The sequence below is a fragment of the Micromonospora sp. NPDC093244 genome (genome assembly GCF_040683695.1).
Taxonomy (GTDB): domain Bacteria; phylum Actinomycetota; class Actinomycetes; order Mycobacteriales; family Micromonosporaceae; genus Micromonospora.
This window is the reverse complement of sequence record NZ_JBFBEO010000002.1, coordinates 1,165,521-1,221,802: the sequence shown is the minus strand read 5'-3', so window position 1 is coordinate 1,221,802 and position 56,282 is coordinate 1,165,521. Positions and strand designations below refer to the sequence as shown.

Here is a 56,282-nt window from a genome sequence, read left to right as displayed (position 1 = left end):
CACCGGCCGGAGCTGGCCAAGCAGGTGGCCTTCGCCTGGTCGCTGCTCGTGCTTGTGCTGTCGGTGGTGATGTGGGTCAGCTTCAACGCCGGCGGTGACCGCTTCCAGTTCCGCGAGTCGTACTCGTGGATCCCGAACTGGGGTGTCAGCTTCACCTTCGCCGCCGACGGCATCGCGCTGGTGATGCTGATGCTGATCGCGGTCCTGGTGCCGCTGGTGATCCTGGCGTCCTGGCACGACGCGGAGTCGTCGAAGCGGTCGGTGCCCGTCTACTTCGCGCTGCTGCTGGTCCTCGAATGCACGATGATCGGCGTCTTCGCGGCCGCCGACGTCTTCCTGTTCTACGTGTTCTTCGAGGTCATGCTGGTCCCGATGTACTTCCTCATCGGCAGCTACGGCGGCCACCAGCGGCAGTACGCGGCTGTGAAGTTCTTCCTCTACTCGCTTGTCGGCGGTCTGTTCATGCTGGCCGCGGTGATCGGCCTGTGGGTGGTCGGCGGCAAGACGTTCGACTGGCAGGCGCTGTCGCAGGTCGACATCAGCACTGGCACCGAGCGTTGGCTGTTCCTCGGGTTCTTCCTCGCGTTCGCCATCAAGGCGCCGTTCTTCCCGTTCCACACCTGGCTGCCGGACGCCGGTGGCGCCGCACCGGCGGGAGCCGCGGCGCTGCTCGTCGGTGTGCTGGACAAGGTGGGAACGTTCGGCATCCTGCGGTACTGCCTGCCGCTGTTCCCCGAGGCGTCGAAGTGGTTCGCGCCGTGGGCGCTGGCGCTTGGCGTGATCGGCATCATCTACGCCGCGCTGCTGGCGGTCGGCCAGAACGACCTCAAGCGGCTGGTGTCGTACACCTCGATCGCGCACTTCGGTTTCATCGGGGTGGGCATCTTCGCGTTCACCACGCAGGCCGGCACGGGTGCGGTGCTCTACATGCTCAACCACGGCCTGGCCACCGGGCTGCTCTTCCTGGTGGTTGGCATGCTGATCGCCAGGCGGGGTTCGGCACTGATCAGCGACTTCGGTGGGGCGGGCAAGCTGGTCCCGGTGCTCGCCGGGGTGCTGTTCTTCGCCGGTCTCGCCTCGCTCGCGCTTCCCGGCACCGCGCCGTTCATCTCCGAGTTCCTGGTGCTGATCGGCACGTTCACCGTGAACAAGCCGGTCGCGGTCATCGCGACGCTCGGCATCATCCTGGCCGCGGCGTACGTACTGTGGATGGTGCAGCGCACCACGCAGGGCACGCTCAACCCGGCTCTCACCGAGGTCGACGGGATGCGCAAGGACCTCAACCTGCGCGAGAAGTTCGTGGTCGCCCCACTTATCGCGCTGATCGTGCTGCTCGGCTTCTATCCCAAGCCGGTCACTGACGTGATCAACCCTGCCGTCCAGGCGACCATGGACGACATCGGCAGAACCGACCCGGCACCGTCCGTGGGCGGCACCGTCCAGGAGGCGGCAAAGTGACCGAGTTGAAACTGCCGTCGCTTGACTACGCGGCGCTCGCCCCGATCCTGATCATGCTGGGCACCGCGTTGCTCGGTGTGCTTGTCGAGGCCTTCGTTCCCCGGCGTTCGCGGCACGTGGTGCAGCTGACGTTGGCCCTGCTGGCGGTGCTCGCCGCGCTGACCATGGTGGTCTTCAACGCCGACGACCGGATCATCACCGCCGGTCAGGCGCTCGCGGTGGACGGGCCGACGCTCTTCCTCCAGGGCGCGATCCTCGTGCTGGCCGCGATGGCGCTGCTGCTGATCGGTGACCGCTCGGTGGAGCGGGGTGGCGCGTTCGTCGCCCAGGCGGCGGTGACCGCCGAGTCGACCGACGACAGGCGGCAGGCCGAGGGGCGCAACGGGCTCACCGAGGTGTACCCGCTCACCACGTTCGCGATCGGCGGCATGCTGATCTTCGTGGCGGCGAACGACCTGCTGACCATGTTCATCGCCCTGGAGGTCTTCTCCCTGCCGCTGTACCTGCTCTGCGCGCTGGCCCGTCGCCGGCGTCTGCTGAGCCAGGAGGCGGCGATGAAGTACTTCCTGCTCGGCGCGTACGCCTCGGCGTTCTTCCTGTTCGGGGTGGCCCTGATCTACGGGTTCACCGCCGGGATGCCGGGTCGGACGGCGGGCGTCGACTTCGCCACCATCAACGCGGCGGTGACCGAGTCGCCGGCCAGCCCGGTGCTGCTCTTCGCCGGCATGGCGCTGCTCGCCATCGGTCTGCTCTTCAAGGCGGCGGCGGCCCCGTTCCACGTGTGGACGCCCGACGTCTACCAGGGCGCGCCGACCCCGGTCACCGGCTTCATGGCGGCCTGCACGAAGGTCGCCGCGTTCGGTGCGCTGCTGCGGGTCTTCCACGTCGCGTTCGTCGACGCCAGCTGGGACTTCACGCCGGTGCTCGGCGCGGTCGCGGTGCTGACCATGCTGGTCGGCGCGGTGCTCGCGGTCACCCAGACCGACATCAAGCGGCTGCTCGCGTACTCCTCGATCGCCAACGCCGGCTACCTGCTGGTCGGTGTGCTGGCGCCGAGCAAGGACGGGCTGTCCGGCACGATGTTCTACCTGGTCGCCTACGGGTTCTCGGTGCTTGCCGCGTTCGCCGTGGTGACGCTTGTGCGTGACGCCGACGGGGAGGCCACCCACCTGTCCCGGTGGGCCGGGCTGGGACGGCGTTCGCCGTTCTTCGCCGCGCTGTTCACGTTCATCCTGCTGGCCTTCGCGGGTATCCCGTTGACCAGCGGCTTCACCAGCAAGTTCGCGGTCTTCGGGCCGGCCCTGGAGGAGGGGCAGGCCTGGCTGGTGATCGCCGGCGTGCTGACCAGCATGGTGCTGGCGTTCCCGTACCTGCGGGTCGTGGTGATGATGTGGCTGTCCGAGCCGGGCGAGTCCACCCCGACCGTCACCGTGCCCGGCGGGCTCACCTCCGCCGCGCTGATGATCGGCGTACTGGCGACCCTGGTGCTCGGTGTCGCCCCGGCGCCGCTGCTCGATCTGGCCGCCGGAGCTGCCGAATTCGTACGATGACGCGAGTCTCGACGAGCGGAGGCCGGTACGCGTTCGCGTGCCGGCCTCCGGTGCTATCCCCGACCCGGAGCAGGTAGAACGGGTGTGGCATGGTTGATGGCGTGGTGAATCCGGCTGGCGAGCGTTCAGGTGCCCCGGGCTCCGGCGGTCGTCGGGGTCGGGCGAGTACGAGTCAGTTCGGCGCGCTCGGCCTCCATCTCGCCGATCCCCGCGTCGAGGCGTCCGTGCTGGGTCTGCTCGACGCGGTGGAGGTCGAGCTGCGGGCGAGTGTGTCGAGCGCGGACCCCTTCGTCGAGGAGGCCGCCCGGCATCTGCTGGAGGCCGGCGGGAAGCGGTTCCGCCCCCTGCTGGTGGCGCTGGGTGCCCAGTTCGGTGATCCGAGCGGCCCGCAGGTCGTACCGGCCGCCGTGGTGATGGAACTCACGCACCTGGCGACGCTCTACCACGACGACGTGATGGACGAGGCGGCCGTCCGCCGGGGTGCGCCGAGTGCGAACTCCCGCTGGACCAACTCGGTGGCCATCCTGGTCGGCGACTATCTCTTCGCCCGCGCGGCGGACATCGCGGCCGATCTGGGCCCCGAGGCGGTCCGGTTGCAGGCGCGCACCTTCGCCCGCCTGGTGCACGGTCAGATCGCGGAGACGGTGGGCCCGCGCCCCGGGGACGACCCGGTCGCGCACTACCTGAGCGTCATCGCCGAGAAGACCGGCTCGCTGATCGCCACGTCGGTGCGGTTCGGCGGCATGTTCGGTGGTGCCCCCGCAGAGCAGGTCGAGGCCCTCGCCGGTTACGGCGAGACGATCGGCGTCGCGTTCCAGCTCACCGACGACCTGCTGGACATCGCGTCCGAGTCGGTGCAGTCCGGCAAGACTCCCGGGACGGACCTGCGGGAGGGCGTTCCGACGCTTCCGGTGCTGTACGCCCGCGCGGCGGACGACTCCGACGCCTCCTCGGTGCGTCTGCGGGAGATCCTGGCGACCGGCCCGCTCACCGACGACGCCCTGCACGCGGAGGCGTTGGGTCTGCTCCGGGAGAGCCCGGCGCTCAAGCGGGCACGGGAGACCGTACGCAGCTACGCCGAGGACGCCCGCGCTCGCCTGGCCCCGCTTCCGGCCGGTGCGTCGCGTCGTGCCCTCGAATCGCTCTGCGACTACATCGCCGACCGCACCAGCTGATCCTCGCTCCGGTCGTTTCCGGCGGCGGTCAGCAGCCGACTGCCGACGAGCATGAGGGCGGCGGCGAGCAGCATGGACACCGCCGCCGTGGACCACATCGTCGGGTAGCCGAGGTGGGCGGCGAGCGGGCCGAGGGTCAGCGGACCGAGGCAGCCGCCCGCGTACACACCGGTCTGGGTGATCGACGTGGCGGTGGCCGGCGCCTGCGGGTGTAGCCGCACCACCGCGAAGTTCATCAGTCCGGGCCACGCCCAGCCCAGGCCGAAGCCGAGCACCACGCCCGCGACCAGCGGCACCGCGCCGGTCAGCGCGAGCAGTCCCAGACCTACCGCGCCGACCACGAGCATCGCGGCGATCAGCGCCACGTGGCCGTCGGCGCGGCGGTCGGCCAACCAGCCGGCGCCGACCCGGGCCACCACGCAGACGGCGCTGCCCAGGGTCAGGGTGAGGCCGGCAAGGCCCGGGGACAGACCTCGGGCGGCGGCGGAGTCCACCAGGAACGTGCCCAGTGCGTTGGCGGCGGCGGCGGCCAGCGTGGCCGCCGCGCCGACGACCACAAGCGCCCCGGTGGCCCGGCCGGTGCGCCCGCCGCCGGCCCCGCGCGCGGGGCCGGGCTCCTGCCGGGGTACGAGCGGCAGCGTCGTCAGTGCCGCACCGGCGGCGACCACGAACGCCCAGCGCCAGCCGGCGGTCAGCGCGACGGTGGGCACCGCCGCGCCGGCCAGCAGTGTGGAGACCGGGATGGCCGCCTGCTTGACGCCGAACGACAGGCCCTGACGGCGGGCCGGGACGTGCTGGGCGAGGGCCGCGTTGCTGGCCAGCTGGCCGAGGGCGTTCGCGGCGGCGCTGAGTGCCAGCAGGCCAACAAGCACCGGGTACGACCGGGCGAGAGCCGCCACGGCCAGCATCGACCCGGCGGCCAGCAGGATGCCGCAGCGGGCCACCACCGCCGGTCCGTACCGTTCGACCAGCCGACCCGAGGGCACCGACGCGAGGGCACTGACACCGAAGTAGACGGCCACTGCCACGCCCAGGCCGGCCGGGGAGAAGCCGATGTCGGCGCCCATCTGCACGGCGAGGCCGCCGAGCAGGAAGACGGGCAGCACGCACGCCACTGTCGTGGCGACGGCACCGGTGCTCGCCCGGACGGGACGCGGGCGGGCGGAGGTCGGGGTGAGGACTGTGTCGTTCATCGTCCGGCAAACCTACGCGAGAGGTGTTCAAAGCACTCGTCGTGACCGTCAGGGCACAACGTGTGGATGGTGATCTGGCATCCTCGACCCGAACAGGCATTTCGCACCGGGCCTGTATTTCATATGGTGTAAGTCCCCGGCGGCGGAGGTGGTTGTGCGCGACCCCTTGGCAGAACCTTCGGACCTGATCCGCAGCGTCTCCAGAGCGCTGCGGGTGCTGGAGTCGGTCGGTCGCGCCCCGAAGGGCCTGACCGTCAAGCAGATCGCACGGCGGTGCGAGCTGACCGTTGCCACCACCTACCACCTGGTGCGCACCCTGGCGTACGAGGGCTACGTGATCCGTCGCGAGGACGGCACGTACATCGTGGGGTTGGAGGTGGCCGACCGCTACCGCGAGCTGGTGACCGCGTTCCGGGGGCCACCGGCGGTCGGTGAGGCGCTGCGCCGCGCATCCCTGGACACCGGCTACAGCCACTACCTGGGCCGCTTCGTCGGCGGTCAGGTGGCCATCACGGCGGTCGCCGAGGGGCACCGGTCGCCCTACCTGGAGGACCTGGTCCCCGGGTTCGACGAGGGGGCACACGCCACGGCCCTCGGCAAGGCGCTGCTCGCCACCCTCACCGCCGACCAGCGCTTCCGCTACCTGCGGGAGTACGGCATGCGGCCGTTCACGAACGCCACCCTGACAAGCAACGAGACCTTCGAGGCCGACCTGGCCGCCGGCGACCGGCGGGGGATGCAGCTGGAGCTGGGGCAGTTCCGTCAGGGTGTGGCGTGCGCGGCGGTGCTCGTCGCACCGGACAAGGACATGGAGCGCCGCGTGGTGCTGGCGTGCGCGTTGCCGGCAAGCGAAATGATGACCTCGGCCCGGGTGGTACGCGCCAAGCTGCTCACGGTCGCCCGCAGCGTCGCCGACGGCATCGCCGCCGACCACTGACCCGTACGACGCCGAGGGGCGCTCTCCCGGGCTGGGAGAGGGCCCCTCGATGCGCCAGGTGACCACCACGCCCGGCTTGGCGTAGTCGCCGTCCGGCCAGTTCGACGCCGCGCTCGCCGACTGCGATGTGAACCGGGCGCGACCACCTCTCCGGTCGGGTATCGACCCGCAGCCGGTCTGACCTCGGGCTGAACCGAAAGGCGTCACCACACGTATTCCCGGGCGGACGCACAGCCGGACGCGCGCCGGAAGCGAGGAGACCGCCATCAGCGACCATGACGCCCAACTGCTGCGCGCGCTGCACGACGAGCACGCGGAGGCGCTGTACGTACATGCCCTGCGGCTGGTCAACGGCGACCGGCAGCGTGCCGAGGACCTGGTGCAGGAGACGCTGCTGCGGGCCTGGCGGCACCCGGAATCCCTGGACCCCCGCCGGGGTTCGGTGCGGGCGTGGCTCTTCACCACCGCCCGCAACCTGGCCATCGACGCCTGGCGTCGCCGATCCACGCGGGTCGGCGAGGTGTTCACCGACGAGATGCCGGAGCCACCCGAGGTCGTCGACGAGGCCGAACGCGCGGTGGAGGCGTGGACCGTCGCCGAGGCGTTGAACCGGCTCAGCCCGACCCACCGGGAAGTGCTCATCGAGTGCTTCTACCAGGGACGGTCGGTGGCCGAGGCGGCGTCGCGGCTGGGCGTGCCACCGGGCACCGTGAAGTCCCGCACCCACTACGCGCTGCGGTCACTACGGTTGGTCCTGGCTGAGATGGGAGTGACGGGATGACCCGGTGCGAGTTCGCGCACGACGACGGCGCGTACGTGCTGGGCGCACTCGCCCCCGCCGAGCGGGCCGCCTACGAGCGGCACCTCTCCGGCTGCGCCGAGTGCCGCGACGCGGTCGCCGAGATCGCCGTCCTACCCGGACTGCTCGGCCGCCTCGACCCGTCCGGCCTGGAACAGTTCCTTCCGCCCCCGACCCCACCCCGGGTGCCCGCGCTGCTCGATGAGGCCCGCGCCCGCCGGCGCCGCGAGCGGTGGTCCAACCGCCGGGGGTACGCCGTGACGGGGCTTGTCGCCGCCGCGATGGCGCTTGTGGTGGGCGTCGGCACGGTTACGGCGTTGCGGGGCGGGCCGAGCTCTCCGGTCACTCCGAACGCGGTGGGGACACCTGGCGTACGGGTCTCGATGGTCGCCATGCGGCCGGTGGCCACGGCCGGGCCGGTGCACGCCGAGGTCGGGCTGAACAGCACGAAGTGGGGCACCGAGGTGACCATGCGCTGCGGGTACGACCCACGGACGAGCTACGGCAAGGCGTACCCGTTCCGGCTGGTGGCGCACGGCCCGAACGGCGCCAGTGAACAGATCGGCTCCTGGCTCGCCGCGCCGGGCGACAGCCTCCAGTTCACCGGTGCCACCAGGTTCACCGACGCGGAGTTGGTGAGCGTCGAGCTCCAGCGGGCCGACGGCACCCCCCTGCTGACCTACGACGTCCCCTGACCCCGGCACCACGCCTCGTGGCGGGGGTGGGGTTCAGGGGGTCGGGACGGGGGCGGCAGTGGAGACGCGGGCGGCCTGACGGGCCTGGCGGGTGTGGCGGATCGCGTCGGCGGTGAAGACCACAAGGGCGAGCCAGACCAGCGCGAAGCCGGCGAGCCGGGCCGGCGGCATCGGCTCGTGGAAGATGAGCACACCGCAGGCGAGCTGGAGGATGGGCGCCAGGTACTGGATCATGCCGAGGCCGGTCAGTGGCAGCCGGTTCGCGGCTCCGGCGAAGAGAAGCAGCGGGATGGCGGTGGCCGCGCCGGCCAGCACCAGCAGCGCCGTGTGCCCGGCCGAGACGTGCCCGAAGGCCATCCCGCCACGGTAGGACAGCCAGATCAGGTAGCCGAGTGCGGGCAGCGCCAGCACGGCCGACTCGACGAACAGTCCCTCGGCGGCAGGCAGCCCGAGCCGCTTCTTGATCAGGCCGTACCCGGCGAAGCTGAACGCCAGGGTCAGCGCCAGCCAGGGCAGGCGGCCGTAGTCCACGGCGAGCACCGCCACGGCCGACCCGCCGATGCCCAGCGCCACCCACTGCCCCGGGCGCAGCCGCTCCCGCAGCACCGTCACCCCGAGCAGCACCACCACGAGGGGGTTGATGAAGTAACCGAGCGCGGTCTCCACCACCCGGTCGGAGCTGACCCCGTAGATGTAGGTGCCCCAGTTGACAGCGATCAGCGCGGCGGCGGCGACGATCCCGGCCACCGCCCAGCCCCGGCGCAGCAGCGCCCGCAGGAAACCGATGTTGCGCAGCGCGCCCAGCAGCAGCGCCACGAAGAGCACCGACCAGACGATCCGGTGGGCCAGGATCTCCAGCGGGCCGGCCGGTCGCAGCAACTTGAAGTAGAGCGGGAAGAAACCCCAGAGCAGGTACGCGCCGATGCCGTAGAGGTATCCCAGGCGGAGTGGCGTCACGACTCCACCGTAAGGGCTCCAGCTGCGCTCTGTTCCTTTCCGGTGATCGGGGTCACCGGCGGCCGCTGGTCGAGATTCATCCACCGCTCCGGAGTGTCGAGCGGCGTGAAGCCCACCCGTGCGTACACCTCGTGGGCGTCGTTTGTGGCCAGCAGGATCCGGCGTACGCCCAGCTCGGCCAGATGGTCGCGGACCGCGGTGGCGAGCCAGCCGCCCAGGCCGTCGCCCCGGGAGGCGCGGTCGACGTACACGTCGCAGAGCCAGGCGAAGGTGGCGCGGTCGGTGACCACCCGGGCCACCGCGACCTGGCGGCCGTCCCCGGGGCGGTAGACGCCGAACGGCAGGGATCCCGCGAACGCCCGGTCGACAGTCGCCCGGTCCCGCCCCACCGCCCAGTACGCGTCGGTGGACAACCAGTGGTGCACCAGGCTCAGGTCGAGCCGGGCCGGGTCGGTGCTGAGCAGGTGGCCGTCCGCGCGGGTCTGTGAGAACACCCTGCGACGCTAGCCGCCACGATGGGCGCGCCCGCCGGCCAATTCCCGACCTCTGGTCATCGGCCCGCCCCGGCCCCGGCCGTGGTCGGAGCCCGGGCGGGCCGGGTCGGTGCGGGCAGGTCGCCGGTCAGTCCCGGTCGAGGACGGCGCCGAGGATCCAGGTCACGATGCTCACGAAGAGGGCACCGAGCACCGCCGCCGGCCAGAAACCGTCAACCGAGAACGGCAGCCCGGCCTGGTCGGCGATCCAACTGGTGAGCAGGAACAGCAGCCCGTTGACGACCAACGCGATGAGACCAAGCGTCAGCAGGTAGAAACCACAACCGACGGTCTTGATGATCGGCTGGAGGACCGCGTTGACCACGCCGAAGATCACCGCCACCAGCAGCAGCGTGGTCACCGTCTCCGCGGCGGAACTCGACTCCAGAGAGATGCCCGGGATGAGGAACGTGGCAAGCCAGAAAGCCAATGCTGTGCTGGCCAGCCGAATCAGCAGACCTTTCAGAAAACCCATGGCGGGGATCGTGCCACGACACCCGCGACTGCGTAACCCGCCGGTTCGACGCGCGACCAGGTCAGCCGCGCGCCGGCCGGCCGATCAGCTGCGCCTCGATCGGGGTCGGGGCGAGCAGCGCCCAGCGCAGCGCCCGCCGGTTCACCACTGCCACCATGTCGTCCCGCATCCGGGTCAGCCACTCGGCTGAACCGCCGAGCCCCAGCGCCGCACCGGCAAGCGCCGCCTCGGCAGTGCCCAGCGGTTGCAGCACCGCCAGGTCCGCACGACTCAGCACGTCGGTGTCCGCAGCTGTCAACTCGTCGCGCACCACGAGGGTGGCCCGCCACGGTGCGCCCCGCTCCGCCTCGGCCGGCACCGGCCCGGCGGCGTCGACCACAAGCAGCAACGGCCGCAGCGCGGTCGCCACCCCGTCGGCCACCGTACGGCCGGGCGGGATCAACGGGATCGTCAGGCCCGGGGCGCCCACCCCCCTGACGAACGGCTCCCAGACCCGTGGTCGCGCGGTCTGCACCACCACCAGGGCTCCCAGCGCCATCGCGCGCAGCGCCACCAGCTGTGCCGCGCGTACGCCACCGACCAGCAGCACCCTTGTGCTCTCCGGTCGGAACAGCCGCACGGTGACCGCGCCGCCGTGCCTGTTGGTGCCGACCATGATCCCCGCCTGGCCCAGGGTCAGCTCCCAGTCGTCGAGCGCCGGTCGGGGCTGCGCGCCCGCCGTCGCCAGCGCCAGCGGCAGGGTGGCGGCCAACCCCTCCAGGTGGGCCCCGTCCAGCCGCCGGAGCCCTCCGCCCAGGCCGGTCACCAACCGGTCCAGGGCCTCGGCGGCCAGGGTCAGCTCGGTCGTCGTCCCGGCCGCCAGCCGTACGGTCAGCTCGGTCGGCACCTCGGCGGCGCCGCTGGCCGGCGGCGGGCCGGCGCAGATCGACACGGTCGTCGCGGTCGCCGGCAGCGCGAGCAGTCGCGGTGCGAGTTGGCGGGCGCCAGCGCCGTCGGCGTCAGGCCACCGGGTCAGCCGGAAGGTGGCCTGGACCAGGGGGCCGGACCGCAGTGCCGGCCAGAACTCGCGCACGGGCTGGCCGTCGTCGTGGTGGGCCAGCTCGCCCAGGACGCGCAGCGCCGCGGGTACGCCGAGCGGCCGCGCGGTCAGCGGCCCCAGCCGGCGGACGATGCGGCGTACCGTGCCGGCGAGCACCCGGCGCAGGGCCTCCTCCGACCAGCCGTCGACCCGCAGCACGCGCACCGCCAGCAGCGCCTGCTCCCGCCCTGCGAGCCGGCCGTCGGTGAGCTGCCGGTACGACGTGCCGACAGTGCCCCCGGCCGGCGGCACCGGCGCCGGCGCTCCGGCGAGCAGCAGCTGGATCCGCAGCGGCGGGACGTCCACCCCCGGTGCGGGCAGCAGGGCGGAGGGCGGCGGGATCGCGTGCGACGCGTCGCCGAGCAGGTCGCCGGGATCGCCGAGTTCCAACAGCGCGACCATGCCCCCGGTGTCCTCCAGGACCGCCGCCGGCCCGTCGGACAGTTCCGTGGAGCGGACCACGGCGCCCGGCGCGACAAGGTCGAGCAACTCGGCCGGCCCCGCGGACCCCACCAGCGCCCGGCGGCGGGTCAGGTGCCCGGCGGCGGTGCCCAGCCACTCGAAGAGCCATCGCCCCCGGAGCCGGGCGCCGGCTGCCACGATCAGCAGCGCCGCCGCCGTCACGGCGGTGACGGTCACCGGCGCGCTCCGACCGAGGGCGGCGAGGACGAGCGCCACCGCGACCTGTGCGGCGACCAGTTGGCCGGCGCGTACCCCGGTGCCGGCCCGCGTGAGCGTCGCCCATCGGCCGCCGCGCCGACGGGGCGCGGCGACGCCCGGACCGGAGGGAAGGCCGACGGCGGCCGGGACCGGGTCGATCGGGGCCTGCTGCCGCGGGCCTCCGGTGGTGATCGCCCGCACCGAGCCTCCTCGACCAGTGTGGACCGTGCCGGGCGGCAGGCCCCTCGCTGACCCGTCACGCGCCGCGACGTGGCTGCGGCACATCGTAAGCGACCGATGGCTGCCGTGGTTGTCCACAGGGGAGAGGTCGGGGGTAGCAGAACCGCAACCGGGCCGCTACCGTCAGCCACGAAGTGCATCGCTGACCCGCATCCGACGTGCGTCGACGAGCGGGCCACGCGACCGACGCGCCCTCCGGGCGAGTCGACGGCCAGGCGCGATCGAGGAGACGAGGTGACGTCCGGGTGTCCCAGACCCAGGCAGAAGCCGCGGTGATGAAGCAGACCGCCGCGAAGTTCGAGCAGGTTGACCAGTCGTTGCAGTCCATGCTGACCGGCCTGCTGGCCGAGTTGGAGGTGTTGCAGCAGGCCTGGCGCGGCGCCGGTGGGCGATCGTTCGAGCAGGTCAAGCAGCAGTGGTCGCAGGACCAGGCCGCGCTGCACCGCGCCCTGCGGGAGACCGCCGGGGCGATCCGCACCGCAGGCCGGCAGTACGACGTCTCGGACGACGAGGCGGCCAGCCGGGTGGCCGGCACCAACCGCGGCGGCATCCAACTGCCGCTCTGACCCCGCTCGGGAGGGAGCTCCGATGGACCACGGTGTGCTGGTCGTCAACTTCACCGCGCTTCAGCAGGCCGGTGCGGACATCCAGAAGGCGCTGAACACGCTCGACTCGCAGCTCGGCCAACTCGAACGCGACGCCGCGCCGCTGGTGGCCGGTTGGGCGGGTGAGGCCCGGGAGGCGTACGAGCAGCGCCAGGCGCGGTGGCGGTCCGCCTCGCAGGACCTTCAGGCCATGCTGCGTGACATCAGGCTGGCGGTGAACGACTCCGCCGCCGACTATCTGGACACCGAGAAGAAGAACACAGGGCTGTTCCAGTGATCCCGGTGGTTCGGAAGCGCTGACCATGTCCGGGCCCGCGCCCCGGCCGGCTCCGGTCGGGGCGTTCCCCGGCAGCCCGGCGAGGTCACACCGGGTCGGCGGGCCGCCACCGGCGGCGCGCGCCCCGGGGCAGCACCAGGGCGAGCAGCACCACGGCGACTGCAGTCGTCCCGACCACAGCGCCGACCAGCAGGGCCCGGTCCCGGGCCGCGGCCCGGCGGGCGTCGCGGGCGAGTTGCGCCGCGTCGGCCCGGTCGTCGGCGAGCGCGGCGACCGTCCGCGGCCCGCCCGGCTGACCCGGTCCGGTCTCGGTGACCGCCCGGTACGGGTTCAGCACGCCCGCGCCGTACCCGTGCCCCGGGCCGGGCGCCGGATCGGCGGTGGCGATGATCCGTTCGGCCACCTGGGCAGCGGTCAGCTCGGGGCGGTACTGGCGCAGCAGGGCGGCGGTGGCGGCCACGAACGGCGCCGCGTAGCTCGTTCCCTCGACCCGCTGGTGGCCCTGCCCGGGCGCGGCGGTCAGCACCTCACTGCCCGGTGCGACCAGGTCGACGTACGGGCCGGTCTGCGAGAAGCCGGCCCGTGCACCGTCGGCCCCGATCGCGCCCACCCCGAGCACTCCGTCGTACGCGGCCGGGAACGGGCGCGGGTCGCCGCTGTCGTGCAGGTTGCCGGCGGCGGCCACCAGCACCACGTCCTTCTCGACGGCGTACGCGACGGCGGCGTGCACGGCCGGGGCGTCGGCGTACAGGACGACGGAGAGGTTCACGACGTCGGCGTCGTGGTCGACGGCCCATCGGATGGCCCTGGCGAAGTCGGCGGCGCTGACCGTACGCCCCGACTCCCGTCCCTGCACCACCTGCTGCTCACTGACCCGTACCGGCAGGATCCGGGCGCCCGGTGCGAGGCCGTGGAAGGCGACGCCGGGGCGAGGTTGTGCCGCGATGATGCTCGCCACACCGGTGCCGTGCCCGGCGCAGTCGCGGCTGCCGTCTCCGCCCGGGTCGAGCAGGTCGGTGCCGGCCAGCACCTGCCCGGCCAGTTGCGGGTGGACCCGGTCGACCCCGGAGTCGACCACCGCCACTGTCACTCCCTTGCCGGTGGCCAGTGGCGCGAGCCGGGCGGGGTCGTACCGTTGCTGCGTCCACGGCAGGGCCGCGACCGGCCGGACGGGCGCCAGGGGGTTCGCGCAGGTCGGCGCCACACGCGACGCGGCGTCGGCGGCGTCTGTCGGAAGTGCCGGCGCGGTCAGCATGCCGGCCGCCAGGCCTGCGAGGACCGGGCGCGCGATCGACCGGGACATCGACGGCCTCCGTATCGTGTCGGCTCCGGGACGGGATGTTATCGCCTCGTCGACGCCCCGGCGGACCGCCGCCGGCCAGCCATTGTGATCTTGATACCACCTTGTAGGTTGTACGCGATACCTGTGGCCTGTTCTCGGAAGGAGAGGTGGCCGTGACCGAATGGGAGCCGGCCACGGAGGCCGAGGTGGCGATGCGGGACGCGCTGCGCGCCAACGACCAGGAGTTGTACTTCCGACTCCTGTCCCGCACCGATCTGCTGTTGCCCGTCGCCGCGCCGGCACTGGCCGGTCAGACGTCGCCCGGCTGGGGCACCTGGACCACCGGCGGCCGTACGCACGTGCTGGCGTTCACCTCCGCCGCCGCGCTGCGGGCCTGCCTCGGTGACCATCCGGGCAGCAACCGGCGGGTCCCGTTCACCGACCTCGCGGTCGGCTGGCCCAACCACGAGTGGTGGCTGGCGGTCAACCCCGGGCTACCGGTGGAGGGCTACCTGCCCGCCTGGTTCGTCTCCCAGCTCTCCCGCGGTGACGTCCGCCTTCCCGGGCGCGCCATGGGGGCCCGCGCCCGGCTGGAGCGGGCGGAGACCCTCGCCCGCACCCGCAACGGCGCGACCGGTCGGGACGCCGCCGGCGCGACGCCGAGCACCGGCCCCACGCCGTCCGGCTCGACCCCGCCACAGGGCCCTGAGCCGGTGGCGGCACCGCCCGTGCGACAGGCACCGACGCGGCAGGCGGTGCCCCGGATGACCAACCCGCTGGCCCCTGGCGCGCCGCGGAGCACGCCGAGACCGGGTGACCTGTCCCGCCTGTCCGGCACCGACGACATGCCCGCGGCCGGCCAGCGACACCCGAACGCCGTGCCGCGCACCGACTCCGTGCCGGAGGCCGCTCGCCCGGCCGCACCCCGGTTCGCGCCGTCGACTCCCATCGAGCGTCCTGCTGCCGTTCCGACCGAGCCGAGCCCGACCACGACCGGCCGCCCGCCGGTCGGCCGGGCCGGCGACGCCATGGCCGCCCCGGCCAACGGCACGGCCCAGGGCGACAGGCGTTCCTTCTTCGAACCGGCGTCCGGCCGGGACCGCGCCGCCGGCCCGCCGCCGGGCGGGGGGCGGCCCGGCGACCGGGCCACGCCGCCGTCCCGTTTCGCGCGGGGCAGCCAACCGTTCCCCCGCCGCCGTCCCGCCGAACCGACCGCCGAGGGTGGTGCCACCCGGGCCTTCCCGATGACCGACGCGGCCGCCGAGGGTGCCACCCGGGCCTTCCCGGTTGGCGACGCGACAGTCAGCCGGCCGCTGCGGCCGCCGTCCGGCGACCCGCTGACCTCCGGCGACGAGCCCACCCAGCCGTTGCCCCCGCGCCGCCCCGATCCGCTGGCCGAGGAGCCCACCCGCGCCTTCCGGGCGACAGGTGGGCCCGCACCGGTTCGTCCCGACACGGCGGCCGAGGAGACCCAGCCGATCCCGCGTGGCCGGCCGGGGGAGCAGGCCCGGTACGAGCCGCCGGTGGAGGAGCTGTCGCCGTCCGTCGCGGAGCCGGTCTCGAGCCCGCCGGCACCGCGCCGCGGGTTCACGCCCATCGTCATCGAGGGCACCGTCATCGAGTCCCGTGACCTGACCGAGCCGGTCGCCGCGGGTCGACCCGCCGGGCCGTACGCCGACGACCTCGTCGGGGACCGGGCCGGAGGCGACCCTGTCGACTCCCCGCCGCCCCGCACGGGCAGCGTCCCGGACCCGCCCCGCACGGCCGGTGACACGCCGTCACCCTTGCCGGAGCCCTCCCACGCGGACACCGGCGGCGGCGACCCGTACCCGGCTGCGGGTGGCGAGGAGCCGAACCCGGCGGAGCCGACGCCTGTCGACTTCACGCCGGCCAACACGGTCGAGGAGGACCTGCTCAACGCGGCCGGCGCGGGCAGCACCGACACGTTCCTGTCCACCCTGCTGCTGGCCCGGGTGCTGCTGCCCGCCGCACCTGAGTCGGTGCCCGGCAGCCGCCCCGGCGACCCCGGTTTCGTCTGGCGTACCGGCCAGCTCGACGACGAGACGTACGTGGTGGTCTACACGTCGCCGGAGCGCCTGGCCGACCACACCGACGGTGACGTCGACACGGTAGGGGTGAAGTTCGCCCAACTGATCCGGCGCTGGCCGGACGAGGACTGGTCGTTCGCCGTCAATCCGGGCACCCCGGTCGGCGCGAAGCTGCCCGGTGAGCAGATCATCGCCCTTGCCAACTGGGCCGCCGAAGTGGGGCTCGGGGACGACCTGGAGGTCGACACCGAGGAGGCCCCCGCCGTGGCGGAGCCCGCCGCCCGCCCCCGGTACGCTCCGGCGGCGGTCGACCCGGCCCGCCCGACGGTGATGCAGAAGGCGATCGCGCCCAGCCAGCTCGCGTACTACCTGGAGCGGGGGTACGACCGGGTGTCCGGCTTCGTGCACCGGGCGGGCGAGCTGGCCCACCTGACCACGCCTGCCCAGTTGTACGACGCGCTCGGCCTCAACTACCCGGCCTCGCCGTTCGTGCGGGACGCCGAGGAGATCTACGTGCTGCGCTGGCCGGCGCACCGGCCGAGCCTCTACCGCATCCCGTACGGGGGGCAGAACGAGCCGGCGATGCGGGCCATGGAGGGCTGGGTCATCGAACGCCCACCGTTCCGGGGCAACGGCTTCGCCCCCGGCGAGAGCAGCGACGTGGTGGCCGAGTTCAAGGTGGACAGCGCCCGTCTGCCGCACGGCGCCCAGCTCTGGCGGATCGGCGCGGACGGCACCGAACGGGTGGTCGCGTCGCTCGACACGGACGCGGTGGTGTGGCGACGGGTTCCGGAGGCGTGATGCGCGACGGCTATGTGGCCCGTTGGCGGGGCCGGGAGTACCAGGCCAGCCCGGACGGCGACGACATCCGGCTCTACCAGCCCGAACCGGCCGAGGGCTTCGAGGAGGTCCGACCCGGCCGGTACGTGCGGGTGCTGCCGGCCAGCGACATCGAGGACCTGGCGTACGTGCGGACCACCTGCACGTGGCAGGGGCAGCCGTTCATCGTGCTCGGCGAACACGACGCCTGGCTGCGCGTCGAGTACACGGGCGGCCGTTGGCCGGTGGCCGAGGCGATGCGGCTGGAGGTCTTCGACTTCGGCGTCTACCAGGGCTGGGCGCCGGCCGCCGAGGTCACCGACCTGCGGGAGCAGCGGGTCTGACTGCCGCACCTGGTGCGACAGGTCAGGACTTGGCCCACCGTAGGACCTCGCCGAGCACCAGGTCCGGTGCCTCCAGGTGCGGGAAGTGGCCCACGCCGTCGAGCAACCGCCACTCGTACGGGGCCACGACGTACCGTCCGGAGCCCAGGGCCGTCCTCGGTAGGGAGGCGACGTCAGTGGCGCCGTGGAGTTGGAGGGTCGGGGTGACAAGCGGCTTCTGCATGAGGCGTACGAACCGGTAGCCGTGCAGCCGCAGCACCGAGCGGAACGCCCACCGGTAGCCCTCCAACGCGCAGAACGCGGCCTGCGGGATGCGCATCGCCTCCCGGCACCGCTGCGCGTACGCCTCGAAGTCCGATCCGGCCACCCATCGTGGCCCACCCCAGCGGCGCAGGATCTCCTCCACGGCCGCCGCGCCGTCCCGGGTCAGGACGTGCTCGTAGCGGGGCAGTTGGAACTTCAACGCCGGGGTGGAGGCGGCGAACTGCCCGCGCGGGTCGGCGAAGATGGCTGCCCGCAGCCGCAGCGGGTGCGGTGCTCCCAGCACCACGAGCCGGCGGACCAGGGCCGGGTGGAACGACGCCACCGTCCAGGCGACCATGCCGCCGACGCCGCTGCCGACTAGTGTTGCGGACCGTTCACCGAGCGCCCTGATCAGCCCGGCGATGTCGGCGGCGAGGGTGTAGCCGTCGTACCCCCTGGGTGGTTTGTCGCTGGCGCCGTAGCCGCGCAGGTCGACGGCGACCGCCCGGAAGCCGGCGTCGGCGACGGCCGGGAGCATCTGGTGCCACGCCCACCAGTGCTCCGGGAAGCCGTGCAGGAAGAGCACCATCGGACCGGTGCCGGCCTCGACCACGTGGAACCGGGTGCCGTTGGCGCCGACGAAACGGTGCGTCCACGGCCCCTCGGTGAGGACACAGGACTCGTCGACGGCTCCGCCGCGCTGGTCGGTCATGGCAGACAGCCTAGGACCCGGATGCCTCAGATGACCCTGGTGGTCGCGGTGAACAGGGAGAAGCCCGGGTTGTCCCCTACCGGCACGGCAGTGGGTGCCGGCGGGTCACCTGGTGACGATGCTGACGCGCACGCCCGGGCCGCAGTCGACCTCGGAGGATCGGGAGATGACCCGGAGGGTGACGAAGCTGCCCTCGGTCAGTTTGCCGAAGCCGGTGCCGTGCACTGCGTACTCGATGCCGTCCTCGGAGACCAGCCCGTAGCAGGGGCCTGATCCGCCCCTGGTGATGTGACCGGAGACCAGGTCGGACGCTCGCTTGTCGGTCGGGCCCGTCGGCTTGGGTGGCTTGGGCGCGGCGGGGAGGCTCGGCCGGACGGTGCGGGACAGCGGCGGTGGGGCGGTGCGCCCGGGCGGAGGCACCGTGAAGGGGGATCCGGTCGGGGCGGCGACTGTCGGGACGGGCTCGGTCGGGACGGGCTCGGTCGGCGTCGGAGTGCGGGACGCCGAGGAGGCGCTGTCGCTGGCCTGCGGCTCGGCGCAGGCGGTAATGGGCAGCAGGAGGAGCGCGGCGAGGACTGTGACGCGGGTGGTGGGGGGCACGGTGGTGAGACGTTCCAGCAGGTCGAACGGTTCCGGCCGGAGATGGGGCGACGCCCGGGCAGATGAACTGCCCGGGCGCCGCTGGGTGGTACGGGATCAGTGGTCAGCTGATCCGGATCTTCATCGAGGTGCCGTCCTGCTCCAGAACCCTGATCTTGACACCGGTCGCGGGAAGCTTGACGCCGTGGTTCGGCAGCTCCTCGTAGAAGTACTTCTCGGTGTCGTCGAACAGCGGCTCAGCGGCCTGACCGCGGATGTACTGCGGCTGGCTGTTGAGGTGCAGGGTGAACGAGTCGGCCTTCTTGAGGCTGAACGGAGCGTCGTAGACCTGGACGCGGGCCCGCCACGGAGCGCCGGTCAGGTTGTAGATCGGGCGCGGGTGCGCGTCGATGTACAGGTTACGACCCTCACCCGGGTGACCACCCGGGTTCGTCGCCGACGCCGGTGCGGTGTTGTTGTCCGACCAGCGGGTGTTCCAGTACGAGATGAGCAGGCCCTCCTGGTACGCGTAGTGGTCCACCCAGTCCGGGCGGGTGTTCGCGTAGCCGAAGAAGTACGGGCCGGTCTTCAGGTACTTGTCGTACGAGACGTACGACCGGTTGCCGGCGATGTAGTAGTTGTCGAACAGCCGGGTGTAGGTCGCCTCGACCGTCTGGAACTTGTCGAAGGTCCAGCCCGCGTCGGCGGTCTCGGCACCGTCGGTGAACACCGTCTGACCGTCGGCGGTCACGGTGATCGCGTCACCGAAGAAGCCACCCTCGGACACGCCACCGTCGGTGACGTAGTGCAGACGGACCTGCGCCGCCTTGCCGGCGAGCGAGGTGAGCGGGATGTTGATGTCCGCCCAGGCGCCGTTGCTGGTGCCGGCGAGGGCCGGGCGGCCAGCGCCGTCAACGCCGATCGGCTTGCCGTTGACAGTGCCGTCCAGGTCGATCCAGGTCTGACCGCCGTCGGTCGATCCCTCGAAGTAGAGGAAGTCGTAACCCGCTTCGATGCTGTACTTGCCCTTGAGCGACAGCGCCGCCGAGGACTTGCCGGTGAGATCGAACGTCCTCGTCATCTTGCTGTCGAGGTCGTCCTCGTTACCGGAGAAGTACTGCTTGGACCCTTCGAACGGGGCACCGTAGTTGAACGTGTACTCCCGCTGGGGCAGCACCACCACGGCGGCCTGGGCCTTGTCGGAGTTGTACTCCTGCGGGCCGAGCGGCAGCGTGCGCTTCTGGCCCGCGACCACTACCTCGTAGTCGAGCCAGCCGAGCTGGAGCTTGTTCCAGGCACCGAGGTCGCCACCGCGGTCGCCGATGGCCGGGTCGTTCTTGGCACCGAGCCGGCTCTGGGCCATCAGGGTCCAGTGCTCGTTGCTGTTGTCGGCGGGTCCGTAGTCGTCCGGCAGGCCCAGGTCGTGGCCGTACTCGTGGTAGAAGACGCTGCGGCCACCGTTCTCCGGCTGGATCGTGTAGTCGCGGATCCAGACGCCGGTGTTGCCGATCTGGGTGCCGCCGATCGGGAAGTTCGGCGGGCCCACGGGCGAGCTGTTGAACGCCGACCAGCGGTGGCTCCAGATGGCGTCCTCACCCTGCTGCGGGTCACCGTCGGCCTGGTCGCCGCCGGAGTGGACGATCTGGAAGTGGTCGATGTAGCCGTCCGACTCGTTGAAGTCGCCGTCACCGTCGTAGTCGAACCGGTCCCACTGGTCGTAGGACCGCATCTCCTCGGCGATCTGCGCGTCCGTACGGCCCTTGGCCTTCTGGTCGGCGACCCACTGGTTGGCGGCGTCGCGGATCAGGGCCCAGGTGTTCGAGCAGACGTTGTCGCCGCAGACGGCGGGGTCGTTGGCCGGGTTTTCCGTGTCCTCGTCCGCGATCGGGTCGTCGGAACGACCGTAGCGGGCCTCGTTGTACCGGACCTTCACCCAGTCGGTGACCTGGCCCTCGACCGTGTACCGGCCGGAGGACTGGGCCTCGTAGTACTGCTTCAGCGACTCGTCGCCGGGGTTGGTGCCGAAGTAGACCTGACGGAAGTGCTCCGGGCTGAAGTCCGGCTGCCAGATCGTGGAGTTGTCCACGGCCCGGTTGGGCTGCGGGATCTTGTTGTGCAGCGGCCCGTCGAACGTCGCCGGCCCGGCGATGTCCGGGTTCATGTCCTTGTCCGGGTAGGACGGGTGCCGCTCGTCGCCGAACTCGGCAAGGATCACGAAGATCTTGTCGGTGCGCTCACGCTCAAGCTCGACGTACTGATCCTGGGTGGCCTGTGCGCCAGCGGTGCGGGCGTTGGCGTTGCCGCCCGCCTTGCCGACCTTACCGACCTTGACGACCTTGCTTCCGTTGCGCTCGATCGGCTTGCTGCGACCGCTCAGCACGTCGCTGAGACCCTGCTCCCGCAGCTCGCGACGCTTCTCCTCGAGCTTGTCGGGGAGCTCGTCCTTCAGCGTCTGCGGTTCGGCAGCGGCCGGTGCTGCTGCCGGCAGTTTGGGCTGAGGCGCCGCCGAGGCGGACGGGCCGAATGCAAGACCCGTCGCCGTCAGTGAGAGCCCGATCAGACCCACTGCGACTTTGCGCACGTGGTACCTCCGGTGTGAGGGAACCGGCCCAACGGGGGTACAGGCCGGTGGGAGATCGATCCCACGAGTGGGACCAATGGTGAACATAGACACTGCTGGGACGGGTGGGAAGATGCACGCGTCGATTTGTTGCAAGATTTTGTTCGCGGTGCTTTTCTCCGTCACACACCCGCGCTTCATCAGCCACGCTGGTCAGCCCTGCTCGTCCGAACGTCTCTACAGCGACGATTTTCGATCAATTTGATCGGCCGTACGACAGTGGGGCCGGGGGCGTCTCCGCCCACCGGCCCCACCGATACCGCTGTTGTCAGTCGCCCAAGCGGGAAACCGTCACTTCTTCGCCGGGGTGACGAAGATCGTGGCCGACGAGTTGTCCTTCGCGGCCTTCTTCACCGTCAGCGAGACGCCGAAGTTCACGCCCGCGTCACCGGGGTTACCGGTGCCCAGGACGATCGCGCCGCCGCCCAGCGTCACGCCGTAGAACTCCGGCGCCGGGCTACCGTCCGGGTTGGTCACCCGGGTGGTGTACGGCGCGTTGTTCCGCGACGGGAGCACCACCGAGGCGTCGTTGTCGCGGGCGTAGGGAGCCCCGTCCCGCATCTCGATGCCCGGGTACCAGCCCTTGGCGTCGGTGAAGGCCTTCACCGGCTTCTGCGCCTTGAACTTCGTGCAGTACTCGCTGTACGGCTCGTCCGCCGCCTCCAGGCACTCCGTGAAGGGGTACGTCTTCTGGAGGCCGAAGGCCGCGTTCGCCGACTGCGGACGGCTGGGCAGGTTGTCCGTCACCGACGGGTCCTTCACCGCCGCCTCGCCGGTGCGCCGGTACGGGTCGAAGTGCGAGTCCACGATCAGGAGCCCACCCTTCGCGCCGTAGCTGGGCAGCGCGGTCATCTGACCGGTGACGTGGTTGACGTCGCCGAGCGCGGTGTCCCGGTACCAGACCAGCATGCCAGGCGCGTTGTACGAGATCCGGTCCACCTTCCACGCCTCGTGGGAGTAGATCGTGTCGTACGCGTACTTGAGGCCCTTGTCGAAGCCGTCGAAGTTGCGCCACTCGGCCAGGTAGTAGTGGGCGTGGGTCTCGACGCCGCCGGAGACCTTCCAGCCCGCGCCTGTGGTGTCGACGAAGGTGCCGCCGGTGGCGGTCCAGCCGTTGTCGCCGCCCTCGACGTCGTCGCTCCAGGTGGTGGCGCCGCCGCCGGTGACCGAGAAGTCGTCGACGAACCAGTTGCGCTCCTCGAACGCCTCGTCGGTGGCGAGACGCAGCCGGACCTGGACGGTCGTCCCGGCGTACGCCGACAGGTCGACGTAGTCGTGACGCCAGCCGTCGGTGCTGCCGGTCAGGCCGTACTTCTTGCCGCCGAAGTCGTTCATCCGGCCGTTCGGGTCACCGTAGTTGTCCGGGGTGGTGACCACGGTGCCGTCCTCGGCGTAGACCTTCTGCTCGGTCCAGGTCGTGCCGCCGTCGGTGGACAGCTCGAGGAAGCCGTAGTCCCAGTCCTCCTCGATGATGTAGTTGTTCCACATCCAGAACTTGGCGTCGGCCGCCGACGGCACGTCGACCGAGCGGCTCAGCTTGACGTCCGCCCAGCTCTGGTCGTTGTTGCTGTGCCACATCTTGGTGCCGCTGTGCGGCGTGGCAAGCGTCGTGATCTTGTCCGGCAGGTCGACCTTGATGCCGTCCTCGGAGTCGATCGGCGTACGCGAGGTCTGGCCGAGCTTGACCTCACGCGGGTTCGATCCGGGGCGGATGGTCAGCGGGTCGGCCCAGCCGAGCACCCACTTGTCCCAGATGCCCATGTGGGTCGGCAGCGCCTGGAAGATCTCACCGGAGTGCGATCCCGAGGCCATCAGGTCCCAGAAGTCCACGTCGGAGTCGGCGTTGCCGGAGGTGTCGTAGAGGTCCGGCAGGCCCAGGTCGTGGCCGAACTCGTGGGCGAAGACGCCGACGCCGGCGTCCTCCGGCTGCACGATGTAGTTCGACACCTTCAGGTTGGTGCCCGGGATGGTGTAGCCACCCGGAACCGAGGAGGAGTGCGCCCAGACGGCGTACACGCCCTGGTCGCCGCCGCCGCGCGACTTGCCCTGCCCGGCGTGCACCAGCACGAGGTGGTCGATCACGCCGTCCGGCTCGAAGAGGTTGCCGTCACCGTCGCGGTCGGCCTGGTCCTCGATGTCGTAGTCGGCCCACGGGAAGTTCGGGTCCTTCGCGGCGAGCGCCTCGATCGCGTCGCCCGCCAGTTTGCCCGCGCCGGCCGGGTTGTCCGGGTGGCCGTTCATCGACTGCTCCCGGCCGGGGACCCAGTTGCCGTTCTCGTCCTGGGTGCAGCGGTTGGCCGCGTACCAGCCCTCCGAGTGCGGCACGGTGATCCACGGGCTGGCCTGCCCGTCCACCGTGTACGCGTTCTTGGACATCTCCAGGTACATGTTGTGCATCGTGCGGCCCGAGATGTCGATGCCCTTCTTGCCGTCCGGGCCCCTGAGGTCCGTGCGGACCCGCTCGGTGATGCCCTTCTTGCTGTACAGCATCTTGTTGTAGTGCGACGGCGAGAAGTCCGGCACCCACATCGAGTTGTTGTCCTCGTGCGGCAGCCGGCCCGGGTCCGGGATCTTGTTGTGCTTCGGCCCGTTCTGCACGGTGCCCGGCACGCAGGTGCGGTCCTCGAACACGGTCTTCGGGACCATCACGTTCGTGAAGTCGTCGTTGGCCTTGTCGTTGAACTCGACAAGCAGCGTCAGCAGCTTCGCCGTCTGCGTGGTCGGCGCCTGCTTGATCTTGCGGGGGTTCTTGCCGGTCTGGATCGACTTGGCCTCGATCTTCGCCAACTGCTTGGCGGTGACCGGGTTGCCCCGGGCGTGCTTGCGGTCGAATGCGCGGGCCGCGTCGCCGGCGGGCGCGTACACGCCGCCCTTGCCCTTCACCTCGCGGCCGGTGCTGTCGGGCTGCACCTCGGGCTCGGCGTAGTTGATGTAGTACTCGTCGGCGCCGATCACCGCCCGGGGGGTGCCGGACGCCGACTGGGCCGCCGCGCTGCCACCCACGGTCAGTGTGGTGGCCGCGAGGGCGATGGCGGGTAGCGCGACGAGTAGTCGGCGGCGCGACCCCGGATGGGAGTTCTTGTTCATGCCACTCCGTTCTCGGCATGGGCTGAGGACGTCGGCGGTCCCGAGACGCGGTGAGGGCGCATCGACAACACCTGACGCGCGTGAAACTAAATGAGAAACAAGCCAAACGGCGGGATCGTGATCGATGCGTTATCTGCGCGTCCTTGCCTGGACAGTCGAGGTCCGAGATCAGCTGGGAGCGCTTCCGGTCGTACCTCCACAAACGACGACGGGGGTGACGGTCCGTCCGGACCGCCACCCCCGACGGGGGTACGCCTGCCGTCAGTCCTCGTCGGACTTGGCGCCGCTCATCCCGGAAGAGATCAGCTCCATCACCGACGAGTCCTGCAACGTGGTCACGTCGCCGAGCGACCGGTTCTCCGCCACGTCCCGCAGCAACCGGCGCATGATCTTGCCGGAGCGGGTCTTCGGCAGCTCCGGCACCAGCATGATCTGCCGCGGCTTGGCGATCGGGCCGAGCGTCTTCGCCACGTGGTTGCGCAGCTCAGAGATGAGCTGCTCACCTGCCTCGCCGGCGATGTCCGTGCTGCCGCGCGGGATGGCGAACGCGACGATCGCCTGACCGGTGGTCGGGTCCGTCGCGCCGACCACCGCCGCCTCGGCCACCGACGGGTGCGACACCAGCGCCGACTCCACCTCGGTCGTCGAGATGTTGTGCCCGGACACCAGCATCACGTCGTCCACCCGGCCGAGCAGCCAGATGTGCCCGTCGTCGTCCTTCTTCGCGCCGTCCCCGGCGAAGTACATGCCCTCGAACCGCGACCAGTACGTCTCGATGAACCGGTTGTCGTCACCCCAGATGGTGCGCAGCATCGACGGCCAGGGCTCACGCAGCACCAGGTAACCGCCACCGCCGTTCGGCACCGACTGGCCCTGGTCGTCCACCACGTCGGCCACGATGCCCGGCAGCGGCGTCATCGCCGAACCTGGCTTCGCCGCCGTCACCCCGGGCAGCGGGGAGATCATGATCGAGCCCGTCTCGGTCTGCCACCAGGTGTCCACGATGGGCAGCTCACCCCGGCCGACGTGCTGCCTGTACCACATCCACGCCTCGGGGTTGATCGGCTCGCCGACGCTGCCCAGCAGGCGCAGCGACGACAGGTCGAAGCCGGCCGGGATGTCCTCGCCCCATTTCATCATCGTCCGGATCAGGGTGGGAGCCGTGTAGAGGATGCTCACCTTGTACCTGTCGACGATCTCCCAGAACCGGCCCTTGTGCGGCGTGTCCGGGGTGCCCTCGTACATCACCTGGGTGGCGCCGTTGGAGAGCGGCCCGTACACGATGTAGGAGTGCCCGGTGACCCAGCCGATGTCGGCCGTGCACCAGTAGACGTCCGTCTCCGGCTTCAGGTCGAAGACCGCGTGCGTGGTGTACGACGCCTGCGTGAGGTAGCCGCCGGTGGTGTGCAAGATGCCCTTCGGCCGGGCCGTGGTGCCGCTGGTGTACAGGATGAACAGCGGGTGCTCGGCGTCGAACGGCTGCGCGGTGTGCTCGGCCGACGCGGTCTCCACAGTCTCGTGCCACCAGTGGTCCTTTTCCGACCAGGCGACCTCCTCGCCGGTGCGGCGGACCACGAGCACGTGCTCGATCGACGGGCAGCTCGCCACCGCCTCGTCCACTGTCGGCTTCAACGCCGACGGCTTGCCCCGCCGGTAACCGCCGTCGGCGGTGATGACGACCTTGGCGCTGGCGTCCTGGATGCGGTTGCTCAGCGAATCGGCGGAGAAACCACCGAAGACCACACTGTGCGCCGCGCCGATCCGGGCGCACGCCAGCATCGCCACCGCCGCCTCCGGGATCATCGGCAGGTAGATCGCCACCCGGTCGCCGGCCGTCACCCCCAGGTCGGTGAGCGCGTTCGCCGCGCGGCAGGTCAGCTCGTGCAGATCCGCGTACGTGATGGTGCGGGTGTCACCCGGCTCGCCCTCCCAGTGGATCGCGACCTTGTCACCGAGGCCCGCCTCGACATGCCGGTCCAGGCAGTTGTACGCCACATTGAGCTGCCCGCCGACGAACCACTTCGCGAACGGCGGATTCGACCAGTCGAGGACCTCGTCCCACTTCTTCGACCAGGCCAGCCGGTCGGCCTGCTTCGCCCAGAACGCGAGCCTGTCGCTCTGCGCCTCGGCGTACGCGTCGACTGTGACGTTGGCGTGCGCGGCGAGTTCGGCTGGCGGGGGGAACTGGCGCGTCTCGTTCAGCAGATTTGCCAATGCCTCGCTCATGCCGTGACTCCTCGTCCTCGGGGTGGTGACCTGCGTCTCGCTGCGGATGAGGGTAGTCGTGGCGTCCCCGACCGGCGAACGCTGCCCACTCCGTCGCGCCGAGCGGCCACCGGCGCGCGCCCGGCGGCCCGTCAGTGCCCGGACCGGCGGGTACGCCTTGATCGACCTCGCCCCGAACCGGGTGGTCCGGGTCGCGATGCGGGCGGGTGCGACCCGCCACGCCGGGCCGGGTCGCTAGCGTGGGCGGGTGACCACCGATCCGCTCGCCCCGCTGCTCGCGCTCGCCGACATCGCATCCGCCGTCGACCAGGCCCGCGAGCGCTTCGACCAGGCGCTCGGGCACCGTGCGCTGCGCCGCAACGGCGGACAGGTCGCGGCCGAGGTCAGTCTGCGCTCGGCGGTGGCCAGCGCCGCCGTCGAAGGGGCCGTGCACGAGCGCGAAGAGGTCCGGGCCGGCACCGTGACCGACCCCGTACTCCAGGGGGCGTTGCGGGTCGCCGGTGCGCTGCCCGGGCTGAGCGAACTCTGGCCCCGGGCACCCCGGCAGGCCCTCGCCAAACTGCACGTCCTCGCCGCCCGCGACATCGTGCCGGAGGCCGAACTGGGCCGCCCGGTGGCCGACCCGGTGGTCGCCGCCCGACTCGACGCGCTCGCCGGGCTGGTCGCCCGCGGCACGAAGGTCTCCCCGCTGGTGCTCGCCGCCGTCGTACACGGGGAACTGCTCAACCTGCGCCCGTTCGCCGGCCCGTCCGGCGTGGTGGCCCGCGGCGCCGCCCGCCTGGTGCTGCTCTCCAGCGGCCTCGACCCGCGCGGCCTGCTCGCCGTCGACGTCGGTCACCGCGACCGCGAACCGGAGTACGTCGGCTCTGCCGGCGCCTTCGCCACCGGCACTCCCGACGGCCTGCGCTCCTGGCTGCGCCACTACATGGCCGCCGTCGAGGTCGGCGCCGACCAGCTCACCGCCATCGGCGACGAGATCCTCGCCGCCGCCTGACCCCGCGCCGGTCAGCGGCGCCGATCATCGGGGCGTGGCTCCGACCCGGGAGTGGGTGTCAGGCCGTGGTGGCGGCGCGGGTGCGCCGGTGCCTGCCGTACCAGGCGATGCCGATGGCCACGCCCACGCCGACACCCAGAGCCGCCGCGGCCACCGGGACGGCAGGCCGCTCCCGCAGCCGGCGGCCCAGCGGGATCGGGTGCCGGAACTCCAACACCGGCCACGCGTTCTCCGACGCCAGCCGCCGCAACTGCCGATCCGGGTTCACCACACTCGGGTGCCCCACGCACTCCAACAGCGGACGATCGCTGTACGAGTCGGAGTAGGCGTACGAGTCGGCAAGGTCGTAGTCCCGCAGGGCGGCCAGCTCCGTGACCGCCTCGACCTTGCTCGGACCCGCCGCGTAGAACTCCACCTCGCCGCTGTACCGGCCGTCGCGCACCGTCATCCGGGTGGCGATCACGTCGGTCACCCCGAGCAGCTCACCGATCGGCCGGACCATCTCCTCGCCCGACGCGGACACCAGCACCACGTCCCGACCGGCGGCCTGATGCTCCTCGATCAACGCGGCGGCCTCGGCGTACACGTAAGGGTTGATCAGCTCGTGCAGCGTCTCCGCGACGATCTGACGGACCTGCTCCACCTGCCAGCCCTTGCAGAGCGCAGCCAGATAGTCCCGTGTTCGGGCCATGGTCTGCTCGTCGGTGCCGCCCAGCCGGAACATCAGCTGCGCGTACGCCGACTTGACCACGTCACGCCGGGTGATCAGCCCGTCCCGGTAGAACGGCCTACCGAACGCCAAGGCGCTCGACTTGGCGATGACGGTCTTGTCCAGATCGAAGAAAGCGGCACTTCGGCCCACGGCGCGAAAGTCTAGCCCGATGGTCTATCGTCGGCGGGTGCCCGGGGTCACGCCACCCCTCAGACCTGCGGGCCGGCACCGCCATCTCCGCTCCGCGTGATCACGCTCACACTGCGCGAGGATATTTTCGCACTGAGTGGAGACGGCACCACTCGACGTGACGGGCGCGCTCAGGCAGACTTGTCGGTACGACGAGCTTTCACATCGACGAAAACAGACAGACCCTCGGCGGTTGCACCCCCCGTGACCGCTGAGTGGTTCGGCTCGACCCCCCCGGAGCCGAACCATCGACGACCCCCGTCTCCCCCCGACGGGGGTCGTCCCTTTCCGGGGAGCGCTCCACCGCAGCTCACAGGTCGTCCTCCGGCCCGTCCAGAACGTCCAGGGACGGCGTTTCTGCGGTCGGAGGCAGCAGAGAGGCAGCAGAGCCGTCGAACGCCTCCAGAACCCGGGCGGCGTAGTCGTCCGGGGTGTGGGTGTACCGGTAGCGTCGAGCACCTGGTCCTCATCAACGGACACGGCCTGGACCAAGGCTCGTGCCGATGCGGGCATGGAGACCGGCAACCACGAGGACATGCACGCGGGCGAGCTGGAGACATCGCTACTACTACACGTCGCCCCCGAGCTAATCCGAGCTGGCAATGAAACCGCGGACTGGACGGCCGACCACCGGCCGCACCTGCTCACGCCCGGCATGGCTGCCTACACCAGCAGCGGCGTCATCGGTCGACCCTCACTCGGCACCGCCGAGAAGGGCATAGCTGCTCTAGACAGCCTCACCCGATCGTTCGGCGAACATCAGGGGCGCCTCCGCCTCTGACCAGGTCGGCCGGACTGCCGGCGATGTCGGGTCTCAACACCTCCGTGACAGATCAGTCTCAGAACGTAGGTGACAGGTCCAGCTAGACGACCTTGTTGGCCTCGGGCGGTTCGTGCCGACAGAGTTGCGAACCGCTCTGGTCGGCGAGCGCTGGCACCACCTCCTCCCCGCAGTAGGTCTTCCTATGCTGAGCGCGATACTCGAACTTGATCGACAGAGAGAGATACCGAGGATGGACGAGCATGCCGGTAAGCAGGAGGGGCCGTCCGCAGAAGAGCTGGCGCGCCGCGCCAGGTGGTTTGAGCACTACATGGAGGCGTTGAACCAGCGATCTGTAGTTGCTGCACCAAGCGGCGGACCGTACGCGTGTCCCTGCTGCCGGCACCCGACGCTTGAGGGGCGAGGTCACTTCGAAATCTGCTTCGTCTGCTGGTGGGAGGACGACGGGCAGGATGAGGAGGACGCTGACACGGTACGAGGCGGCCCCAACGGTTCGCTCAGTCTGACGGACGCCCGGCGTGCCTACGCCGAACGGCCGGTCAGCCTGGCGGATGCGCGGCGTGCCTATGCCGAGCGACAAGCCCGTTGGGAAGAGCGCAGACGCCGCCGACCGACGCCCGAGACGACTTGACGTGACCGGCCGCACGCCGGTCGCTTACGCGCTCTCGCGGAATGTCACCCAGGTCCTGATACCGATCTGTCACGTAGGTCCCGAGACCGGACACCGGACTGCCGGCAAAGTGGTTCGAACTTTCTGTACGTCTTCAAGGCGGCCCTAGACGGGCCGCGCGCCGCCGCCTGGGCGCGCGTCTGACCCCTCCCTTAGCCGGTCGGGGCCAGCCATGCCATCGCCCGTCGGCTGGCGCGGAAGCGGGAAGCCCAAGGGGCCGCCGCTGACGATAGCGCCGAGGGTGGTTGAGGTTCGTAGGCCGGCAGCCGGCCGGGCCGCGCCCGATCGGCGCGGCGCAGCGTGGGGGCACGCCGGGTCCACGCGGCAGGTCGCGGCCGTCGGGGTCGGGGTTGGCGGCGCGAGTGTGCCGGGCCGCCCCTCCAAGCTCAAGGGCGCTACGCGTCGCAAGCGACGGCCCTACGGGCCGCCCTTGACCTCGGAGCCTCTGCGACCCTCGGGCAGGAGTCGTGGGCAGGCCGATGGCCTGCCCTTACAAGGTGCGCCGCCAACCCCGACCCCGACTCGTCGCCGGTCACCCCAGAGCGTCAAGGTCCGCTTGATGTGGGGGACCGGGAGGCGACCCGCCCTCTATGAGGCGGGTCGACGGCAAACGGAATGAGGTTCGTTTGCACTGGGGGGAGGTGTCGCTACGCCCTTAAATTCCCGCTTAAAAAGTCGTCACGGATGAGGTCCGCATGCTTTCCCGCACCTTGCAGCGAAAGAGTCGCGAGGCCATGTTGGTAGCGAACCTCAAGCGAGGAATTATATAAGAGTTCATAGCCAGGGGCGATTACAGGGTAGAAGAGAGAGGCCAACTCATTGAGTCCCCAAATCTTCCTGCTCCCCCCGTTGGACAATCTTCTCGTGTAGCCCATGTGCTTTGTGCAATGCGCATCAGCAGGGCGAAGAGCTGCATGCTTAGCAGCCAGTTGCGAGGGATCGCGGAAGATCGGATCATCTAGAAGTGCAGCGCGAATTCTATGCAGAGAGGCATAGAAATAGCAAACTGCCGCCCATTCCTCACCTCGGGCAAGTAATGAGTCGGCAGTTTGATGGTGGGCTACCGCCCTAGCTGCGTGGTCGGCAACCTGGAGGACTGGCCGCGTCATGGGTCAGCAGCCGGAGTAAGCGAACTCGCGAGAGCCGGCCGCCTCCGCTACTCCACCAGAATCTTCGTGGTCGAGCAGACTAATAGCGAAGCCAATCGAGAGTTCGTCGAGGTAAAACTCGCGAGCACTGATTAGGCGCGCCATTACGGCGGTGTAATCCTGATCGGATAGTGAGTGCGTCACGTAGGCGGTAACGATGGCTGTGCAAAGATCTTCGTTGGCGGCAATCCGAATTTCAGAGACTGGAAACTCGTGCACACGGTCGCAGATCATGTTGCCGAGCGAGTCGATGAGATCCCGAAACTCCTGGTCCATCTCTCCCCTTCCGCCCGAAGATCGGGTTTCCCAGCTTCCACGGATACCCGACCTGTTGTGAATGTAACCCATATTGACGCTAAGTAGTCGTCCTGTAGCCGTAGTTGAACCAACAACGTACCGCCTGTGTCAACCGTCCCGCCAACCAGATCTTTGCTCTCGAAGTCCGTTTCGCCTGGTTTGAGGGTACCAACGAACGGCCCAGCGGGAGGGTGATGGGCCAGTTCCCGAAAGTCTGCACCTACGCCTGTGGGTCACTCGACTCCCTGGTTGCTAGGAGGACCTTAGAGGAAGGGGTCAGGGGAGCCGCTTGACGGTTGGGTGTAGCCAGACGAGCGCCGGGCTATCCACAAACAGGTGACTACTGCCAGGTCTATGGCCGAACCCTGGCTGCTGGCAACCAGGGCGAGGAGCGGCAGTATGTGAAGTTCGCGTAGACGTCTTGGAGATCATCGGGCACAGATCCGGCACAACCGGGAGCGAGAACGCATGCGAAACATGGAGAGGTATCAACAGCTACGACCCACGTTGAAACGTCGAACAGTCCGATATCAGACGCTCCCCAGCAGCCCTACGGGTTAGGGGTTCGAGTCCATGCCGGGACCTGATGAAGTTGACGCGGTCTGCATGATCGGTGTGTGACGCCACTCTGGGTGCCCCTCGCGGTTGCGGTGATCGGCGTACTCGGCACGCTCTCCTGTGGCGTCGCGGGCGTGCTGATCACGCAGCGCCGATCGGACCGGCGAGAAGATAGGACCTGGGAGCGAGAACGGGCACGTGAGCGCGAGCGGTGGTCCCGAGAGGATGAGGCCAGGACGGTCGATCATCGCCGCGAGTCCTACGTCGACTTCTACGACTCACTTAAGGCCATGGCACGGTTGGCTTATGACAAGGGCTATGGCTTCCTTGACGAGCCCGAGCTGCCTGACGCCTGGCATGCACCGGCCTTCGAGCGGCTCAACCGTTTGAGGATCTACGCTGCGCCCCCAGTTGCTGCGGCAGCCGCTGCGGCCTACAACGCGGCCTGGCAGTGGGGACATGGTTGCAGGCACGACGACCCGGATGACCCCAAGTTTCATGAGGGGCAGGTCGCGTACGACCACGCAGAGATCGATCTTTTGTTGAGGATCCGGAAGGACTTGGCGATTCCTGGCAGTGGTATGGACGTAGGTGCGTTCATCTGAGCGTTCGGCAGCTCGCAGCCAGTGGTGGAAGCCAGCTAGCCTTGATCGTCGTCCGGGAGCGAGAGGCCACCCGTCGTGCAGGTGGCCCAACAATGAGGCAGCACCAGCGTTGACGAGGGTCCGACCTGGACAGCAAGGGACGACGCCCGACCCCTGTTCAGTGACGCAGGCCGCCACGATTCGGTAGTAGCCAACAGCTTGAGACCGCGTCCCCCCGACGGGGGTCGTCCCTTTCCGGGGGAGCGCTCCACCGCCGCTCACAGGTCGTCCTCCGGCCCGTCTGTGGGCGTTTCTGCGGCTGTACGCCAGTGACCGACTGCCGGCGTGTCTGACCCCACCACGTGCTACTGGTGTTCAGTCCCAGAAGTTGAACAACAGCTCGCCGAGGGTGGTCGGCTTCCAGTAGCTGATCTGGTCGTGCTCGCCGGGGTCGAGGGCGCTCAGGTCGATCTGTGTCAGAGGGGTCTGTACCTGGTCGACGGTGAGGGCCTGGACGTCGGTCAGGTTGGTGATGACGGCGGCGAGGCCTGGATGGTCGATGAACGTGACGGCGACGTCGCCGATGGCGTGGGGGCGGGCGAAGGCGACGAACGGCAGCGTGGTGTGCCGCAGCACCGCGATGTGGTGTGGGGCGTCGGCGATATCGACCGTGTGGAAGTTAGGCGTGACACCTGCGGGAGTGACGCCGGTGACGGTGGCGTCGATGGCGCGGGCCGCGTGGTGACAGACGGCGGTGAAGGCCGCGAGATCCGCGTGGGTGCCGGGCGGCCGGTCGAAGCCGGTGGCTCCGGGCGGCAGCTTCATGTCGGGCTCCGTGGTCGTCGCGGTCGGTGCAGGCTATCCGGCGGTGTCGTGGAGGTACGGATCCGCGATCCTCGCGCATAGCAGATCCATTGTCCCGGTGGGCGTTGTCCACAGGCGCCCCAGTTATCCACAGAAGGCCCGTCAGGGGCGTTCAGCGAGGGCTGGTCGAGAGCAGTGTCGGCGGCACAACCGAGCCGACCGCTGGAGGCCGCGATGCCACCCCGTACCTCCGTTCCACCCCCGATCAGACGGCTTCCCCTGCTCGTCACCGGCGACGATGACCTGCTCGACGATCTGCTCCGGCTCGCCGCCGCCGGCGGCACCGAGGTGGAGCTCGCCGCCGATCCCGCGGCGGCCCGTACCCGCTGGCTTCCCGCGCCTCTGGTCCTGCTCGGCGCCGACCAGGCGCAGTCGTGCCTGCGGGCCCGTTTGCCCCATCGGCCCCGGCTGGTGCTTGTGGGCCGGGCCGGTCAGCTCGACCCTGGTTGGCAGATCGCCGAGCTGATCGGCGCCGAGCATGTCGCCACGTTGCCGACTGCCGAACCGTGGCTGGTGGACCGGTTCGCCGAGCAGAGTCCCGGTGATGCTGACGGCTCCGGCGCGCGGATCGTGGCGCTGTTCGGCGGGCGCGGTGGCGCCGGCGCGAGTGTTCTCGCCGGTGGCCTGGCGGTCACCGCGGCGCGGGCGCGGCTGCGCACTCTGCTGGTCGACGCCGATCCGCTCGGCGGTGGTCTCGACCTCGTACTCGGTTGGGAGCAGTTGGAAGGGCTGCGCTGGCCGTCGCTCAGTGGCGCCGACGGGCGGGTCGACGCCCCAGCGTTGGTCCAGGCGCTGCCCAGCCGGGGCGACCTGGTGGTCCTCTCCTGGGATCGCGGCGACCTGCTGGCGTTGCCCGCGTCGGCGATGGCGGCGACAGTCGACGCCGCCCGACGTGGCCGGGACTTCGTGGTCATCGACCTGCCCCGGCAGTTGGACGACGCCGCCGTGGTCGCGTTGCAGGCGGCTGATCAGGCGTACGTCGTCGTACCTGCGGAGTTGCGCGCCGTCGCCGCTGCCGCCCGGGTGGTGGCCGCCGCCGCTCCGCACTGCGCCGCGCTCTCGGTGGTGGTGCGCGGGCCCGCCCCGGGTCGATTACGTGCCACCGAGGTGGCGCGGGCGCTCGGGCTGCCCCTCGCCGGCACGCTGCGCCCCGAGCCGGGGCTGTGTCGGGGGTTGGAGCGGGGCGAGGCGCCGGCCGCCGCCGGGAAGGGGCCACTGGCGGCGCTCTGCCAACGGATGGTCGCCGACCTCACCGGCGTACCCGCGGCAGGTGCGGCATGACGGGCCGGCCGGACGACCCCTCCCTCGCCGCCCGGGTGCGGCAGCGCATCGCCGGTGCCACCACCCCGGTCACGCCTGCGGCGATCGTGTCCGCCGTACGCGCGGAACCCGCCGCCGCGGTGCTCGGCGACACCGCCGTGCTGCGCATCGCTGACCGGGTGCACGACGACCTCGTCGGCGCCGGGCCGCTGGCGCCGCTGCTGGCCGATCCGGAGGTGACCGACGTACTGGTCAACGGCGTCCGCGTGTGGGTCGACCGGGGAGCGGGGCTGCACCAGGTCCCGGTGCCGGTGGGCACAGTGGAGGACGTCCGCCGGTTGGCGCAGCGACTCATCGCCAGCGCCGGACGTCGGCTCGACGACGGCTCCCCGTACGCGGACGCCCGGCTGGCCGACGGCACCCGGTTGCACGCCGTGCTGCCGCCGGTTGCGACCGAGGGTCCCTACCTGTCGCTGCGTACCTTCCGGCACCGGCCGTTCACCCTCGACGAGCTGGTGCGCCAGGGGACGGTGCCCCGACCTGTGGCTCCCGTGCTCGCTGCCGTGGTCGCCGCCCGGCTGGCGTACCTGGTGACCGGTGGCACCGGGTCGGGCAAGACAACCCTGCTCAACACACTGCTCGCCCTGGTGCCGGCGACCGAGCGGATCGTGCTGGTGGAGGACGCCGCCGAGCTGCGCCCCGGCCATCCGCACGTGGTGGGGCTCCAGGCACGTACCGCCAACGTCGAGGGGTCGGGCGTGGTCAGTCTCGGGGACCTGGTCCGGCAGGCGCTGCGGATGCGGCCCGACCGGCTGGTGGTGGGCGAGTGCCGGGGCGGTGAGGTGGTCGATCTGACGACATGACACCGTTTCGAACACCGGAGTAGCCATGCCTCACATGAACACTGCCGAGGTCGCCGAGGCCCTGGGAACCACCCCCCGCACCCTCCGTCAGTTCCTCCGGTCCCCGTCGTCCCCTGTCAAAGCGGTTGGGTCGGGTGTTCCGTACAAGTTCAGCGAGTCAGACCTGCCGACCCTTCGGCAACGGTTTGCCGACTGGAACTGGACCGGCAAGCCCAAGGCGAAGACAACCCGCGTCAACGCACGTCCCCAGCGCAAGGACGGAACGTGTGACCAGGAGCGCCAGCGTGATGAGGCGGTGTGGGCCGAGGACGGACCGGTTGTGCTGGAAGACCTCGACGATCCCGAAGTGCGTGCCAAGGTCCGGCGCATAGCGGCAGAGCAAGAGGCCCGGCTAGAGCTACGGTTGCTCGCCGCTGGCTTGCACATCAGCCAGGGTGCGCAGGTCGACAGCGTGCGTCTTCGCCCGGAACCTGGGGACGCAGACGAGGATAAGCCGCCGGTTCGGGTTGAGAGGCGTAAACCGACGTGGACTCGCCCCCCGGGGTCGCGCTGGCCCAACGCCAAATTGACCAAAGCTGAGGCTGATGAGATCCGATCGTGGTATGCGGAGGGAGGAGTCAGTCAAGCCGAAGTAGCCCAGCAGTACGGAGTCAGTCAGACCCAGATCAGCCTCATCGTGAGGGGCAGATGCTGGAAGTCAGCTTCGTGATGGACCACACCGGACACAACCACCCCGCTACCACTGCCGCGCGTCGTCGGTGCCGGGAGGGCAGGCCGCCAGTCGGGCAATGCGACGACGGCTACCGGCCCGACTACTTGACCAGGTACGACCACGTACCGCCCCAACCGGACCCATTCGATTCATGGTGGGCGCTCGCCTAGAGGCCCTGAGATCGCCCTAGAGACGCTGGTGGGTGCGGGTTGGGGTATCCGGCGGTGTGGGCACATGCCCAACGCTCTGCGACGAACTCGGAGCCCAGCGTCTAGTTCGGTGTTCGGGGTATGGTGATCACGCACCGGATGGCCGTACGGGCGGTCGTTCTGGGGTGGCGAGGTAGCGCTGGGTCGACGCTGCATCTGTCTTCAACCGAGGAGATCCACCAGGCGGGTCACTACCCGCTTACCGACGTCTGGTGGTTCCTCGGTCCGTTCCTTCGGGGCGGGAGACAGGAACACCCCTCGTGCCTTCCCGATTCGGCGATCAGCCCGCGCGCCTGTTGCTGCGGCGTCGCGGCTACATCCTGAAAGACCTTTCCGAGAAGATCGGCGTCCCTGAACGTCACTTCCTCGATGCCCTGGCCGGACGCATCCGCCCCAGACCAGAGGTCATCAACGACCTTCCGGCGCTGGTCGGCATCCCGGTCACGAAGTTGTTCACCGAGCAAGTCCGGGCCAAGCCGTACGACGCGAGCAAGAACCCGTGGCGAGGGCTGTCATGACCGCCTCACGTCGACGGATGGACTTCCGCCCCCGGACTGTCGCTACCTGTTGGCCCGAGGCTGAGTGGCCGACCCCGGAGACATTCGAAGAGGTTGCGGCTCAGGCTGCCGTTCGTTCGGCCCGTGAGCAGGGGCTATCGCCGGTAATCCAGGACCTGTCCATCGTGGGCAACCTGGCCACCCTCTGGCGCAAAAGGTGAGGGCTCCCGCACGGCCGCTGCGCAGGAGCCCTCGTGGTGAATCAATCCGAGAAGTGAGCAAATCATATGTCTAACTCCGAAACTCCCCAAAACGGAGCCACCCCCAGGTGGATCAACTTCACCGAGTCCCCCTGGCCGCCGGACTGGGCGCGGGACCTGCTTACGAAGCAAGACACCAGCCCGCACATCTTCACCCTGCTGCACGACGAAGGCTTCTGCGAGGCCCTGACGTGGGGTCTCGCCCTGGCTCCGACGCCCGCGCAGTTGGAGGCGGGTTACCACTTCATCCTGTGGATGTTCGCCCTCTACCAGATCGGTGATGTCGACCTGCTCAACGAGGTGTACCAGGGCCGCTGGAACTACCTGACCGGAGGGCACGGGGGATGACTGCGACGAAGAGGAAGATCGACTTCGGCAAGCCGGAGCTGGACCACCTTCGGTGGGTCTTCGCGGGGACCAAGGGCCACAAGTTCATCGGGATCTACAACCGGTCGACGGGCAAGATGACCGAGCGGTCTCACCAGTGGTTCCGTACGTACTTTGCTGAGGTCACGCAGCAGATCGAGGCGGGCGAGCCGATCGAGGTCTTCTACTGCCCATTGCCCATGTCCACACCCGACCGCAGCGGCGGCAACAGCACTGATGACCGGTGGGTGGTGTGGGCCGATGCCGACAAGGGCCTGACGGAGATCGTCAGAGCAACGCTGAGGCGCTGGGGGTTCCGCATCGTGTCATCGGGCACGCCCGGCCGGTTCCACGTCTACGCACGGCTCTCGCGGTCGGTCACGCTGGCCGAGCACCGGGCGATTCAGGAAGGGCTGGCCGCGCTGGTTGGCGGTGACCCTGCGGTCAAGCCGGACTCTGCCTATATGCGGGTGCCCTTCAGTTGGAACTACAAGCACCTGCACCCCGACCCAGCCAAGCGCAACGACCGGCCGTACCCGGCGGAGATCATCGAGTACGGCCGGGAGCGGATCGACGCCGACAAGCTCATGGCCCGGCTGCGGGTGTACGTGAGGGCGGCAGCGAAGCAAGTATCTGTCGACGTTGCTGACGTGCCGGTGCCGGACAACCTGCCCAGCCACATCAGGCGCCTCACGCGGGAGCAGGTTGAGGATGGTGGGTCGCGGTACCGCATGGCCTACAAGGCCGTTAGCCGCGTGATCGAGGCGGGCTACACCCGCGACCAGGTACATGCCATCCTGGCGAACTACGCGCCGGGTGTGGACAAGTTCGACAGCCGATCCGGCGGGTGGCCCGAGCAGATCGACACCATGTGGTCTAAGCGCATGGACCAGAACGACGACGGGAAGTACACCATCGTCGGGTCTGTCGAAGACGGTACGGCTGTGCTGCGCAGGGCCCGCCCGGTCGAGCCGTGGACGGGCGAGGAAGGGTTCTGGAGCCGTCGCGCCCTGTTCCAGCACATCTACCGGTACGCGAAGGCCAACCGCCTGTCTCCGTGGGGCCTGCTGGGCACGATCCTCGTCCGGGCGTGTGTGGCCGTAGAACCGGGCGTGGTCTTGCCCGACGAAGGGTCGCTGAATCTGTTCTTGGCGCTCGTCGGGGTGAGCGGTCAGGGCAAGGGCCGCCTGATGCGCCATGCGGGCAAGTGCGTCGAGGTGTTCTCCGACATCCAGCCGCACAGCATCGGGTCGGGCCAGGGCATCCCTCACCTGTTCAAGAAGCGGGAGAAGGACGGCAGCATCACCACCCTGGCTACGCGGGTCCTGTTCGAGATCCCGGAGGTCGACAAGTTCGCTGCCCTGACGAAGGGCGGGGAATCGACGCTGGACAGCGAGCTGCGGCAGGCGTACTCAGGCGAAGCCCTCGGCGGGGCGTACGTCGACCCAGCCAAGCGCCTTCCGATCGGTGCCCACACCTACCGCCTGGGGCTGGTCATGGGTGTGCAGCCCGACCGCGCCAAGGTGCTGTTCGAGAAGGCTGGCGGCGGTACGCCTCAGCGGTTCGTCTGGCTGCCCGCCTACGACGACGCGATGGATGAGGTCCGGCCTGCCTACGACGCAAAGACCTGGGAGTGGAACAAGCCCGAGTGGTCCGGTGAGATGGGCGTGCCAGCCGAAGCCCTGGACGAACTGGACAAGGACCTCTTGCGCCGGAACGCGGCAGGCTTCGACGCCGAAGCGCTGGACTCCCACGCCCTGCTCACTCGCTTCAAGGTCGCTGCGGTCATGGCGCTGCTCGATGGGCGGATCGACGTCTCGTCGGAAGACTGGCAGCTCGCCAAGGTCGTCATGGACGTGTCGAACCGTGAGCGCGACAAGGTGTTAGCTCGGCTCAACGAGGTGAACCGTCAGGCGCACGTCCAGGCGGGTCGCAACGCAGGTCTGCGCCAGATCGTCGCGGAGCGCCAGGTGAAGAGGTTGACGGAGGAACGGGTCCAGAAGATCCGCGACAAGGTGCTCGCTGCCCTAGGCACGTCGGAGACGGGGTCGCTGTCGCTCAACGAGTTGAAGAAGACGCCGAGCCTGAAGAGGTCCGCGGCTGACCTGGAAGAAGTCCTCGACGGGATGGTGAGGGATGGACTCGTGAACGCCACCAAGGGACGAGGCGCGCAGATCAAGGGCACTCGATACGCGCTGCCGGATTGACCTACCGTTACCGGGTACGTTCCGCATTCTCACGTACCGGGTACGCGTACCCGGTAAACGGGAAACGGAAACGGGCACATGTATACAAAAGAAAGAAAATCCCGCTCTTACGTAACGTCACTCGGTCGGGTCGTTACCGGGTACGCGTACCCGGTAAAAAAGCGTACCCGGTAAAAGGCGACGGACGGCCCTCATGCCTTCGGGTGTGGGGGCTGTCTTCGTAGGTGATGACCGTTCTCCTGGTCTCGCGATTCGTAGGTCGCCACCTCACCTCTGTTCTGGCTGGCAATGTTGTCCACCCACGCCGACCCCCAGCACGCGCGGGAAGCATCTCCAATCGTCCACAGAGGCCACCACGCGCCCGGTCGGGGTGTCGGTACGGGTCCGGGGTGCTGGAACGGCTCTAAGGCGAAATGAAGACCGCCCGCCATTGGCGCGCTAACCGGTGGTGTGGACAGGCGAAGATACAACGAAATGCGTTTTATGGTGTCTCTTTGTAGGTCCCTTAGCGCGTGTCCAGTTTCGAGTTTGATCGTGCGGCAAAATGGTTCCCGGAACGTTTTTAACGGACTGGAAGGGGCGCTATGGGCGCTCGGGGAAAGCTGCCGGAGTTCCCGGTGTCGCTGGATGTCTCGATGTCAGAGGCGCAGCGATACCGACTGGAAAGCCTCGCCACGCGCAGCGGCCGTTCATTGGCTGGTGTGGTCCGGCAACTCATCGACAAGGAATGGGAGAAAAGCCATGCCAGTTCCCGCGAACAAGATCGAGCTGTTGAAGCTGCCGGTCACCGGTCCCGTCTTCAGCAATCCCGCCAACCCGGCCAGCGGGATCACTGACTACTCCAACGACTACGTCCGCGTCTGCGGCACGTGCGGTGCGGTTGTCGCGGCCCAGCACGTGGACGTGCACATCTCGTGGCACGCGGCGACGCCGACTACTGCCACGGTCACCACCTCGATCCCTGACCGACTGAAGTAAGGAGGCGACCAATGCCCGTCAACCACAAGAAGATCAACCCGAAGCGCGGTCAGAAGGCCCTCGATCAGCTGCGCGCGGAGATGAAGAAGACGGCTGACGCCATCCGCGAGGAAGAGGAATTCGGCGCTGCCGCCGATGGCGGAGCTACTGCCACCGCTGATCGGTTCCCGGCGGTGAAAGCAGGTGCGAGGACTCCCCACCAGGCTCAGCCGCTCGAATTCCGCGAGGCGCAGTGATGAACCCCTACCGCGCGGTGGACGACCACCTGTCGTCGCTCGTAGACCGCACGGATGAAAGCGAGTTCGGCGGTGTGGCCGGGCTGACGCAGCCCTACCCGCACGAGCCGACCGCCTCGGAAACCCTCCGGGCGCTGTACCAGTCCGACACGACCGACCCCACCGCCGAGGTCCACACCGACCAGCAGGCGCCCTCTTCGCACGGGAGCAACTGATGACCGACCATCGACTCAACTCGCCATGGCTGCCGGACTGGCGGTCCTTCGAATACGAAGCCGACAACCTGTCTGGCCGGAGTAGAGATGTCGTCCGGGAGGCGATCCGGCGCAAGTCGCAGGAGTGGGAGCAGAAGCATCAGGCCGCGTACTCCGAGCGCTTCAAGAAGAACCGCGACGCGCGCCGGGAGAGGGTGTTCGACGCCTGCGACGAGCTGACGAAGCAGCTCAAGAAGATCCGGGCCGAACTCGACTGGGGCCGCATCACACCGGCCCAAGCCAAGGCCGCGCTACGGGACATCAATGCCCGACACGGGCAGATCATGCAAGTCCACGACACGCTCGTGGAGGAAGACGCGGAGATCGAAGAGTTCGCCGCGCTGACCCCGGACGACTACCAGCGGGAGTTCACCGAGCGGTACCCGGTCCTGCGCACGACTCAGCCGTCGCTGCTGGACTTCGCCAACCAGATCCCCGCGCCACGTCGAGAGCCCCGACCGGATGAGTTCGTGGGTGCCCGCGCCACGGGGGACAACGCCCCGTCTGCCGACGACCTGACGTACTGAACCAACAACCGGGGAGGGTCGGGCTATCGCGCCTGGCCCTCCCTTCGCACACGGGAGGTGTGGTGTGGGCGATCGGGAACTGTCGCGCAAGCCGGGTGAGATCCGCAAGCGCCTTAGGAACGGCACCAACCCAGCACGGGACAAGGCCATGTTGGTCGAGATTGGCTACAAGCCTGTCTCTGAGTGGGACATGGAAGAACTCGCGAAAGGCAGGCCGCGGAACAGTCAAGGAAACTTCCGTGGTCAACCTCCGTCCTGGCTCACGATGGACGTGCAGGCCGAGGCGATGCGCCGACTGAAGGGGCATGCCTTCAGCGACGTGATGGCGCTCTTGCCCCTCGCGACGAAAGCCCTTCGTCGTGCCCTCGCTGATCCGGGCATCGACCCCAAGGTTCAGTTCGCGGCTGCGACTTGGCTCATGGAACAGGCCCTCGGCAAGGCCAAGCAGCGCATGACGATCGACGCTGAGCTGTCCCCGCATGACAAGGTGAAGACGGCCCTGGTGCCCGCGATCCTTCTCGATGACGGGCTCCCGCAGGACCTTCGCCACCTGACGCCGGAACGGCGCAGGCAGCTCAAGCAATCGCTTGACCGGATCGACGGACAGACCGTGCTGGATGGCGAATTCACGGAAGACGATGACGAAGAGGAAGACGCGCCGATGCCGGGTGTGGACGACCGGATGCCCCGACCCCTGCGTGAGGCGCACAACGAGGGGCGGATCTTGTGATGGACCCCCAGTATCTGCCCCTGGTCTACGACCGGCTTAACGCCGTCTGCTTCGGTGGACGGCTTCGCCCAGCACTCATCCGGATACATCCCTGGATCCTCAGCAAAGACAGTCCGGGGGCGAGGCTCGCGGGTGCGTGGGATGCCGAGGGCTGGTCAGTCGGTCTTGACCGAGCCTTGCTCGACCACCCGGATCTTCTCTTCGGAGTGCTGCTACACGAGATGGTCCACCAGGACTGCTGGCAGCAGGACCGGATCACCGGGCACGGTCCCCTCTTCATCGCTGCCGCCGCGAAAGCCGCTGCGTCGCTCGGCGTTCAGCCACCCACACCCGGCACGGCCGAGATGTGGCCGGAGCCCGTACCGCGTCAACTGTTGAAGGAGATTTGAGATGGCAAAGACGATGCAGATTCGCAGCGCTGATGGCTCGATGGAGGTGTATTACACCGGAGGCGTACCCAAGGGCGGCACAGGTCCGGTGATGGCCCGGCTCGGCCCCTCGGCTGACGGTGAGGGTGACTCCCGGCTGGAGATCTTCTACAAGAACGGGCAGACGATGGCCCGCCTGGGTGAGCTTCCCGGCACTGGGCGGGTGGGCATGGAGATCTGCGACGAGTCCGGCAACGTCAAGGTTCTTGCCGGTGAGCTGACGGATGGGGACTACGGCCTCGGCTTGGTGGACGCCTCCGGAACCCTCGTCAAGCTCGAAGACTTCATCTTCGGTCCAAAGAAGGCAGAGAAAAGCACGCCGGGCACTACTACCTCTACCAGCTACACCAACCTGAGCGATGGAGCAGGCCCCACGCTCTCCGGGGTCACCATCGGGGAGTTGGGCCGAGCGATCGTGACCCTGACCGCGTACATGGAGGCACCTAACGGCGGTATGGCGCTGATGGGAGTGCTGATCGAGAAGAGCGATGGCAGCTTCGCCATCGCGCCAGATGACCTCGACAGCTTGTCGGTCGGTGGGGGATCAACCGGCACCAGCACCCGCGTGGTCGGACGTTCCTCGGTCGAGATCTTCGTCGAGGGTCTATATCCCGGCACCTACACCTTCACCGCCAAGTACCGCGTCAATCCGCCCTCGGGCTCACCGTCCGCCCTGTTCGCCAACCGCGTGATCAAAGTGCAGCCGTACTGAACACGCCGGGGGTGACCGGTACCCCCGACGCGCGGTGACATCGTCTCTGCGACCAACTGAACACCCTTAGCCAGCGCCTCCCATCCATGCGGACGGGGGGTGTTGGCCAGTGAACGGGATGTCGGTGCAGGTACACTCATCGACGTCTCCCTGAAATAAATGACATGTAGATCAGACAGGGAGTGCGCAGGTGACGGCTGCTCATTGCAGCGACTTGCGCCCTGGCGTGGCCAGCCGACAGGCCGTTCGCCGGGTCAGAGCTTCTTATGCTGGGTCGTGGTAGTTCCCGATACGTCGGTGCCTCGAAGGCACCATGCAACATCTGAGATCTTGCTCAGTCGGTGCAGGACCTCGGCTTCACCAGTCAACGCGTACTGGTCGAGCTGAGTCCTGTGTGCCTCACTCGACCAGAGTGAGGGGACATGAGTCGTGGGGCTCGAAGATCCTGGGCTCTGGATAGTCGTTCCAAGCATCTCTGCCGTCGTGCTCGCGGGTGCCAAACTACTGCATTTCAAGATCAAGGCTGACCGGGACCGAGCCTTGGCCGAGATGGCACTACGTGACACCAAGCCAGATGAGCGGCCTGCCATCCTTGACAGTCTCGCTGGGCTGCGTCCCTTCAATCCGCAGGTGGCGGATGGACCCGAGCCAGACGAACAGCCCTCGCTGCCGGGGCAGTTTTCAAGGAAAAAGCGTCGATGATCACCGGCGGTCGCCGCGCCCCAGTCAGTCCTCGTCGGTGGGGCCAGGCCGGTTCTTGGCGATCCAAGCTCGGACGGCCTTGCCATCCCAGACGCGGCCCATGCTCAAGGTGGCGAGCGGGTCAGGGAATCCCTTGCGGCCCACGATGATCGTGGCGCGCTGCTTGCTGATCCCGCCAAGCAAGTCGCGGATCTCATCCAGCCCAAGCAACTCCACAATCTGACGGTAGGAGCCCTGGGAGTTGCACCAGGCCAAACTGGGTCCGACAACGCCTTTGGGGGTTGCCGTCGTACAACTCCCCGTGATGCCATGGGCGGATGACCCGACGCATCCGTTATGCGGAGTATCTGACTGCCGTAGCCATGACCCTGGCCCGCAGGCATAAGCCGGTGTGGTCGTGGATCAAGTGGCGGAACGTCTGCAAGTGCGGGAACGAGCTGCCGTGTCGCGCCAGACACAAGATCCCGATCAACCGGGGTCACTGGCCAGGTGAGCGCTGATGACCGCGCACGGACCGGTCCTCCCGCTGTGGCTATGCGAGACGTGTGAACGCCCCTGGCCCTGTCCCACACGCCGCGTGGAGCTGCTGGACGAGTACGCAGCTTCCCCGGTAGCCCTTCGGATCTACATGGCCTCGCACCTGGTGGCAGCGACGCAGGACCTCACCTGGGCTCCCACCGACGCCGTGCATCGCAGGTTCCTCGGGTGGCTGGCGTGAAGGCCGGAGACGTGTTGATCGTGGACCGAGCGGCCAGCGTGCAGTTCATGCGGCCCATCAGGTTCCGCCTCATCCGCGTGCTCGACTGGATCACGTACGACGGGTGGGTGTGGCTGGACGGGTACGAGCTGGACGCCCGAGGCGATGCCGTCGCTCGACGGTCGATCTTCGTTATGAAAGCCGGGCTGCGATCCGCCCCGGCACCCGTGGCGGTCGGGCAACCGGGGCGGAAGAGGGCTCCCAACCGTCGCGTGACGGCCTAAGCCGTATTGGCGGGCATCCCCGCCATGGGTCAATCGTTCAACGTGTCTGTGCGGGCCATCGGGTGATCCTCGGTCCCGTCGTGTTCGTCCTTGGCGCAGATGATGCACGGGGCCGCGACCTTCCCCAGTAGCGTTGCGGCCTTGGCGTGGGTGTGGCCGATGCGAGCCAGGAGCGCCTGAGCGCCGGTGAGGTCCTGGACAGCCAGGCGATCCCGCGCCGCCTCGTGCGCCCGGTCAACCTGCGCCTTGAAGCGATCGAACGCAGCGAGCATGTCGGCGGTCATTTGGTGGCCTTCGCGTGGTTGGCACGGCACGCAGCCCGGCCCTTGAGGTCACGGGGGTGTCCACACGTCGCGTGGTTCAGGCGGCCGTTTTCTCCAACCTTGGGAGCGAACTCCGGCTTCGCCACGGTGGCCTTCTTGGCCGGGCTCTTGCGGGTGGCGGCCTCGGTGGCCTTCGCGGTGGTGGCGGCGGGTTTGGTCGGTTCGGTCATGGCGTCCTCCTCGGTGGTTACGCTCCGTAGTGGAGCGAAACCAACGTAAGACGACTCCTGGCCAGTCCTAACCCCCTTCCCATCTGGTCTGAGACTCGGCCTCCAACTGGTGGGACTGCCGCGTGACCTGGCCATGTCGCATCGAGGTCCTACCCTGTCCGGGTGCTTGCTGCTGAAGCCCCGAAGATCACTGACTGGATGCAGGCGTGGGGGAGTCTCGCCGGTCTGGTGATGTCGACGTTTGCCGTGATCTTCACCGGCCTGCTGTTCCGCCATGAGATCCGCGTACGTCGAGATGAGCAGCGGGACCAGGAAGCGGCACAGGCTCGGCTGGTCGTCGGGCGCATCGTTGGCTATGGCCCGCAGGCCACAACGTTGCAGTGGGGTCCGCTCGATCTGGTGCATGGCAGTGTCACCCAGTTTGAATGGTCGGTGAAGAATTACAGTTCGGCTCCCATTCTGGACTTCGATATAAGAGTGGTGCGGGAGAAAGACGGCCGGGAATGGATAGGGCTGCATCCAGGAAACGACGTCGTAGAGGGAGAGATCCTCGGGAGGATCATCCTCGATGATCCAGTAGAAATCCCAGACGGCACCATGTTGGCGTCTGCCTTTCGTCTGGTGATCACCTACGTTGATGCTGAGGGTAGATCGTGGATGCGAGTTGGAAGAGACGAGCCCATTCGTACTATCGGTGCGTACCAGCGAGTCCCACTAGTTCTTGGCCCTCGATGGCCCCGCCCGTGGTTTGTGAAGCGCAAGGAACGCGAGATGCTGGAGAGATTCCTTTCGGAGCGGGCTCTGCGAACTAAGCCCACCACTGCACGTCGACCCGCTGACGGAGCACCTGCGCACGGTGAAGGTCAAGCCGCTGACTGAACGCCTCGGGGTCTTCGTCCCGCACGGGAGTCAAGTTGGTAGCCACGCCTGCCGGATGCCGGGATACTTCGATCCGCTCGATGACCGAGCCAATGATGGTGCGCTTCCAGGTGTTGTCCCTGTCGTTCCACACCCTGCGCAGTTCGTCACCGGACGGCAGGCGGGTGTGGACCCGTGACCGTGTGGCCTTGGCGAGCGCCGCCCGGTCGGCGTCTACCTGCTTCATGATCTTGGCTCGGCGTCGGCGGTACTCAACCTTCGTGATCTCTTCGGCGTCGTACTCGTCCTCGACCCGCTCAAGTCGGCGTTCTCCGTCAGCGAGTGACTTCCGCAAGGCTTGTTCGGCCTCGTTGATGTCGTCGGCCTGCACAGACATGGCGGTGCGTAGCTCCGGAGAGTCGGCTCGGGTGAAGAGCAGTTGTTCGATCCACCGCTCAAGATGAACCATCTCGATCCGCATGCTGCCACAGCCGCCGGTAGCCAACTGGTTGCAGACAAACGACACCCGCCGCACCCGCTTACCACGCACCACCCGGGTACTGGTCATCGACACCATGACTCGTCCGCAAGTTGATCCGTCCTTCATCGTCCCAGCGCAGAACACCAGACCCGACAGCTCGTACTTCCTGGCGTTGCCGTTGCTGAACCCCCGTAGCTTGCGCTCCGGCGCATCAAGCAGCGTCCGAACTCGCTCCCAATCGTCGAGATCAACGATTGGCCCCCATGTCGCCTTGTACTTCTGGCCATCGAGTTCTCGGTACCCGGCGATCGTGGGGGAGGTGACCACCCGTTTCAAGGTCCGGGGGTGCCAGGCAGAGTCCTCGTCGGCCTTGATGCGTCTTCCTCTGTCGTCCCGAGCAAACCCGCCGGACTCGGTCCGGGCGTATTGCTTCCAGCCTGTGCGCCTGCCCTGACGGTTCCAGTCGGTGCAGATGCCATACAGCGACTCACCCGCCAGCAGGCGATCGATTGCGTCCTTCACCCAAGCGGCATGCTCCGGGTGTGGCCGGAGGTCGACCACACGCTCCCGGCCCTTGACGACTTCCTTGATCGCGAGGAAGCCGAACGGGGGTGTACCGCCGTGCCATTCGCCGTTCTCTGCCCGCTGTTGCGCAGCTCGGGACACCCGCTCGGATATCTCCTCGGCTTCCTCCGCGTCGCGTCTGGCGTCATCACGGGCACGGCTCCGCCCCCTGGCGGTGGTGTAGTCGATGTCGCCAGCCTTGACCGTGGAGATAGGAATCTTGCGTTCCTTGAAGAGCGGGATCAGCCGCTCGTGTTCCATCGGACGACGGGTGAGCCGTGACGTGGAGTAGGACAAGATCGCGTTGAACTCGCCCGCCTCAACGCGCCGGATCATGTCCTCGAAGCCGGGACGTGGTTTGGTTGAACGGGTGGACGCGCTGATGTCGTTGTCTACAAACACTTCCAGCACATCCCAGCCGAGCCGCTGGGCGAGGGCCTCACAGTCCTGCCGCTGACGGGCTACGCCCAGGTTACGGCCTTCCTTGTCTCGGCTAATCCGGCAGTAGATGGCGGCGCGTTTGGTCTCCACGCCCGGACGATACCCCGGTATTTGAAACAATGTCACTGGCACTGCTGGCCGCGCTCAATACCGGCCACGACGGCGGCGCCGGCACGTTGCACGCCAACGCGCCGTCCGACGTACCGGCGCGGCTGGAGGCGCTCGGCATGCTGGGCGGCCTGCCCCGGGCCGCGCTGCATGCCCAGGTGGTCGCCGCGTTACAGGTCCTTTTTCAGGTACGACGTGGCGACCGTGGGCGGGTCCTGGAGTCGATCTGTCTGTTGCTCCCGGAGGGACCGGACCGGCTGGTCACGGTGGTCCCCGCCTGGGTGCGTGGTCGTGGTCTGGGGCAGGCGGCCCGTGCGCTGGGGGCGCTGCTGCACGAGCGTGGCGTGGCGGTGCCACCGATCCTCGGTGAGCCGTGGCCCGGAACGGCGGGTCCGGCATGACCGGCGGAACGATGCTTGTGGTGGTGCTGCTCGTGGCCGCCGCGGTTCTGGTGGCGTGGCCGGTGCGGACCGTCCGGGCCCGCCGCCGTCGGGTGCTGGCCGGGGGTGGAGGCACCGCCGGCGTTGATCCGGATGAGGCCCTCGTGCAGTGGGTGAGGGAACTGGGCCGCACGCCCGGAGATCCGCCACCTTCTGGCCGCCCGACCACCGCTTCGCCTCGCCCGCCGACCGCCGGTGGCGGACGGACGCTGGCCGCCCCCTACACGCGGGACACTCTGAGCGGCACGAGATGGGCGGGGGAGGGCGGCCCGACTCGTCCGCCGGGCCCGGCCCGTCCGCCGACCCGCCGGGACCTCCGTCGCCCCGCCGGCGCCACCCGGTCGGGAGCGGTGGTCCTGGACGCGGACCCCCGCGCCGACGGCTCCGTGGCCGTGCCGACGGTCGGTGTCGGGGAGCCCGAGGTCGATCGTCTGATCGGCCCGTCAGTCGGCCCGGCCGACAGTCGCATCGCCCGGGACGCGGACGAGCTGAGCCGCAACGCGACTGCGATTCCGACGGTCCTGCCAAGGGATGTCGGCAACGAGGACCCACGGGTCGCCGACCGAGTTGGTGGCGGGTCGCGCGCGACCGCGACCGCAGGGGCACGACCGGCGCGCGCACTGCTGCTGGTCTGCCTGGTGGGGGCCGGTGCCGGTGCCGTGGTCGCCGGTCCGGTCGGCGGCGTCGCAATGGGCGGGTACGGCACGTTGATCGTGCGTGGCCTGTTGCGTCGGCGGGCCAACCGGCGCGCCGACCGGGTCCGGCGGCGTGCGTTGGACCAGCTCTGTGGCCTCGCGGCGGACCTGCGAGCCGGCCTGCCCGCGCCGTCGGCCATCGACATCGCCTCGGTCGGCGGCTCGGACCGGCTCCGCCAGCTGACCTCTGCTGCGGTGCGGCTGGCGGACCGGACGGGCGCACCCCTGGCGGAACTCGTCGAGCGGATCGAGGCGGACGCGCGGGCCACCGACCGAGGGCTCGCCGCCGCCGCGGCACAGGCGGCTGGCGCCAGGGCCACGGCCTGGCTGTTGGCGGGCCTGCCGGTCGGCGGGATTGGGCTCGGGTACGGGATCGGCGTCGATCCCGTGGCGGTGCTCCTGCACGACACGGTCGGCGGCATCTGCGCGATCGTCGCGGTCGCCCTCCAGGTCGTCGGTCTGCTCTGGGCCGAGCGGCTGGGCGCCACCCCGGGGCAGGCCGCCTGATGTCCCAGCGTGGAGCGGGGAGCGAGCCAGCGACGAAGCGCGGGTCCGCCAGGTGGCGGCGGCCGGACGCCATCCGGCTCGCGGCGGGCCTGGGTGGGCTCGCCGTGGCTGTGGTGATCGAAGGGTGGTTCGGGCTGCTCGGCGGGGCCCTGGCCGCGTACCTGCTGGATGTGGGCCTGCGGCGGATCGAACCGCCGGCTGCCCGCATACGCCGGCTTCGGGAGGCCGTCGACCTGCCGCTCGCCGCCGACCTGTTGGCCGCGGCGATGCGGGCCGGTGCTCCGGTGGACCGTTCGGTGCTGGCCGTCGCGGAGGCGTTGGACGGTCCGCTCGCCGGCAGGCTGGCCCGGGTCGGTCGCACCCTGCTGCTCGGTGGCGGTCCTGCGGAGGCGTGGTCCGCGCTCGACGGGGTGCCGGGTGCGGAGCGGCTGGCATCGGCCGCGTTGCGTTCGGCAAACAGTGGTGCCGCCCTGGCCGGTGCGCTGACCCGGCTCGCCGACGACCTGCGTGCCGACCGGGCCACGGCCGCCGAGGCGTCGGCCCGCCGGGCGGGCGTGCTCATCGTGCTGCCGTTGGGGCTCTGCTTCCTGCCCGCGTTCATTCTCGCCGGCCTGGTGCCGGTGATCGTCGCTGTCCTCGGCGACGTGCTCTGACCCATCGAGAAAGGGAACAGCCATGCGCAAACTCATCGGCCGCCTGCGGGGCGACGCCGGGATGAACACGGCCGAGTACGCCGTCGGCACGCTCGCCGCTGTCGCGTTCGCCGGGATCCTGCTGAAGGTGCTGACGTCCGGCAACGTCCAGTCGGCGTTGACCGCCGTCATTGACCGGGCGTTGAAGTGATCGGGCGCCGGCAGGCCGGCCGCGATCGGAGGTCCGGGCGTGCGGCTGGTGGTGGGTTCAGATTCCGCGCTGCGGTACGGGCCGCCAGCGGGGACCGCGGGTCGTTCACCGCCGAACTGGCGGCCGGTCTGCCGGCGCTGCTCCTGCTCCTGCTTGCCGGGCTGAGCGCGGTCAACGCCGTCAGCACCCAGGCGAGTTGCCTGCACACCGCCCGGGAGGCGGCACTGGCCGCCGCCCGAGGCGGGGGAGGCGGGCCCACGGGACCGCCGGACGCGGAGGTGTCGGTGTCCGTCGACGGCGAGCGGGTGCGGGCGACGGTGCGCGCACCCGTCCGGACGCTGGGCGGCCGGCTTGGGCGGATCACCGTGTCCGCCACTGCTGTCGCCGCGATGGAACCTGGCGCTGCCGAGGGGGTCGGCAGTGCGACGAACTGACTGCTCGCCGGACCGCATCGGGCTGCGACGAACTGACAGCGCGTCGTGTCGCTCCAGGCACACCCCTGACGCCAACCGATTCGACGACTGTCGGTTGGAGGCGGAGCGCGGGGGTGCGACAGTCCTGATCCTGGCGATCGGGCTGGTCTTCGTGCTGTTCGGGACGTTCGGCGCGGCCGTCGCCGCCGCCGGGATGGCGCGTCAACGGGCAGCGGTGGCCGCCGATCTCGGCGCCCTGGCCGGCGCCGCCCGGGCACTCGACGGCGACGAGAGGGCCTGCGCGTTGGCAGGTGACATCGCCGGACGCAACGGGGGCCGGCTGACCGCTTGTCGCCTCGACGGGCTGGACATGCTGGTGACTGTCGAGGTGGCGTTCACGCCCCTACCCGGAACGTCCCGGGTCGCGACGTCGACGGCCCGGGCCGGCCCGCTGCGCGGCTGAGCAGGAACCTGACGCGCCGTGCGCCAACGGGCCGCGCGCCAACGGGCCGCCCGCCAGCGCGCCGCCCGCCGCGGATCAGCGGCGGGCGGCGCACAGGGGCTGGACTGTCAGCGCGACTGGAGCGCGTCGAGCGCCACGGCCATCGCGATGACGAGGCGGCGGTCGAGCTGCGGGTTCTGCACCTCGACGACGTACTTGTCGCGCAGGCCCCACTTCTTCACCACGGTGAAGGCCGGCTGGCCATTGGCGGTGAAGTCGAAGTGGTACGGCAGCCAGGACAGCGAGTCGACGAACCGGCGCAGCAGGGCAACCGGCAAGCTGCGCTCCTGACCCGTCACCTGCGGCAGACCGGCCTGCTCGACGTGCCAGGTCGACCGCAGCAGCGACTGGGCGAAGTCCTTGCGGAACAGGCCGATCGCGTTGCCGGCAGCGTCGGTCACGTCGTACGTGGCACCGAGGTCGAGGCGCTGACGGGCCTTGAAGCCGAGCAGGGGCTGCTGCTTCGAGTCGTCCGTGTAGATCGTCACCTGCTCCTTGAAGGCGAGTCGCTTCTGCTGTGCGAACGCGAGCAGCTCACCCTCGGTGCCGTCCGGGGAGACCGCCCGGACCTCGTACTGGTTGACCATCATCCGCAGCCGCTGGCGGACGTGGAACTGGTGCTGGCTCTGCAAGTTGTCGAGCTGCATCTGATCTCCTCAGGGAAATGATGCGCCGGAGTCTCGCACAGCCCGGCAACCAACCGCGCCCCCGCTCTCACCATCGGTGCCGGCGACCCGCCCGTGAGGTCAGCGGCCGTCCGCTGTCGCTACGCGCAGCGCCCACGTGTTGAGGACCTGGTGGATGCCGCGCAGCCGTTCGTTGATCTGCTCCAGCCGTTCCGCCTGGGCCAGCGCGGCAAGCGCGGAGCCGAGCGCGATCTGCTGGTCGAGGGTGAGTTGTTCCTGGTCGATGGTGTAGAGCAGGTCGACGGTCTCGGCGATGGTGTCGGCCACGGCTCCTCCTCGGGGCGCGGGGGTGAACAGCAGGACAGGCATCGATGGAAGCGCTCCCATGCATTGTGCCCCGTGCCGGGTGGATTCATGCAAGGGTCGATCAGGCGGGCAGGTTCGCGAGGACCACGTCGAGCACTCGGACCGCGTCCGGCTTGGAGAGCGGGTTGTTGCCGTTGCCGCATTTCGGTGACTGCACACACGACGGGCAGCCGGCCTCACAGCCGCACTCCGCTATCGCGTCCCGGGTGGCCCGCAGCCACGCCGACGCCGTCCCGTACGCCCGCTCCGCGAAGCCCGCGCCGCCCGGGTGCCCGTCGTAGACGAACACGGTGGGCGCCTCCGTGTCGGGGTGAACGGCGGTGGAGAGTCCGCCGATGTCCCACCTGTCACAGGTGGCCATCAGCGGCAGCAGGCCGATCGCGGCATGTTCGGCGGCGTGCAGCGCACCAGGCACGTCTGCCGGCTGGACCCCGGCCGAGGTCAACGACTGCGGCGACAGCGTGAACCACACCGCCACCGTGCGCAGCTCGCGGGTGGGCAGGTCCAGCGGCCGGGTGTCGATCACCTCGCCGGTGGCGATCCGCCGCCGCTGGTACGACACCACCTGGCTGGTCACGTCCACCTCGCCGAGGAACATGCCGACCGGGCCGGCGTCCACGTAGGAACGCACCGACACCACTGACAGGTCGGTGACGTCCCGTGCGTGGGTGGACCAGTCCGGCTCCTCGACGTGCACAAGCGCGCAGCCGTCGGCGAGGTCGAGGTCGTCCACCACGTACGAGACGCCCTGGTGCAGGTAGACGGCCCCGGGGTGGAGCAGGAAGTGCGACGAGCCGCCGTCGACGGTGCCGAGCAGCCGGCCGGTGGCCGACTCCACCACGCAGACCGGTGCGCCGCCCTCGCCGCGCAGGTCCACCTCGGGGCGTTCCCGGTGCCGCCAGTACCAGCCGGTGGGCCGCTGCCGTAGCGCCCCGGCGGCCACCAGCTCGTCGATCGCCTCCTTCGCCCCGTCGCCGAAGAGCGACAGGTCGGCAGGGGTGAGGGGCGCCTCGACGGCGGCGCAGGCCAGCTGCGGGGCCAGCACGTACGGGTTGGCCGGGTCGAGCACCGTCGCCTCCACAGGCGCCCCGAAGATCGCCTCCGGGTGGTGCACGAGGTAGGTGTCGAGCGGGTCGTCGCGGGCCACCAGCACGGCCAGTGCCTCCTGCCCGGAGCGCCCGGCGCGGCCCGCCTGCTGCCACAGTGACGCCCGGGTGCCCGGGTAGCCGCAGATCAGCACGGCGTCCAGCCCGATCAGGTCGACGCCCAGCTCCAGCGCGTTGGTGGAGGCCAGGCCGAGCAGGTCGCCGTGCAGCAGCGCCCGTTCCAGCTCGCGCCGCTCCTCGCGCAGGTAGCCGCCCCGGTAGGCGGCCACCCGGTCGCCGAGCCCCGGGACGGCGTCGTCAAGTGCCCGGCGGGCGTTGGCGGCCACCACCTCGGCGCCCTTGCGGGAGCGGACGAACGCGAGTGTGCGTACCCCCTCGGCGACCGTGTCGGCGAGCAGGTCCGCGGTCTCGCGCAGCGCCGACCGGCGGACCTGGTGGAGGTCGTCGTGGTCACCGGTCGCCTGCGGGGGCACCGGGGGCGAGGATCCCGAGTCGGGTGGCAGCAGCGGTGGCTCCCAGAGCGCGAAGGTGACCCCGCCGCGCGGTGAGGTGTCCTCGGTGACGGCCGTCACGGGCAGGCCGGTCAGCCGCCCGGCCGCGGTCGCCGGGTCGCCGGAGGTCGCCGAGGCGAGCACGAACACGGGGGTGGCCCCGAACCTGGCGCACTGCCGGCGCAGCCGACGCAGTACGTGCGCCACGTGCGAGCCGAAGACCCCCCGGTAGGTGTGGCACTCGTCGATCACCACGTACGCGAGCCGGCGCAGGAAACCGGACCACTGGGCGTGCCCGGGCAGGATGCCGTGGTGCAGCATGTCCGGGTTGGTCAGCACGAACCGGGAGTGCCTGCGGATCCACTCCCGCTCGGCGCGCGGAGTGTCCCCGTCGTAGCAGGCGGGGCGTACCCCCTCCAGCTCCAGACCGGCGACGGCCCGCAACTGGTCGGCGGCGAGCGCCTTGGTCGGTGCCAGGTAGAGCACCGTGGCCCGGGGGTCGGCGAGCAGGGTGGCCAGCGCCGGGAGCTGGTACGCCATCGACTTGCCGGACGCGGTGCCGGTGGCGACGACGACGTGCCCGCCGTCGTACGCGAGGGTGGCCGCCTCGGCCTGGTGCCGCCAGGGTGCGGCGACGCCGCGACGGGCGAACGCCTCGCGCAGCTCCGGCGGTGCCCACGGCGGCCACGGCGCGGGCACCCCGGCGCGGGCCGGTACCCGTTCGACGTGGGTGACCGGGTCGCCGGCGGTTCGGGCACGCAGCCGACGCAGCAGGTCGACAGGCGTTGGCCCGACGCCTGGACCTGCGGATACGGTGGCGCTGGCCGACGGCTCCAGGTCATGCCGCGGCGACAGACGCGCGGAGCTGAAGTCGTCGGAGGTCACGCCCTGCACTCTCGCACTGGTGTTCGGAGATGAAAAGTCGGGCCGGGGGGTAAAGGGAAGCCTCCGCCGGCGACCGCAGGCTGGCCCGGCGGTAATGGTTAGATGCCCAGAAGAGTTTACGGCTCTGGCGAGGAGGACCGATGGAGCTGTCACTGGCGACCCGCACCGTGGGTGAGCACACGGTGCTCGAGGTCGGCGGTGAGGTGGACGTCTACACCGCGCCCCGGCTCCGCGAACGGCTTCTCGAACTGATCGACGGCGGCGCCCGGCACGTGGTGGTCGACCTCGGTCGGGTGGACTTCCTCGACTCCACCGGGCTGGGTGTGCTGGTCGGCGCGCTCAAGCGGCTGCGTACGGCCGGCGGCTCGTTCGCCCTGGTCTGCGACAAGGAGCCCCTGCTCAAGATCTTCCGGATCACCGCGTTGGACCAGGTGTTCCCGCTGCATCCCACTGTCGATGCCGCGGTCGGCGCGGAGCCGAGCGGCGCCAACGCGTGATGGCGACAGTCCGGCTCTCCTTCTCCCCGGCGCCGGTGCACGTACGCACCGCCCGGCTGGTCGGCGTCGCCGTCGCCAGGCGCGCCGGGGTCCGTGAGGACCTGCTGGACGAGGTGCGGCTGGCCATCGGCGAGGCGTGCACCCGGGCCGTCGCCCTGCACCGGCAGTACGGCGTGCCCGATCCGGTGCTCGTGGAGATGTCCGACGGTGGCTCGTACGCGGTGCGGGTGGTCGACCGGGCGCCGATCGAGGCCAGCATCGGGCTGGCGGCGCTGCCGCCGGACGAGCTGGCCAACGAGTCGCTCACCGACGAGGCGTTGACCACAGGCGTCGGCTTCGCGCTGCTCGCCGGCTTCGTCGAGGACCTCCAGGTGCGACCTGTCGACGAGGGCGTCGGCACCGAGGTACGGATGGTGTGGCCGGTCGGCCGCTGATCCACGACTGTCGTAGGAAGGCCGCATCCCCGTCGGGATGCGGCCTTCCTGTCATGGATCGATCCCTATATCAGATTTCGTTTCATAACACAGCGACGAAGATCATCGAGACACGGTGCCACCTGCGTGTGACCTCCAACACTGTGGAGGGCTACAGTACCCGGGTTGTCAGCAAGTGATCCATCCCGCAGCCAGCGGGTATGGGTGGTCATCGCTGGTCC

57 protein-coding genes and 1 pseudogene (1 of these 58 only partly in view) are annotated in these 56,282 nt (G+C 69.6%); 37 read left to right on the top strand and 21 right to left on the bottom strand.

Translation table 11 applies throughout. The features are described 5' to 3' along the window. The 3 genes from AB0N27_RS15860 to AB0N27_RS15850 all read left to right on the top strand — a co-directional run. Positions 1–1,458: the 3' portion of an NADH-quinone oxidoreductase subunit M gene (locus tag AB0N27_RS15860; protein ID WP_364369203.1), read on the top strand. Its footprint begins 78 nt before the window's first position; only the last 1,458 of its 1,536 coding nucleotides appear in the window; its start codon lies beyond the left edge, outside the window; its stop codon occupies positions 1,456–1,458. Continuing rightward, a complete protein-coding gene (nuoN, locus tag AB0N27_RS15855) occupies positions 1,455–3,008 on the top strand; it encodes an NADH-quinone oxidoreductase subunit NuoN (protein ID WP_364369200.1) in 1,554 nt (517 codons plus the stop codon). The genes AB0N27_RS15860 and nuoN overlap by 4 nt, the downstream gene beginning before the upstream one ends. Before the next feature lie 89 nt (positions 3,009–3,097). After that, positions 3,098–4,183 carry a polyprenyl synthetase family protein gene (locus AB0N27_RS15850; RefSeq protein WP_364369197.1) on the top strand — a complete coding sequence of 362 codons (1,086 nt, stop codon included), beginning with the start codon at positions 3,098–3,100 and terminating at the stop codon, positions 4,181–4,183. Here the strand turns inward: AB0N27_RS15850 and AB0N27_RS15845 are convergent. Continuing rightward, a complete protein-coding gene (locus AB0N27_RS15845; protein WP_364369194.1) occupies positions 4,159–5,376 on the bottom strand; it encodes an MFS transporter in 1,218 nt (405 codons plus the stop codon). The genes AB0N27_RS15850 and AB0N27_RS15845 overlap by 25 nt on opposite strands. 154 nt (positions 5,377–5,530) lie before the next feature. On the opposite strand from AB0N27_RS15845, the gene AB0N27_RS15840 reads away from it, so the two are divergent. From AB0N27_RS15840 to AB0N27_RS15830, 3 genes are all read left to right on the top strand, one after another. Further along, positions 5,531–6,313, top strand: a complete 783-nt coding sequence (locus AB0N27_RS15840) for an IclR family transcriptional regulator C-terminal domain-containing protein (protein WP_364369191.1) — start codon at positions 5,531–5,533, stop codon at positions 6,311–6,313. Between the two features lie 265 nt (positions 6,314–6,578). Next, positions 6,579–7,094, top strand: a complete 516-nt coding sequence (locus AB0N27_RS15835) for a sigma-70 family RNA polymerase sigma factor (RefSeq protein WP_357990566.1) — start codon at positions 6,579–6,581, stop codon at positions 7,092–7,094. Further along, complete coding sequence (locus AB0N27_RS15830) at positions 7,091–7,807, top strand: zf-HC2 domain-containing protein (RefSeq protein ID WP_364369188.1); 717 nt, start codon at positions 7,091–7,093, stop codon at positions 7,805–7,807. The genes AB0N27_RS15835 and AB0N27_RS15830 overlap by 4 nt, the downstream gene beginning before the upstream one ends. 33 nt (positions 7,808–7,840) lie before the next feature. On the opposite strand, the gene rarD is transcribed toward AB0N27_RS15830, so the two are convergent. The 4 genes from rarD to eccE all read right to left on the bottom strand — a co-directional run bounded on the left by rarD (position 7,841) and on the right by eccE (position 11,711). After that, the gene (gene rarD / locus AB0N27_RS15825; RefSeq protein WP_364369185.1) at positions 7,841–8,764 is read right to left on the bottom strand and encodes an EamA family transporter RarD; all 924 of its coding nucleotides are present in this window, start codon (positions 8,762–8,764) and stop codon (positions 7,841–7,843) included. Continuing rightward, entirely contained in the window at positions 8,761–9,258 is a 498-nt protein-coding gene (locus tag AB0N27_RS15820) for a GNAT family N-acetyltransferase (RefSeq protein WP_364369182.1), read from the bottom strand. Before AB0N27_RS15820 ends, rarD begins: the two co-directional genes overlap by 4 nt. 127 nt (positions 9,259–9,385) lie before the next feature. Then, entirely contained in the window at positions 9,386–9,772 is a 387-nt protein-coding gene (locus AB0N27_RS15815; RefSeq protein ID WP_364369179.1) for a phage holin family protein, read from the bottom strand. A 61-nt stretch (positions 9,773–9,833) separates the two neighbouring features. Then, positions 9,834–11,711: a type VII secretion protein EccE gene (gene eccE / locus AB0N27_RS15810; RefSeq protein ID WP_364369176.1), complete on the bottom strand. Its 1,878-nt coding sequence runs from the start codon at positions 11,709–11,711 to the stop codon at positions 9,834–9,836. Between the two features lie 284 nt (positions 11,712–11,995). Here eccE and AB0N27_RS15805 point away from each other — a divergent pair, with 284 nt between their 5' ends. Together AB0N27_RS15805 and AB0N27_RS15800 are read left to right on the top strand one after the other, a co-directional pair. After that, entirely contained in the window at positions 11,996–12,316 is a 321-nt protein-coding gene (locus AB0N27_RS15805) for a WXG100 family type VII secretion target (protein ID WP_139586785.1), read from the top strand. Positions 12,317–12,338: 22 nt separating this feature from the next. Next, entirely contained in the window at positions 12,339–12,632 is a 294-nt protein-coding gene (locus AB0N27_RS15800; RefSeq protein WP_139586784.1) for a WXG100 family type VII secretion target, read from the top strand. An 85-nt stretch (positions 12,633–12,717) separates the two neighbouring features. On the opposite strand, the gene mycP is transcribed toward AB0N27_RS15800, so the two are convergent. After that, entirely contained in the window at positions 12,718–13,935 is a 1,218-nt protein-coding gene (mycP, locus tag AB0N27_RS15795) for a type VII secretion-associated serine protease mycosin (RefSeq protein WP_364369172.1), read from the bottom strand. Between the two features lie 152 nt (positions 13,936–14,087). Here mycP and AB0N27_RS15790 point away from each other — a divergent pair, with 152 nt between their 5' ends. Both AB0N27_RS15790 and AB0N27_RS15785 read left to right on the top strand, forming a co-directional pair. Then, on the top strand, positions 14,088–16,763 hold the full coding sequence (locus AB0N27_RS15790) for an SseB family protein (RefSeq protein WP_364369169.1): 2,676 nt from the start codon (positions 14,088–14,090) through the stop codon (positions 16,761–16,763). Further along, a complete protein-coding gene (locus tag AB0N27_RS15785; RefSeq protein WP_364370759.1) occupies positions 16,760–17,125 on the top strand; it encodes a hypothetical protein in 366 nt (121 codons plus the stop codon). The genes AB0N27_RS15790 and AB0N27_RS15785 overlap by 4 nt, the downstream gene beginning before the upstream one ends. Positions 17,126–17,147: 22 nt before the next feature. Here AB0N27_RS15785 and AB0N27_RS15780 read toward each other — a convergent pair whose 3' ends face one another. The 5 genes from AB0N27_RS15780 to acs all read right to left on the bottom strand — a co-directional run bounded on the left by AB0N27_RS15780 (position 17,148) and on the right by acs (position 26,592). After that, positions 17,148–18,080 (bottom strand): alpha/beta hydrolase, encoded by a 933-nt coding sequence (locus AB0N27_RS15780; RefSeq protein ID WP_364369166.1) that lies wholly within the window; start codon positions 18,078–18,080, stop codon positions 17,148–17,150. Positions 18,081–18,185: 105 nt separating this feature from the next. Beyond that, positions 18,186–18,680, bottom strand: a complete 495-nt coding sequence (locus AB0N27_RS15775) for a hypothetical protein (protein WP_364369163.1) — start codon at positions 18,678–18,680, stop codon at positions 18,186–18,188. A 103-nt stretch (positions 18,681–18,783) separates the two neighbouring features. Next, positions 18,784–21,225 carry an immune inhibitor A domain-containing protein gene (locus AB0N27_RS15770; protein ID WP_364370756.1) on the bottom strand — a complete coding sequence of 814 codons (2,442 nt, stop codon included), beginning with the start codon at positions 21,223–21,225 and terminating at the stop codon, positions 18,784–18,786. 345 nt (positions 21,226–21,570) lie between these two features. Next, entirely contained in the window at positions 21,571–24,366 is a 2,796-nt protein-coding gene (locus AB0N27_RS15765) for an immune inhibitor A domain-containing protein (RefSeq protein WP_364369160.1), read from the bottom strand. Positions 24,367–24,627: 261 nt separating this feature from the next. Further along, positions 24,628–26,592, bottom strand: coding sequence for an acetate--CoA ligase (gene acs / locus AB0N27_RS15760; protein WP_364369157.1), 1,965 nt, complete (start codon positions 26,590–26,592; stop codon positions 24,628–24,630). Positions 26,593–26,839: 247 nt separating this feature from the next. On the opposite strand from acs, the gene AB0N27_RS15755 reads away from it, so the two are divergent. Continuing rightward, the gene (locus tag AB0N27_RS15755) at positions 26,840–27,586 is read left to right on the top strand and encodes an oxidoreductase (protein ID WP_364369154.1); all 747 of its coding nucleotides are present in this window, start codon (positions 26,840–26,842) and stop codon (positions 27,584–27,586) included. Positions 27,587–27,644: 58 nt separating this feature from the next. On the opposite strand, the gene AB0N27_RS15750 is transcribed toward AB0N27_RS15755, so the two are convergent. Then, positions 27,645–28,448, bottom strand: coding sequence for an HAD-IB family hydrolase (locus AB0N27_RS15750; RefSeq protein ID WP_364369151.1), 804 nt, complete (start codon positions 28,446–28,448; stop codon positions 27,645–27,647). Positions 28,449–28,920: 472 nt separating this feature from the next. Between AB0N27_RS15750 and AB0N27_RS15745 the strand changes: the two genes are divergently transcribed. Beyond that, positions 28,921–29,268 carry a creatininase family protein gene (locus AB0N27_RS15745; RefSeq protein ID WP_364369148.1) on the top strand — a complete coding sequence of 116 codons (348 nt, stop codon included), beginning with the start codon at positions 28,921–28,923 and terminating at the stop codon, positions 29,266–29,268. A 184-nt stretch (positions 29,269–29,452) separates the two neighbouring features. Next, on the top strand, positions 29,453–29,899 hold the full coding sequence (locus AB0N27_RS15740; RefSeq protein ID WP_364369145.1) for a CPCC family cysteine-rich protein: 447 nt from the start codon (positions 29,453–29,455) through the stop codon (positions 29,897–29,899). Between the two features lie 1,151 nt (positions 29,900–31,050). Here the strand turns inward: AB0N27_RS15740 and AB0N27_RS15735 are convergent. Beyond that, positions 31,051–31,362: a hypothetical protein gene (locus AB0N27_RS15735; RefSeq protein WP_364369142.1), complete on the bottom strand. Its 312-nt coding sequence runs from the start codon at positions 31,360–31,362 to the stop codon at positions 31,051–31,053. A 638-nt stretch (positions 31,363–32,000) separates the two neighbouring features. On the opposite strand from AB0N27_RS15735, the gene AB0N27_RS15730 reads away from it, so the two are divergent. After that, positions 32,001–32,546 (top strand): hypothetical protein, encoded by a 546-nt coding sequence (locus AB0N27_RS15730; RefSeq protein ID WP_364369139.1) that lies wholly within the window; start codon positions 32,001–32,003, stop codon positions 32,544–32,546. Positions 32,547–32,900: 354 nt separating this feature from the next. Here the strand turns inward: AB0N27_RS15730 and AB0N27_RS15725 are convergent, their stop codons facing one another. Then, a complete protein-coding gene (locus tag AB0N27_RS15725) occupies positions 32,901–33,350 on the bottom strand; it encodes a hypothetical protein (protein ID WP_364369136.1) in 450 nt (149 codons plus the stop codon). A 213-nt stretch (positions 33,351–33,563) separates the two neighbouring features. Between AB0N27_RS15725 and ssd the strand changes: the two genes are divergently transcribed. The 13 genes and pseudogenes from ssd (at position 33,564) to AB0N27_RS15660 (ending at position 43,628) form a co-directional block, all read left to right on the top strand. Next, the gene (ssd, locus tag AB0N27_RS15720) at positions 33,564–34,670 is read left to right on the top strand and encodes a septum site-determining protein Ssd (RefSeq protein WP_364369133.1); all 1,107 of its coding nucleotides are present in this window, start codon (positions 33,564–33,566) and stop codon (positions 34,668–34,670) included. Continuing rightward, a pseudogene (locus AB0N27_RS15715) lies at positions 34,667–35,503 on the top strand (TadA family conjugal transfer-associated ATPase); the annotation flags it as partial. The gene ssd and the pseudogene AB0N27_RS15715, both read left to right, overlap by 4 nt. A 43-nt stretch (positions 35,504–35,546) precedes the next feature. After that, positions 35,547–36,221, top strand: a complete 675-nt coding sequence (locus AB0N27_RS15710) for a hypothetical protein (protein ID WP_364369130.1) — start codon at positions 35,547–35,549, stop codon at positions 36,219–36,221. 472 nt (positions 36,222–36,693) lie between these two features. After that, on the top strand, positions 36,694–36,951 hold the full coding sequence (locus tag AB0N27_RS15705) for a hypothetical protein (protein WP_364369127.1): 258 nt from the start codon (positions 36,694–36,696) through the stop codon (positions 36,949–36,951). A 266-nt stretch (positions 36,952–37,217) separates the two neighbouring features. Next, a complete protein-coding gene (locus AB0N27_RS15700; protein WP_364369124.1) occupies positions 37,218–37,538 on the top strand; it encodes a hypothetical protein in 321 nt (106 codons plus the stop codon). Beyond that, positions 37,535–39,763 carry a hypothetical protein gene (locus AB0N27_RS15695; protein WP_364369121.1) on the top strand — a complete coding sequence of 743 codons (2,229 nt, stop codon included), beginning with the start codon at positions 37,535–37,537 and terminating at the stop codon, positions 39,761–39,763. The genes AB0N27_RS15700 and AB0N27_RS15695 overlap by 4 nt, the downstream gene beginning before the upstream one ends. Positions 39,764–40,504: 741 nt before the next feature. Beyond that, positions 40,505–40,741, top strand: a complete 237-nt coding sequence (locus tag AB0N27_RS15690) for a hypothetical protein (protein ID WP_364369118.1) — start codon at positions 40,505–40,507, stop codon at positions 40,739–40,741. Between the two features lie 11 nt (positions 40,742–40,752). After that, on the top strand, positions 40,753–40,977 hold the full coding sequence (locus AB0N27_RS15685; protein WP_364369117.1) for a hypothetical protein: 225 nt from the start codon (positions 40,753–40,755) through the stop codon (positions 40,975–40,977). Then, positions 40,977–41,192 carry a hypothetical protein gene (locus AB0N27_RS15680; RefSeq protein WP_364369114.1) on the top strand — a complete coding sequence of 72 codons (216 nt, stop codon included), beginning with the start codon at positions 40,977–40,979 and terminating at the stop codon, positions 41,190–41,192. Before AB0N27_RS15685 ends, AB0N27_RS15680 begins: the two co-directional genes overlap by 1 nt. Beyond that, complete coding sequence (locus tag AB0N27_RS15675; RefSeq protein ID WP_364369110.1) at positions 41,192–41,758, top strand: hypothetical protein; 567 nt, start codon at positions 41,192–41,194, stop codon at positions 41,756–41,758. The genes AB0N27_RS15680 and AB0N27_RS15675 overlap by 1 nt, the downstream gene beginning before the upstream one ends. Before the next feature lie 64 nt (positions 41,759–41,822). After that, positions 41,823–42,488, top strand: coding sequence for a hypothetical protein (locus tag AB0N27_RS15670; RefSeq protein WP_364369107.1), 666 nt, complete (start codon positions 41,823–41,825; stop codon positions 42,486–42,488). Beyond that, complete coding sequence (locus AB0N27_RS15665; protein ID WP_364369104.1) at positions 42,488–42,877, top strand: SprT-like domain-containing protein; 390 nt, start codon at positions 42,488–42,490, stop codon at positions 42,875–42,877. The genes AB0N27_RS15670 and AB0N27_RS15665 overlap by 1 nt, the downstream gene beginning before the upstream one ends. 1 nt (position 42,878) lies before the next feature. After that, complete coding sequence (locus AB0N27_RS15660) at positions 42,879–43,628, top strand: hypothetical protein (RefSeq protein WP_364369101.1); 750 nt, start codon at positions 42,879–42,881, stop codon at positions 43,626–43,628. Positions 43,629–44,354: 726 nt separating this feature from the next. On the opposite strand, the gene AB0N27_RS15655 is transcribed toward AB0N27_RS15660, so the two are convergent. Then, on the bottom strand, positions 44,355–44,546 hold the full coding sequence (locus tag AB0N27_RS15655; protein ID WP_238679181.1) for a hypothetical protein: 192 nt from the start codon (positions 44,544–44,546) through the stop codon (positions 44,355–44,357). Positions 44,547–45,095: 549 nt separating this feature from the next. Here AB0N27_RS15655 and AB0N27_RS15650 point away from each other — a divergent pair. Continuing rightward, on the top strand, positions 45,096–45,311 hold the full coding sequence (locus AB0N27_RS15650; protein WP_364370753.1) for a hypothetical protein: 216 nt from the start codon (positions 45,096–45,098) through the stop codon (positions 45,309–45,311). A gap of 29 nt (positions 45,312–45,340) precedes the next feature. On the opposite strand, the gene AB0N27_RS15645 is transcribed toward AB0N27_RS15650, so the two are convergent. Together AB0N27_RS15645 and AB0N27_RS15640 are read right to left on the bottom strand one after the other, a co-directional pair. Next, a complete protein-coding gene (locus tag AB0N27_RS15645) occupies positions 45,341–45,595 on the bottom strand; it encodes a hypothetical protein (RefSeq protein WP_364369097.1) in 255 nt (84 codons plus the stop codon). Then, positions 45,592–45,804: a hypothetical protein gene (locus tag AB0N27_RS15640; protein ID WP_364369094.1), complete on the bottom strand. Its 213-nt coding sequence runs from the start codon at positions 45,802–45,804 to the stop codon at positions 45,592–45,594. The genes AB0N27_RS15645 and AB0N27_RS15640 overlap by 4 nt, the downstream gene beginning before the upstream one ends. Positions 45,805–45,966: 162 nt before the next feature. On the opposite strand from AB0N27_RS15640, the gene AB0N27_RS15635 reads away from it, so the two are divergent. Beyond that, positions 45,967–46,683, top strand: coding sequence for a hypothetical protein (locus AB0N27_RS15635; protein ID WP_364369091.1), 717 nt, complete (start codon positions 45,967–45,969; stop codon positions 46,681–46,683). On the opposite strand, the gene AB0N27_RS15630 is transcribed toward AB0N27_RS15635, so the two are convergent. Further along, complete coding sequence (locus tag AB0N27_RS15630) at positions 46,613–48,238, bottom strand: recombinase family protein (RefSeq protein WP_364369088.1); 1,626 nt, start codon at positions 48,236–48,238, stop codon at positions 46,613–46,615. The two genes, AB0N27_RS15635 and AB0N27_RS15630, sit on opposite strands and share 71 nt — an antisense overlap. Before the next feature lie 35 nt (positions 48,239–48,273). Here AB0N27_RS15630 and AB0N27_RS15625 point away from each other — a divergent pair, with 35 nt between their 5' ends. The 6 genes from AB0N27_RS15625 to AB0N27_RS15600 all read left to right on the top strand — a co-directional run bounded on the left by AB0N27_RS15625 (position 48,274) and on the right by AB0N27_RS15600 (position 51,617). Continuing rightward, positions 48,274–48,657 (top strand): ATPase, T2SS/T4P/T4SS family, encoded by a 384-nt coding sequence (locus AB0N27_RS15625; protein ID WP_364370750.1) that lies wholly within the window; start codon positions 48,274–48,276, stop codon positions 48,655–48,657. Further along, positions 48,654–49,898: a hypothetical protein gene (locus AB0N27_RS15620; RefSeq protein WP_364369085.1), complete on the top strand. Its 1,245-nt coding sequence runs from the start codon at positions 48,654–48,656 to the stop codon at positions 49,896–49,898. Before AB0N27_RS15625 ends, AB0N27_RS15620 begins: the two co-directional genes overlap by 4 nt. Further along, the gene (locus AB0N27_RS15615; protein WP_364369082.1) at positions 49,898–50,551 is read left to right on the top strand and encodes a type II secretion system F family protein; all 654 of its coding nucleotides are present in this window, start codon (positions 49,898–49,900) and stop codon (positions 50,549–50,551) included. The genes AB0N27_RS15620 and AB0N27_RS15615 overlap by 1 nt, the downstream gene beginning before the upstream one ends. 22 nt (positions 50,552–50,573) lie before the next feature. Beyond that, positions 50,574–50,741, top strand: coding sequence for a DUF4244 domain-containing protein (locus tag AB0N27_RS15610; protein ID WP_151492073.1), 168 nt, complete (start codon positions 50,574–50,576; stop codon positions 50,739–50,741). Beyond that, positions 50,738–51,175 carry a TadE family type IV pilus minor pilin gene (locus AB0N27_RS15605; protein WP_364369078.1) on the top strand — a complete coding sequence of 146 codons (438 nt, stop codon included), beginning with the start codon at positions 50,738–50,740 and terminating at the stop codon, positions 51,173–51,175. Before AB0N27_RS15610 ends, AB0N27_RS15605 begins: the two co-directional genes overlap by 4 nt. 94 nt (positions 51,176–51,269) lie before the next feature. Next, positions 51,270–51,617 (top strand): Rv3654c family TadE-like protein, encoded by a 348-nt coding sequence (locus AB0N27_RS15600; RefSeq protein ID WP_364369075.1) that lies wholly within the window; start codon positions 51,270–51,272, stop codon positions 51,615–51,617. A gap of 107 nt (positions 51,618–51,724) precedes the next feature. On the opposite strand, the gene AB0N27_RS15595 is transcribed toward AB0N27_RS15600, so the two are convergent. The 3 genes from AB0N27_RS15595 to AB0N27_RS15585 all read right to left on the bottom strand — a co-directional run bounded on the left by AB0N27_RS15595 (position 51,725) and on the right by AB0N27_RS15585 (position 55,130). Continuing rightward, the gene (locus AB0N27_RS15595) at positions 51,725–52,303 is read right to left on the bottom strand and encodes a hypothetical protein (RefSeq protein WP_354816220.1); all 579 of its coding nucleotides are present in this window, start codon (positions 52,301–52,303) and stop codon (positions 51,725–51,727) included. 99 nt (positions 52,304–52,402) lie between these two features. Then, on the bottom strand, positions 52,403–52,609 hold the full coding sequence (locus AB0N27_RS15590; protein ID WP_364369072.1) for a hypothetical protein: 207 nt from the start codon (positions 52,607–52,609) through the stop codon (positions 52,403–52,405). Between the two features lie 100 nt (positions 52,610–52,709). Further along, positions 52,710–55,130: a DEAD/DEAH box helicase gene (locus AB0N27_RS15585; protein ID WP_364369069.1), complete on the bottom strand. Its 2,421-nt coding sequence runs from the start codon at positions 55,128–55,130 to the stop codon at positions 52,710–52,712. Between the two features lie 140 nt (positions 55,131–55,270). Between AB0N27_RS15585 and AB0N27_RS15580 the strand changes: the two genes are divergently transcribed. Both AB0N27_RS15580 and AB0N27_RS15575 read left to right on the top strand, forming a co-directional pair. Then, positions 55,271–55,627 (top strand): STAS domain-containing protein, encoded by a 357-nt coding sequence (locus AB0N27_RS15580; protein ID WP_139583733.1) that lies wholly within the window; start codon positions 55,271–55,273, stop codon positions 55,625–55,627. Next, the gene (locus AB0N27_RS15575; protein WP_364369066.1) at positions 55,624–56,061 is read left to right on the top strand and encodes an ATP-binding protein; all 438 of its coding nucleotides are present in this window, start codon (positions 55,624–55,626) and stop codon (positions 56,059–56,061) included. The genes AB0N27_RS15580 and AB0N27_RS15575 overlap by 4 nt, the downstream gene beginning before the upstream one ends. Positions 56,062–56,282 lie beyond the last annotated feature (221 nt).

Bases quoted from the DNA above. Each gene is read 5' to 3' on its own strand.
- AB0N27_RS15610 (WP_151492073.1), top strand. From the start codon at position 50,574: ATGCGCAAACTCATCGGCCGCCTGCGGGGCGACGCCGGGATGAACACG.
- AB0N27_RS15690 (WP_364369118.1), top strand. From the start codon at position 40,505: ATGCCAGTTCCCGCGAACAAGATCGAGCTGTTGAAGCTGCCGGTCACC.
- AB0N27_RS15685 (WP_364369117.1), top strand. From the start codon at position 40,753: ATGCCCGTCAACCACAAGAAGATCAACCCGAAGCGCGGTCAGAAGGCC.
- AB0N27_RS15640 (WP_364369094.1), bottom strand. From the start codon at position 45,804: ATGACCGAACCGACCAAACCCGCCGCCACCACCGCGAAGGCCACCGAG.
- mycP (WP_364369172.1), bottom strand. From the start codon at position 13,935: ATGTCCCGGTCGATCGCGCGCCCGGTCCTCGCAGGCCTGGCGGCCGGC.
- AB0N27_RS15740 (WP_364369145.1), top strand. From the start codon at position 29,453: ATGCTGAGCGCGATACTCGAACTTGATCGACAGAGAGAGATACCGAGG.
- AB0N27_RS15695 (WP_364369121.1), top strand. From the start codon at position 37,535: ATGACTGCGACGAAGAGGAAGATCGACTTCGGCAAGCCGGAGCTGGAC.
- AB0N27_RS15700 (WP_364369124.1), top strand. From the start codon at position 37,218: ATGTCTAACTCCGAAACTCCCCAAAACGGAGCCACCCCCAGGTGGATC.
- AB0N27_RS15845 (WP_364369194.1), bottom strand. From the start codon at position 5,376: ATGAACGACACAGTCCTCACCCCGACCTCCGCCCGCCCGCGTCCCGTC.
- AB0N27_RS15680 (WP_364369114.1), top strand. From the start codon at position 40,977: ATGAACCCCTACCGCGCGGTGGACGACCACCTGTCGTCGCTCGTAGAC.
- acs (WP_364369157.1), bottom strand. From the start codon at position 26,592: ATGAGCGAGGCATTGGCAAATCTGCTGAACGAGACGCGCCAGTTCCCC.
- AB0N27_RS15830 (WP_364369188.1), top strand. From the start codon at position 7,091: ATGACCCGGTGCGAGTTCGCGCACGACGACGGCGCGTACGTGCTGGGC.
- AB0N27_RS15765 (WP_364369160.1), bottom strand. From the start codon at position 24,366: ATGAACAAGAACTCCCATCCGGGGTCGCGCCGCCGACTACTCGTCGCG.
- AB0N27_RS15595 (WP_354816220.1), bottom strand. From the start codon at position 52,303: ATGCAGCTCGACAACTTGCAGAGCCAGCACCAGTTCCACGTCCGCCAG.
- AB0N27_RS15580 (WP_139583733.1), top strand. From the start codon at position 55,271: ATGGAGCTGTCACTGGCGACCCGCACCGTGGGTGAGCACACGGTGCTC.
- AB0N27_RS15615 (WP_364369082.1), top strand. From the start codon at position 49,898: ATGTCCCAGCGTGGAGCGGGGAGCGAGCCAGCGACGAAGCGCGGGTCC.
- AB0N27_RS15735 (WP_364369142.1), bottom strand. From the start codon at position 31,362: ATGGACCAGGAGTTTCGGGATCTCATCGACTCGCTCGGCAACATGATC.
- AB0N27_RS15800 (WP_139586784.1), top strand. From the start codon at position 12,339: ATGGACCACGGTGTGCTGGTCGTCAACTTCACCGCGCTTCAGCAGGCC.
- AB0N27_RS15665 (WP_364369104.1), top strand. From the start codon at position 42,488: ATGGACCCCCAGTATCTGCCCCTGGTCTACGACCGGCTTAACGCCGTC.
- AB0N27_RS15710 (WP_364369130.1), top strand. From the start codon at position 35,547: ATGAACACTGCCGAGGTCGCCGAGGCCCTGGGAACCACCCCCCGCACC.
- AB0N27_RS15725 (WP_364369136.1), bottom strand. From the start codon at position 33,350: ATGAAGCTGCCGCCCGGAGCCACCGGCTTCGACCGGCCGCCCGGCACC.
- AB0N27_RS15650 (WP_364370753.1), top strand. From the start codon at position 45,096: ATGCGGCCCATCAGGTTCCGCCTCATCCGCGTGCTCGACTGGATCACG.
- AB0N27_RS15620 (WP_364369085.1), top strand. From the start codon at position 48,654: ATGACCGGCGGAACGATGCTTGTGGTGGTGCTGCTCGTGGCCGCCGCG.
- AB0N27_RS15780 (WP_364369166.1), bottom strand. From the start codon at position 18,080: ATGACCGACCAGCGCGGCGGAGCCGTCGACGAGTCCTGTGTCCTCACC.
- AB0N27_RS15675 (WP_364369110.1), top strand. From the start codon at position 41,192: ATGACCGACCATCGACTCAACTCGCCATGGCTGCCGGACTGGCGGTCC.
- AB0N27_RS15660 (WP_364369101.1), top strand. From the start codon at position 42,879: ATGGCAAAGACGATGCAGATTCGCAGCGCTGATGGCTCGATGGAGGTG.
- AB0N27_RS15850 (WP_364369197.1), top strand. From the start codon at position 3,098: ATGGTTGATGGCGTGGTGAATCCGGCTGGCGAGCGTTCAGGTGCCCCG.
- ssd (WP_364369133.1), top strand. From the start codon at position 33,564: ATGCCACCCCGTACCTCCGTTCCACCCCCGATCAGACGGCTTCCCCTG.
- AB0N27_RS15815 (WP_364369179.1), bottom strand. From the start codon at position 9,772: ATGGGTTTTCTGAAAGGTCTGCTGATTCGGCTGGCCAGCACAGCATTG.
- AB0N27_RS15645 (WP_364369097.1), bottom strand. From the start codon at position 45,595: ATGACCGCCGACATGCTCGCTGCGTTCGATCGCTTCAAGGCGCAGGTT.